Source organism: Sinorhizobium chiapasense (assembly GCF_036488675.1).
Classification (GTDB): domain Bacteria; phylum Pseudomonadota; class Alphaproteobacteria; order Rhizobiales; family Rhizobiaceae; genus Sinorhizobium; species Sinorhizobium chiapasense.
Genome location: NZ_CP133148.1, coordinates 4,138,014 through 4,193,567 on the forward strand (window position 1 = coordinate 4,138,014; position 55,554 = coordinate 4,193,567).

At 62.0% G+C, this 55,554-nt stretch carries 58 protein-coding genes, 1 tRNA gene, 1 other RNA gene and 1 pseudogene (2 of these 61 running past the window's edge); 33 read left to right on the forward strand and 28 right to left on the reverse strand.

Annotation, left to right across the window (positions count from 1 at the left end; translation table 11 throughout):
- A protein-coding gene (locus RB548_RS19570) for an ROK family protein (RefSeq protein WP_331372855.1) crosses the window boundary here: on the reverse strand, positions 1-140 show its 5' portion. It extends 772 nt beyond the left edge of the window; only the first 140 of its 912 coding nucleotides appear in the window; the start codon lies at positions 138-140; its stop codon lies off the left edge, out of view.
- Entirely contained in the window at positions 137-1,498 is a 1,362-nt protein-coding gene (locus RB548_RS19575) for an amidase (RefSeq protein WP_331372856.1), read from the reverse strand. Before RB548_RS19575 ends, RB548_RS19570 begins: the two co-directional genes overlap by 4 nt.
- A 360-nt stretch (positions 1,499-1,858) precedes the next feature.
- Between RB548_RS19575 and RB548_RS19580 the strand changes: the two genes are divergently transcribed.
- Positions 1,859-2,596, forward strand: coding sequence for a sulfate transporter family protein (locus RB548_RS19580; protein WP_331372857.1), 738 nt, complete (start codon positions 1,859-1,861; stop codon positions 2,594-2,596).
- Positions 2,597-2,664: 68 nt separating this feature from the next.
- Positions 2,665-2,874 (forward strand): SlyX family protein, encoded by a 210-nt coding sequence (locus tag RB548_RS19585; protein WP_331372858.1) that lies wholly within the window; start codon positions 2,665-2,667, stop codon positions 2,872-2,874.
- A gap of 196 nt (positions 2,875-3,070) precedes the next feature.
- Here RB548_RS19585 and RB548_RS19590 read toward each other — a convergent pair whose 3' ends face one another.
- The 3 genes from RB548_RS19590 to RB548_RS19600 form a co-directional block, all read right to left on the reverse strand.
- The gene (locus RB548_RS19590; RefSeq protein ID WP_331372859.1) at positions 3,071-4,063 is read right to left on the reverse strand and encodes a BMP family lipoprotein; all 993 of its coding nucleotides are present in this window, start codon (positions 4,061-4,063) and stop codon (positions 3,071-3,073) included.
- A gap of 238 nt (positions 4,064-4,301) precedes the next feature.
- Positions 4,302-4,955, reverse strand: a complete 654-nt coding sequence (gene msrA, locus RB548_RS19595; protein ID WP_331372860.1) for a peptide-methionine (S)-S-oxide reductase MsrA — start codon at positions 4,953-4,955, stop codon at positions 4,302-4,304.
- 253 nt (positions 4,956-5,208) lie between these two features.
- Positions 5,209-5,526 (reverse strand): hypothetical protein, encoded by a 318-nt coding sequence (locus RB548_RS19600; RefSeq protein ID WP_331372861.1) that lies wholly within the window; start codon positions 5,524-5,526, stop codon positions 5,209-5,211.
- 378 nt (positions 5,527-5,904) lie between these two features.
- Here RB548_RS19600 and RB548_RS19605 point away from each other — a divergent pair.
- A tRNA-Ser gene (locus RB548_RS19605) sits at positions 5,905-5,994 on the forward strand.
- Between the two features lie 476 nt (positions 5,995-6,470).
- Entirely contained in the window at positions 6,471-6,803 is a 333-nt protein-coding gene (locus RB548_RS19610; protein ID WP_331372862.1) for a hypothetical protein, read from the forward strand.
- 16 nt (positions 6,804-6,819) lie between these two features.
- Here RB548_RS19610 and RB548_RS19615 read toward each other — a convergent pair whose 3' ends face one another.
- Positions 6,820-7,257 (reverse strand): terminase small subunit, encoded by a 438-nt coding sequence (locus RB548_RS19615; RefSeq protein WP_331372863.1) that lies wholly within the window; start codon positions 7,255-7,257, stop codon positions 6,820-6,822.
- Positions 7,258-7,983: 726 nt separating this feature from the next.
- Between RB548_RS19615 and RB548_RS19620 the strand changes: the two genes are divergently transcribed.
- From RB548_RS19620 to RB548_RS19670, 11 genes are all read left to right on the forward strand, one after another.
- Positions 7,984-9,105: a hypothetical protein gene (locus tag RB548_RS19620; protein ID WP_331372864.1), complete on the forward strand. Its 1,122-nt coding sequence runs from the start codon at positions 7,984-7,986 to the stop codon at positions 9,103-9,105.
- 335 nt (positions 9,106-9,440) lie between these two features.
- Complete coding sequence (locus RB548_RS19625; RefSeq protein WP_331372865.1) at positions 9,441-10,412, forward strand: AraC family transcriptional regulator; 972 nt, start codon at positions 9,441-9,443, stop codon at positions 10,410-10,412.
- 314 nt (positions 10,413-10,726) lie between these two features.
- Positions 10,727-10,963 (forward strand): hypothetical protein, encoded by a 237-nt coding sequence (locus RB548_RS19630; protein ID WP_331372866.1) that lies wholly within the window; start codon positions 10,727-10,729, stop codon positions 10,961-10,963.
- 162 nt (positions 10,964-11,125) lie between these two features.
- Positions 11,126-11,266: a hypothetical protein gene (locus RB548_RS19635; protein WP_331372867.1), complete on the forward strand. Its 141-nt coding sequence runs from the start codon at positions 11,126-11,128 to the stop codon at positions 11,264-11,266.
- On the forward strand, positions 11,263-11,757 hold the full coding sequence (locus RB548_RS19640) for a hypothetical protein (protein ID WP_331372868.1): 495 nt from the start codon (positions 11,263-11,265) through the stop codon (positions 11,755-11,757). Before RB548_RS19635 ends, RB548_RS19640 begins: the two co-directional genes overlap by 4 nt.
- Complete coding sequence (locus tag RB548_RS19645) at positions 11,754-12,254, forward strand: hypothetical protein (protein ID WP_331372869.1); 501 nt, start codon at positions 11,754-11,756, stop codon at positions 12,252-12,254. The genes RB548_RS19640 and RB548_RS19645 overlap by 4 nt, the downstream gene beginning before the upstream one ends.
- Positions 12,255-12,272: 18 nt before the next feature.
- On the forward strand, positions 12,273-12,845 hold the full coding sequence (locus RB548_RS19650; RefSeq protein ID WP_331372870.1) for a thermonuclease family protein: 573 nt from the start codon (positions 12,273-12,275) through the stop codon (positions 12,843-12,845).
- A 27-nt stretch (positions 12,846-12,872) separates the two neighbouring features.
- Positions 12,873-13,352 carry a hypothetical protein gene (locus tag RB548_RS19655; protein WP_331372871.1) on the forward strand — a complete coding sequence of 160 codons (480 nt, stop codon included), beginning with the start codon at positions 12,873-12,875 and terminating at the stop codon, positions 13,350-13,352.
- Between the two features lie 25 nt (positions 13,353-13,377).
- Positions 13,378-13,650 (forward strand): hypothetical protein, encoded by a 273-nt coding sequence (locus tag RB548_RS19660; protein WP_331372872.1) that lies wholly within the window; start codon positions 13,378-13,380, stop codon positions 13,648-13,650.
- A gap of 18 nt (positions 13,651-13,668) precedes the next feature.
- Positions 13,669-13,968 (forward strand): hypothetical protein, encoded by a 300-nt coding sequence (locus tag RB548_RS19665; RefSeq protein ID WP_331372873.1) that lies wholly within the window; start codon positions 13,669-13,671, stop codon positions 13,966-13,968.
- Between the two features lie 14 nt (positions 13,969-13,982).
- Complete coding sequence (locus RB548_RS19670; protein ID WP_331372874.1) at positions 13,983-14,345, forward strand: hypothetical protein; 363 nt, start codon at positions 13,983-13,985, stop codon at positions 14,343-14,345.
- Between the two features lie 296 nt (positions 14,346-14,641).
- On the opposite strand, the gene RB548_RS19675 is transcribed toward RB548_RS19670, so the two are convergent.
- The 7 genes from RB548_RS19675 to RB548_RS19705 all read right to left on the reverse strand — a co-directional run bounded on the left by RB548_RS19675 (position 14,642) and on the right by RB548_RS19705 (position 20,786).
- Positions 14,642-16,396 carry a YfjI family protein gene (locus RB548_RS19675; protein ID WP_331372875.1) on the reverse strand — a complete coding sequence of 585 codons (1,755 nt, stop codon included), beginning with the start codon at positions 16,394-16,396 and terminating at the stop codon, positions 14,642-14,644.
- Entirely contained in the window at positions 16,383-17,318 is a 936-nt protein-coding gene (locus tag RB548_RS19680; RefSeq protein ID WP_331372876.1) for a DUF7146 domain-containing protein, read from the reverse strand. Before RB548_RS19680 ends, RB548_RS19675 begins: the two co-directional genes overlap by 14 nt.
- Complete coding sequence (locus tag RB548_RS19685; protein ID WP_331372877.1) at positions 17,315-17,635, reverse strand: hypothetical protein; 321 nt, start codon at positions 17,633-17,635, stop codon at positions 17,315-17,317. The genes RB548_RS19680 and RB548_RS19685 overlap by 4 nt, the downstream gene beginning before the upstream one ends.
- Positions 17,636-17,638: 3 nt before the next feature.
- Positions 17,639-18,259 (reverse strand): hypothetical protein, encoded by a 621-nt coding sequence (locus RB548_RS19690; protein ID WP_331372878.1) that lies wholly within the window; start codon positions 18,257-18,259, stop codon positions 17,639-17,641.
- A 139-nt stretch (positions 18,260-18,398) separates the two neighbouring features.
- Positions 18,399-18,695 carry a helix-turn-helix domain-containing protein gene (locus RB548_RS19695; protein ID WP_331372879.1) on the reverse strand — a complete coding sequence of 99 codons (297 nt, stop codon included), beginning with the start codon at positions 18,693-18,695 and terminating at the stop codon, positions 18,399-18,401.
- 133 nt (positions 18,696-18,828) lie between these two features.
- Positions 18,829-19,467, reverse strand: a complete 639-nt coding sequence (locus RB548_RS19700; RefSeq protein ID WP_331372880.1) for a hypothetical protein — start codon at positions 19,465-19,467, stop codon at positions 18,829-18,831.
- Positions 19,468-19,568: 101 nt separating this feature from the next.
- Positions 19,569-20,786 (reverse strand): tyrosine-type recombinase/integrase, encoded by a 1,218-nt coding sequence (locus tag RB548_RS19705; protein WP_331372881.1) that lies wholly within the window; start codon positions 20,784-20,786, stop codon positions 19,569-19,571.
- A gap of 555 nt (positions 20,787-21,341) precedes the next feature.
- On the opposite strand from RB548_RS19705, the gene gltS reads away from it, so the two are divergent.
- Positions 21,342-22,547 (forward strand): sodium/glutamate symporter, encoded by a 1,206-nt coding sequence (gltS, locus tag RB548_RS19710; protein WP_331372882.1) that lies wholly within the window; start codon positions 21,342-21,344, stop codon positions 22,545-22,547.
- 32 nt (positions 22,548-22,579) lie between these two features.
- Here the strand turns inward: gltS and RB548_RS19715 are convergent, their stop codons facing one another.
- The 7 genes from RB548_RS19715 to RB548_RS19745 all read right to left on the reverse strand — a co-directional run bounded on the left by RB548_RS19715 (position 22,580) and on the right by RB548_RS19745 (position 32,751).
- Positions 22,580-23,134, reverse strand: coding sequence for an HdeD family acid-resistance protein (locus RB548_RS19715; RefSeq protein ID WP_331372883.1), 555 nt, complete (start codon positions 23,132-23,134; stop codon positions 22,580-22,582).
- Between the two features lie 81 nt (positions 23,135-23,215).
- A complete protein-coding gene (locus RB548_RS19720; RefSeq protein ID WP_331372884.1) occupies positions 23,216-26,359 on the reverse strand; it encodes an efflux RND transporter permease subunit in 3,144 nt (1,047 codons plus the stop codon).
- Positions 26,356-27,513, reverse strand: a complete 1,158-nt coding sequence (locus RB548_RS19725; RefSeq protein ID WP_331372885.1) for an efflux RND transporter periplasmic adaptor subunit — start codon at positions 27,511-27,513, stop codon at positions 26,356-26,358. The genes RB548_RS19720 and RB548_RS19725 overlap by 4 nt, the downstream gene beginning before the upstream one ends.
- A 25-nt stretch (positions 27,514-27,538) precedes the next feature.
- Complete coding sequence (locus RB548_RS19730) at positions 27,539-28,156, reverse strand: HdeD family acid-resistance protein (protein ID WP_331372886.1); 618 nt, start codon at positions 28,154-28,156, stop codon at positions 27,539-27,541.
- Positions 28,157-28,291: 135 nt separating this feature from the next.
- Complete coding sequence (gene arcA, locus RB548_RS19735) at positions 28,292-29,551, reverse strand: arginine deiminase (protein WP_331372887.1); 1,260 nt, start codon at positions 29,549-29,551, stop codon at positions 28,292-28,294.
- Between the two features lie 16 nt (positions 29,552-29,567).
- Entirely contained in the window at positions 29,568-31,001 is a 1,434-nt protein-coding gene (locus RB548_RS19740) for a basic amino acid/polyamine antiporter (RefSeq protein ID WP_331372888.1), read from the reverse strand.
- Positions 31,002-31,320: 319 nt separating this feature from the next.
- On the reverse strand, positions 31,321-32,751 hold the full coding sequence (locus RB548_RS19745) for a basic amino acid/polyamine antiporter (protein ID WP_331372889.1): 1,431 nt from the start codon (positions 32,749-32,751) through the stop codon (positions 31,321-31,323).
- A gap of 309 nt (positions 32,752-33,060) precedes the next feature.
- Between RB548_RS19745 and RB548_RS19750 the strand changes: the two genes are divergently transcribed.
- On the forward strand, positions 33,061-33,261 hold the full coding sequence (locus RB548_RS19750; protein ID WP_331372890.1) for a DUF2905 domain-containing protein: 201 nt from the start codon (positions 33,061-33,063) through the stop codon (positions 33,259-33,261).
- A gap of 161 nt (positions 33,262-33,422) precedes the next feature.
- Here the strand turns inward: RB548_RS19750 and RB548_RS19755 are convergent, their stop codons facing one another.
- The 3 genes from RB548_RS19755 to RB548_RS19765 all read right to left on the reverse strand — a co-directional run bounded on the left by RB548_RS19755 (position 33,423) and on the right by RB548_RS19765 (position 34,553).
- A complete protein-coding gene (locus RB548_RS19755; protein ID WP_331372891.1) occupies positions 33,423-33,755 on the reverse strand; it encodes an ArsR/SmtB family transcription factor in 333 nt (110 codons plus the stop codon).
- Positions 33,742-34,179 (reverse strand): SRPBCC family protein, encoded by a 438-nt coding sequence (locus RB548_RS19760; protein ID WP_331372892.1) that lies wholly within the window; start codon positions 34,177-34,179, stop codon positions 33,742-33,744. Before RB548_RS19760 ends, RB548_RS19755 begins: the two co-directional genes overlap by 14 nt.
- Before the next feature lie 98 nt (positions 34,180-34,277).
- Complete coding sequence (locus RB548_RS19765; protein WP_331372893.1) at positions 34,278-34,553, reverse strand: BON domain-containing protein; 276 nt, start codon at positions 34,551-34,553, stop codon at positions 34,278-34,280.
- 138 nt (positions 34,554-34,691) lie between these two features.
- Here RB548_RS19765 and RB548_RS19770 point away from each other — a divergent pair, with 138 nt between their 5' ends.
- Positions 34,692-35,636, forward strand: coding sequence for an AEC family transporter (locus RB548_RS19770; RefSeq protein ID WP_331372894.1), 945 nt, complete (start codon positions 34,692-34,694; stop codon positions 35,634-35,636).
- A 147-nt stretch (positions 35,637-35,783) separates the two neighbouring features.
- Here RB548_RS19770 and RB548_RS19775 read toward each other — a convergent pair whose 3' ends face one another.
- A complete protein-coding gene (locus tag RB548_RS19775) occupies positions 35,784-36,443 on the reverse strand; it encodes a c-type cytochrome (RefSeq protein ID WP_331372895.1) in 660 nt (219 codons plus the stop codon).
- A gap of 156 nt (positions 36,444-36,599) precedes the next feature.
- Between RB548_RS19775 and RB548_RS19780 the strand changes: the two genes are divergently transcribed.
- The 3 genes from RB548_RS19780 (at position 36,600) to RB548_RS19790 (ending at position 38,645) form a co-directional block, all read left to right on the forward strand.
- Entirely contained in the window at positions 36,600-37,352 is a 753-nt protein-coding gene (locus RB548_RS19780) for a 3-deoxy-manno-octulosonate cytidylyltransferase (protein WP_331372896.1), read from the forward strand.
- Between the two features lie 14 nt (positions 37,353-37,366).
- Positions 37,367-38,221: a prephenate dehydratase gene (locus tag RB548_RS19785; protein WP_331372897.1), complete on the forward strand. Its 855-nt coding sequence runs from the start codon at positions 37,367-37,369 to the stop codon at positions 38,219-38,221.
- 286 nt (positions 38,222-38,507) lie between these two features.
- On the forward strand, positions 38,508-38,645 hold the full coding sequence (locus tag RB548_RS19790) for a DUF1127 domain-containing protein (RefSeq protein ID WP_136509286.1): 138 nt from the start codon (positions 38,508-38,510) through the stop codon (positions 38,643-38,645).
- 352 nt (positions 38,646-38,997) lie between these two features.
- On the opposite strand, the pseudogene RB548_RS19795 reads toward RB548_RS19790, so the two are convergent.
- From RB548_RS19795 to RB548_RS19805, 3 genes and pseudogenes are all read right to left on the reverse strand, one after another.
- Positions 38,998-39,706 (reverse strand): annotated as a pseudogene (locus RB548_RS19795) (helix-turn-helix transcriptional regulator).
- A 41-nt stretch (positions 39,707-39,747) separates the two neighbouring features.
- Complete coding sequence (nudC, locus tag RB548_RS19800; RefSeq protein ID WP_331372898.1) at positions 39,748-40,728, reverse strand: NAD(+) diphosphatase; 981 nt, start codon at positions 40,726-40,728, stop codon at positions 39,748-39,750.
- A 2-nt stretch (positions 40,729-40,730) separates the two neighbouring features.
- Positions 40,731-41,135: an HIT family protein gene (locus RB548_RS19805; protein ID WP_331372899.1), complete on the reverse strand. Its 405-nt coding sequence runs from the start codon at positions 41,133-41,135 to the stop codon at positions 40,731-40,733.
- 221 nt (positions 41,136-41,356) lie between these two features.
- Here RB548_RS19805 and ffs point away from each other — a divergent pair.
- The 5 genes from ffs to RB548_RS19830 all read left to right on the forward strand — a co-directional run bounded on the left by ffs (position 41,357) and on the right by RB548_RS19830 (position 45,737).
- An RNA gene (gene ffs, locus RB548_RS19810) (signal recognition particle sRNA small type) lies at positions 41,357-41,454 on the forward strand.
- A gap of 55 nt (positions 41,455-41,509) precedes the next feature.
- Positions 41,510-43,375 carry a DNA polymerase III subunit gamma/tau gene (locus RB548_RS19815; RefSeq protein ID WP_331372900.1) on the forward strand — a complete coding sequence of 622 codons (1,866 nt, stop codon included), beginning with the start codon at positions 41,510-41,512 and terminating at the stop codon, positions 43,373-43,375.
- Positions 43,376-43,424: 49 nt separating this feature from the next.
- Positions 43,425-43,748 (forward strand): YbaB/EbfC family nucleoid-associated protein, encoded by a 324-nt coding sequence (locus RB548_RS19820; RefSeq protein ID WP_136509280.1) that lies wholly within the window; start codon positions 43,425-43,427, stop codon positions 43,746-43,748.
- A gap of 104 nt (positions 43,749-43,852) precedes the next feature.
- Positions 43,853-44,458, forward strand: a complete 606-nt coding sequence (gene recR, locus RB548_RS19825; protein WP_331372901.1) for a recombination mediator RecR — start codon at positions 43,853-43,855, stop codon at positions 44,456-44,458.
- A gap of 40 nt (positions 44,459-44,498) precedes the next feature.
- The gene (locus RB548_RS19830) at positions 44,499-45,737 is read left to right on the forward strand and encodes a lytic murein transglycosylase (protein ID WP_331372902.1); all 1,239 of its coding nucleotides are present in this window, start codon (positions 44,499-44,501) and stop codon (positions 45,735-45,737) included.
- A 212-nt stretch (positions 45,738-45,949) separates the two neighbouring features.
- On the opposite strand, the gene RB548_RS19835 is transcribed toward RB548_RS19830, so the two are convergent.
- The gene (locus tag RB548_RS19835; RefSeq protein ID WP_331372903.1) at positions 45,950-47,566 is read right to left on the reverse strand and encodes an MFS transporter; all 1,617 of its coding nucleotides are present in this window, start codon (positions 47,564-47,566) and stop codon (positions 45,950-45,952) included.
- Positions 47,567-47,839: 273 nt separating this feature from the next.
- On the opposite strand from RB548_RS19835, the gene rimP reads away from it, so the two are divergent.
- The 7 genes from rimP to RB548_RS19870 form a co-directional block, all read left to right on the forward strand.
- Positions 47,840-48,457, forward strand: coding sequence for a ribosome maturation factor RimP (gene rimP, locus RB548_RS19840; protein ID WP_331372904.1), 618 nt, complete (start codon positions 47,840-47,842; stop codon positions 48,455-48,457).
- 46 nt (positions 48,458-48,503) lie between these two features.
- Positions 48,504-50,114 carry a transcription termination factor NusA gene (gene nusA / locus RB548_RS19845; RefSeq protein WP_331372905.1) on the forward strand — a complete coding sequence of 537 codons (1,611 nt, stop codon included), beginning with the start codon at positions 48,504-48,506 and terminating at the stop codon, positions 50,112-50,114.
- A 5-nt stretch (positions 50,115-50,119) separates the two neighbouring features.
- Positions 50,120-50,812: an RNA-binding protein gene (locus tag RB548_RS19850; RefSeq protein WP_331372906.1), complete on the forward strand. Its 693-nt coding sequence runs from the start codon at positions 50,120-50,122 to the stop codon at positions 50,810-50,812.
- Positions 50,813-50,917: 105 nt separating this feature from the next.
- Positions 50,918-53,596 (forward strand): translation initiation factor IF-2, encoded by a 2,679-nt coding sequence (gene infB, locus RB548_RS19855; protein ID WP_331372907.1) that lies wholly within the window; start codon positions 50,918-50,920, stop codon positions 53,594-53,596.
- 181 nt (positions 53,597-53,777) lie between these two features.
- On the forward strand, positions 53,778-54,185 hold the full coding sequence (rbfA, locus tag RB548_RS19860; protein ID WP_331372908.1) for a 30S ribosome-binding factor RbfA: 408 nt from the start codon (positions 53,778-53,780) through the stop codon (positions 54,183-54,185).
- A gap of 9 nt (positions 54,186-54,194) precedes the next feature.
- Positions 54,195-55,130: a tRNA pseudouridine(55) synthase TruB gene (truB, locus tag RB548_RS19865; RefSeq protein WP_331372909.1), complete on the forward strand. Its 936-nt coding sequence runs from the start codon at positions 54,195-54,197 to the stop codon at positions 55,128-55,130.
- 248 nt (positions 55,131-55,378) lie between these two features.
- Positions 55,379-55,554, forward strand: the beginning of a protein-coding gene (locus tag RB548_RS19870; RefSeq protein WP_331372910.1) for a sensor histidine kinase. 1,564 nt of this gene lie beyond the right edge of the window; the window shows 176 of its 1,740 coding nt (coding positions 1-176); it begins with the start codon at positions 55,379-55,381; the stop codon falls past the right edge of the window.

Consider the following 55,554-nt stretch of genomic DNA (forward strand, 5'->3'; position numbering starts at 1 on the left):
AGCACCGACTCGAGCGTTGCGACGAAGCGGCGAAAGTCGCTAAGCGGCGTGGTGCGCCGCGGCAGAGGGAATATCCGCTCCGGCGAATGTGTGATCGCGCCTTTGATCGCGGATCCGCCGATATCGAAGCAGATGATCATGCGCCACCCCGGATGATCGCTTCGGCAGCAAGGGCTGCGCTAAGCAGCCGGTCGTCCTGGTGGTGCGGTGCGGAGAGCAGCAAACCGGCCGGCATGCCGGCAGCGCCTGTACCGCAGGGGATGGAGATGCCGCAGAAATCGAGGAAATTGCCGATCAGCGTGTTGCGCAGTGTCTTGGCATTCACCTTGAAGAAAAGCTCGTCGTCGGAAAGAAGCGGCGTGATCGGCGGGGCGACATGCGGCAATGTCGGATGCGCGATGAGTTCGCCAGGCGCAAGGCTCTCTACCGTTTCGTGGATCAACTGGTCACGTGCATCGAGAAGGGCGATGTAATCACTGAGGGCGATCTTCTCGCCGAGTCTCGTGCGAGTGACGACGCGCGGATCGATCCTCGCCGCTTCGGGACCGGCGAGGCGCTCGCGGTGGAGGGCATAGGCTTCCGCCGTCACCAGGGCGCCATGGCGCGCCGTCAGATCGAACACGGCGGCAAAGCTCGGGAAGGGCGCGCGCCTGACCCGGACGCCCGCCGCCTCAAGCCTTTTGATTGCTGCCTCGAAGGCCGCGACCACCTCCGGTTCGGCGTCGTCGAAGACGATCGTTTCCGGAACGACGATCGAGAGATCGCTAAGGTCGGCGCGGCGGATGACCGGCGCCGTCAGGCTGTGCATGGCGGCATCCGCCCAAACTGCATCCTGCACCGTATGGCAAAGCGGGCCGAGCGAATCGAGGCTCTCGGCGAGCGGAAACACGCCTTTCATCGCATAACGGCCGCGCGTCGCCTTGTAGCCGACGATGCCGGTCATTGCCGCGGGGATGCGCACCGAGCCGCCCGTGTCCGTGCCGATCGCAACCGGCACGAGGCCAGCGGCGACGGCTGCGGCGGAACCGGAGGACGAGCCGCCGGGGATCCGGTGCACATCCGGCGATGCCGGATTGCGCGGCGTGCCATAGTGCGGATTGATGCCGAGACCGGAAAAGGCAAATTCGCTCATGTTCGTCCGGCCGACGCTGACCATCCCGGCGGCAGCGAGTGCGCCGACGACGGCCGCGTCTGCCGCTGCGGGCGGGTTGTCCTTGAAGACGATGGAACCCGCCGTCGTCACGCTGCCGGCAAGGTCGAAAAGATCCTTCCAGGCGACAGGCAGCCCATCGAGCAGACCGAGCGCACGCCCAGCCTTGAGCCTATTTGATGCCGCCTGCGCTTCCTTGAGTGCGCGTTCGCGCGTCAGGCCAACGAAGATCGACTGGTCCGGATACGCCTCGATGCGATGAAACGTTTCTGCGGCGAGCTTGACAGGATCGAGCTTGCCCGATTGGACGAGGACGGCGAGGCTCGCGAGGGTTTTCTGGCTGGTCATTTGGTCTCCCTGGCTGGCCGCGGGTCATTTCCGGCGCAACACAGCCCTGCATCGAATTTAGGCATAGCATATCGCCCTGCGTCACGTTTGCCAGCGCCCGGGACCATGATCCGCGATTTTCGCCGGCGGCGAGACGGCGGGGCGGCGCGGCTTGCAACGCGCCGCAGACCGGTTGCTGTCGGCAACCGCTGCCTATCTTGTCGTTCGCAATCGACCTGCCTACATGGGCTTGAGCCACCTTCTGCATGTTTCCTTGAATCGCAGCCGATGTAAGGATGAAAACATGCAGCAATTCAAAGTGCTACAGCGTCCCTTGCGCGTCTGACAAGACACGCTGCGCTGTTCCGATGGAGAGCGGTCATGATCATGGATGCGGCGCGACTTGCCTTCGCCAATCTCTTCGCGGCGGAGACCCGCTCGGTGTTCTGGAAAGTGCTTGGGCTGACGCTTCTTGCGCTCATCGCCCTTTGGTTCGCCCTGCGCGAAGTGTTCGTCTGGCTCGCCCTCCCGTGGATCGACACGCTGATGCCGGGCACACCCGTCTGGGCCGGCTGGCTCACATTCATCGTCGGCATCTTCGCGAGCCTGGGTCTGGCCCTGGCGCTTGCCCTTTTGCTCGCGCCGGTCACCGCGCTCATCGCCGGCTTCTTCCTCGACGACGTCGCCGAGGTGATCGAGACGCGCGACTATCCCGATGGCGCGCCGGGCAAGCCGCTGCCACTTGTGGCGGCAATGACCGGATCGGCGAAATTCCTCGGCGTCGTCATCCTCGGCAACATCGTTGCGCTCCTGCTGCTGCTCGTGCCGGGCGTCAATCTCATCGCCTTCTTCCTCGTCAACGGCTACCTGCTCGGGCGGGAATTTTTCGAGTTCGCCGCAATGCGCTATCGTTCGCCTTCCGAGGCGCGACTCTTTCGTGTCAAACACCGCTCGACCGTGTTTCTCGCGGGGCTCGTGCTGGCGGCGTTCCTGGCCGTACCGCTGCTCAACCTGCTGACACCGCTCTTTGCTGCCGCCATGATGGTGCATCTCCACAAGATGCTTTCGGCACGCGATCCCGGCTTTTCGGCGGCTCAAAAGGTGGCAGCCGGCGCGTGATCGTGACCGCTTGACAGCGCGGTCGTCTTGGACGACGAGAACCAGACGCCGGACGCAGGAGTAATCACATGAGCGACGCCGACAATCGGATCACGCGTCTCGAAGAAATGCTGGCGCACCAGGCGAAGACCATCGAGGAGCTTTCGGACCAGCTGGCCGAGCAGTGGAAGGTGGTCGAACAGACCCGGGCGAAGCTTGACCGCCTGACGGAGCGCTTCCTGAGCCTCGAGGAACAGACGCGTGATGCGATACCGGTGACCCGCCCGCCGCATTACTGAAACGGTCGGGGGCGTGGAATGCGGGCGGAAGCCGCGTTTCATGATGCTCCGACTAGAGCGCCGGGCGTTGAAATGAACGCGAATCTAGAGCATCTTTTCTGCTTTCAGTGGTCCCCCTTGAAGCAGGTTGCTCTGGAAACGAAAAGGCCGCCTGCTTCATCGAAGCAGGCGGCCTCTTGATGTCAGGTCACCGCAATTAGTAGGGGCAGGATTCGGTGCTCATGTAGTCGTGCACCTGCACCTTGCCGGCAATGATGTCGGCCTTCACCTTTTCGACCGCATCGTGCATTTCCGGCGTGATCAGAGCCTTGTTGTTGTCGTCGAGCGCGTAGCCGACGCCGTCTTCCTTGAGGCCGAGGTTGGAAATGCCAAACTCGAACTTGTCGTTCTTGGCCGCCATGAAGGAATCATAGACGGCGACGTCGACGCGCTTCAGCATCGAGGTCAAGACCTTGCCCGGCTGCAGCATGTTCTGGTTGGAATCGACGCCGATGCCGAGCTTGCCGGCATCCGCTGCCGCCTGCAGCACGCCTACGCCGGTACCGCCGGCGGCATGGTAGACGACGTCCGCGCCCTGATCGATCTGGGATTTTGCGATTTCACCGCCCTTGACCGGATCGTTCCAGGCGTCCGGCGTCGTGCCGGTATAGGCCTCAAGCACCTTGACGTCCGCGCCGATCGACTTGGCGCCGCCGACATAGCCGCAGGCGAACTTGTGGATCAGCGGGATGTCCATGCCGCCGACGAAGCTGACGGTCTTCGACTTGGAGGCGAGGCCGGCGAGCACGCCGACGAGGTAGGAGCCTTCCTGCTCCTTGAAGACGATCGATTTGACATTCGGCTTTTCGACCACCATGTCGATGATCGCGAACTTCGTGTCCGGATATTCCGCGGCAATTTTCTCGAGCGATGCCGCCCAGTTGAAGCCGGCCATTACGATTGGGCTGTTGCCGTCGCTGGCAAAGCGGCGCAACGCCTGTTCGCGCTGCGCATCGTTGGCGATTTCGAATTCGCGGTATTCGATGCCTGATTCGGTCTTGAACTTTTCGGCGCCGTTAAAGGCCGCTTCGTTGAAGGATTTGTCGAACTTGCCGCCAAGATCGTAGATGATCGCCGGCTTGATGTCGGCGGCCAATGCCGTCGCGGACATCATGGAGAAAGCAAAGAGACCGAGAATGGTTTTTTTCATCGTGCAGCCCTGTTGTCGCTATTGATCTTATCGGGTCTGGCGGCAGTCCAACGGGGGCCTGAACGCGCAGCCCGCCCCTCTCTTGTTAAGGCTTGGGTGGGCGCATCCTTGCACGGCTTCCGCAAAAAAACACTCAAAATTTTTCAGATGGTAAAAAAGTTGCGGCGCCCGGCGCACAGCCGCCGGACGCCGGTTCCAAGAAGCAAATCGGCACGCCGTTTCCGGCAGGGCGACAAGCCTAGCGGCCGATCGGACAGCTGACGCCGGTGCCGCGAAGGCCGCAGTAACCGTCGGGGTTCTTGGCCAGATACTGCTGGTGATAGTCCTCGGCAAAATAAAGTGGTCCGGCCATGCCGATTTCGGCGGTGATCTCACCGCCGTGGTCGAAGGCATTCAGAGCCTTCTGGAAGGCGTCGCGCGCAGCCTTCGCCTCGCGGAGCTGTTCCTCGTCATAAACATAGATCGCCGAGCGGTAGGTGGTGCCGATATCGTTGCCCTGCCGCATGCCTTGGGTCGGATCGTGTTCCTCGAAGAAGGCCTTCAGCAACCTTGCGAAGGAGACCTTTGTCGGATCGTAGACGACGAGCACGACCTCCGCGTGGCCCGTGAGCCCGGTCGTGGTCTCCTGATAGGTCGGGTTCGGCGTCAGCCCGCCGGAATAGCCGGCGGCGGTCACGTGGACGCCCGGGATGTTCCAGAGCAGCCGCTCGGCGCCCCAGAAGCAGCCCATGCCGAAAAGCACCTTCTTCATCCCGTCGGGGTAGGGACCCTTCAGCGGACGTCCGGAGACGAAGTGTGTCTCTGCCGTCGGAGTCTCCTCCTCGCGCCCGCGAAGTGCGGTCTCGGCGTCGGGCAGGATCGTCTTCTTGTTGAACATGTCGATCAGAAACATCTGCGGCTCCTTTCGCGCGCGGAAAGCGTCGACGACCGGCTAGAGCAATTCCAGGAAAAGTGTGTCACGGTTTTCCGTCCGGAATTGCGTGTTTCAAAGAGTTAGATCATTTCGCTGTTTCAATGAAACAAATGAAATGATCTGGAGCGCCGCGCGTTCGGACGAACGCGCAAAGGACGCTGTGGCACTTTGAATTGCTGCATGTTTTATCCCTAAATCGGCTGCGATTTAAGGAAACAAGCAGTAGCGGCGATCAGGCGGCAAATCGCCCGGCGGCGGGGCGTTTCTTGTAGCCCGCCATCCACAGGATCAGGGCGAGCGCCAGCAACACCGCGAAAGCAGGCCGGGCAAAGAGCCATTGCAGCGCCGTCAACCAGAACGCCGGCCCGGCATCGGTGCGTTGCAGTGAGTGCACCCAGTTAAGTGCTTCCGGGCCAAGAGCGGATATGGCATCGGCGAGCGAGGTCATCGCCGGCTCTGACGCGGCAACCGACTGTATCGAGTCGACGGTCCCGGCAAGCACGGCCACCGCCAGCGCGAGAAAGCTTGCAAGCTTCAGCAGCAACCGCATCTTCGTCCTTTTGGCCGCCGTGGCACGTTGCGCGTCCGATGCGCGCTTTTCCGATCATCTACGCTGCTGCATGTCTCCTTGGATCGACCTCGATTTAAGGACAAAGACATGCCGCAGTTCAAAATGCTACAGCGGCCCTTGCGCGTCCCTAAGACGCGCGGCGCTGTAGTGCGCCAAGAAATAGGCGCCGCAAGTTGCGAGCGCAATGGCCGACTTCGCCAAGGCCATCTCACAAGATGTCAATAAACTGTCAGAAACCAGTTGATCCCGCGCAAATCATCGGTATATATCGCGCCCGTCCGCCGGTTCGTCCGGCGCACGCCGGAAGAGTTCGCTCTTCCCCATCCAGCCGGACTGACCAGCGGCTGTTTCAAGGATGGACAGGTGGCCGAGTGGTTGAAGGCGCACGCCTGGAACGCGTGTATACGTGAAAGCGTATCGAGGGTTCGAATCCCTCTCTGTCCGCCATCGATTTTTCGTAAATAACGGAAATGGCTCTGTTTTTCGGAATGACGGTTTCGCCACTTGCACCTTGGCTTGCACCTTCGGCATTTGTGGTGGCGCTATTTGCGCCGCCTAACAAGACAGCGTTACGCAGCAGGATCGGAACAACGTCAGAATGAAACCGGTGCTACAGAAGGACCGGAAAGTAAGCCGCGTTCAGGCACCCTGGAGCTATGGACGAACGGTGTCATCGGGGCGGGTGGCTCTGACATCGAGCTTGAGCGAGGACTGTCCAACGCGTTCTCAGCAGTGTTGAAACAGTTCTTTGCCATGTTCATCGAGAGCCGCAACTAAATGGCCGGGTTAACGAAGGTCTTGCATATGCAAAGCCAAATCAAAGCGCGCTCATAACTTCTGCCTTATTAATCGCGCCGGTCTTGTCGGCACACGCGCAGACGCCCGCTGATCAATCAGCGTTAGCCTACGTCTGCAACTTCAACATGACGGCAGTTGCGAACTTCGACCCGATATCAGGTGACACGCCTTACGCCATTAAGGAAGAAGGCTTCGAGTTGACGTTCGCCGCCATCGACTTTGCTGCTAACAAGGCGCAACTAATTGGCAATCAGGGAGCGGCTGACGTCTATGCCGCTCGTGCATTCGGTTCGACTTTGTTTATCGAGCAAACGCCTTCCGGCAACACAAACATGACCACGATCATCAACGCCGACACAAACGGGCGCATCCGAGCGGTCACGTCGCGTCATGTTGTTTGGCCTCACGGTGGTGCCGTTGTGTCGCAAATGAGCGGGACCTGCATCGCCAAGAGCTAAATGTGGGAGGTTGGGCTTACGCCACCTTCGGGCAGAACCGCGCCTTCCATTCGGCGAGACTTGTCTCGGGGTCGATGGGATAAGGTTTCGGCACCGGGCCGGGCGGTTCTCGCCTGATGCCCCGGCCCCCGGGGACGATAAAGCCGAGCAGCTTGGCCTTCGCCATGGTTGCCACGATGGCGACGGCGTAATTCCGGTCCGCCATCGCCGATAGCCGCGCGTCCTCCAATTCCAGCACCAGTTTCTCGACCGTGAGATCAAGCCGCTTCGCCTGCTGCGCCTGCAATTCAGCGAGGCGGAAAGCGACCTTGATATTCCCTGCTAAACGCGAGGCGGCTTCATCGGCGGTATCGCCGCGCGCCGAGTACCCGGCTTCGATATAAGCCTGCCGCTGCGACCGCCCCTCGGCAAGGTGACGGCAGAAGGCTTCCTGTCGCGGCGAGAGTGCGTCCATGCTGGCGAGGATAGCCGCATTGCCCCTCAAAGGCCATTTCCGGGCCTTGCATCGCGGGATACGTTGCGTTCGAACCGCGTGCAGTACACCCCAGCGCTTCCGCCATTTAGATGGCTCGCCCGGTTAAGCGTCCGCGGCGCGGTCAACCAACATCTGGTAGAAGACATCGGCCGCATTCTGCGGAGAGGATGCGGCGAACCAATACGGCTCTGTCGATACGACCGACTGGGGTGCATTATCGTCAGCCGGGGTCTCGTAAACGGCGCACGCCACGCCTGCTACAGTATTGAGGGCGATCTCGAATACGCCGCAAGGCCTTCCGCTTCCGACTCGTCGAAGATCTGCAACATGTAACCTTCATAGCTGCCGCGTCCGGCTCGCCGATGATCCGGCGCGTTTCGGCCTTGGCCGGGACATCGGTCCATCACAGCCATCATCCGGCCTGTCCCGCTTGGACTTTCGCCCTTTCCGGCGTCGAGCCGCCAGAACCTTCCGGCACCAGCAGCGGGGGCCGACGAAGCTCCGGATGGAAAGCGGTGGCTGGATCTGCGGGGCGATCAGCGGATTTTTGCACAGTGCGTTCGCCGTTTTGTTCGTTGTCGGCTAAGCGTAAGTAATTGGCAGCTCAGAGCAAGTTAGCCATCTCACATAACGATACGTTAACCCGTATATAGCGGGCGTTCAGTGGCCCTCTAGGCATTTTTGTTGGCAGCGGGCTGCTACCGAATGCGCAACAAGCCGCTGAACACCCAACGATCATTCAACAGTGCCGGCGCGACCTGGCAGCCTAGCAGCAAGCTATGGCGCATTGGATCCGCGTGGGCAATCGAAAGGAACGACAGATTGAAACGTCTCGGCTATCTCATAGCTACCACAGTCCTCTGCGGGCTTGTCGGTAGCGGCGGCGCTGCCGCAGAAACGATGAAATTCTCCTCCACGCACTCTGCTGTCGCAACGAAGCTGACCCGTTACACCTGTGGTCGCAGCCGCGTGCCGTCCTTCTCGCAGTCGTGCGAAAGGAGTAGTGGGGCTGCCCGCGGTGACGCCCGTACGGTCGGCAAGTCCGGGTCGGTCGGCAACTCCGATGATACGCCCAGCAAGTCAGGTACGTCTGCTGCGGCGGGCAAACCCGGCTCGTCGAGTAACGCGGGCAGTTCCATACAGGCTCCCCACACACCCAGCCGTGCAGGTGGCAGCGGCTCCGGTGGCAACGCCGGCGGCACCGGCGAGACCGGCGGCACTGGCGGCACCGGCGGCACTGACAACGCCGGCGGCACCGGCGGCACCGGCGAGACCGGCGGCACTGGCGGCACCGGCGGCACTGACAACGCCGGCGGCACCGGCGGCACTGGCAACGCCGGCGGCACCGGCGACCAAGGCAAGGACAAGCCGGGCAAGGACAAGCCCAGCAAGGACAAGCCAAGCAAGGACAAGCCGGGCAAGGACAAGCCGGGCAAGGACAAGCCCAGCAAGGACAAGCCCAGCAAGGACAAGCCCAGCAAGGACAAGCCAAGCAAGGACAAGCCGGGCAAGGACAAGCCGGGCAAGGACAAGCCGGGCAAGGACAAGCCCAGCAAGGACAAGCCCAGCAAGGACAAGCCCAGCAAGGACAAGCCAAGCAAGGACAAGCCGGGCAAGGACAAGCCAGGCAAGGAAAATGGGGGGAATGGTAACAGCAATCCGGGCGGTCAAGGTAACAATGGCCACGGCAATGACCCTGATGGCAATGACAGCAGCAACCCCGGCAGCTCGAATAACGGCGACGGCTCTGATGCCGACGGGACCGCGGATAACAGCGGCGGTCAAAGCCACGGCGGCCTTTCTGGTGGCGGCAAGAACAAGAAATAGCCAGCGCTGCTGAAGGCGGGCCGAGGGCGGCCCGCTCTTGGCGGTTTACACGGAGCGGAATCGGTAGGAAAGCTCGTGGCGAGCCTCGCTAGGGGGAAGGGCTACGGACTGCCCTCGCAAAACGCTCAACAGGCTAGATCGCTGCGACGGCTTGTTGGTGATGCGCGCGCAGGTTTAACGGCCATGTGCCACCTCACTTGCGCCAAGCTGCCAAGTGGACCATAGTCTGGTCGTGAGATTGGCGGTAGGCAGCGGTGGTTACGCTTCACGACGGCCCGATCGTTCGAAGACTGGCGGCCGTTCCGACCGCAATGGGCCTTGCTGTACGCCTCGCTGTGGCGCATCTCGAACGGTTGGGAATAAATCCCGCACCATTGCTGTCCCAGTCGGGCTTATCGGAGGCCGATCTCGCCAGCCACAAGCGCATCAGCAGCATGTCGCAGATCGAGTTTCTGGGACGGGCTTCGCGCGCCGCCAAGGACAACTGGATCGGTCTCACGCTGGCGCAGGACTTCGACCTTCGTGAAATTGGGATGTTGTACTACGCCGCAGCCTCGTCACCTTGCCTTGGCGACGCCCTACGGCGGGTTGAACGATACGTTCGCGTTGCGAACGAGGCGCTCGCCATCCAGATCGACAAGGCGTCGGTCTGCCGTCTCGGACTGACCTATGCCGGGGTTCCCCGACATTTGGACCGGCATCAGATCGAATGCCTGGCGTTTGTGCTCTTACGCCTTTGCCGTCAGGTTGTCGGCCAAAAGCTTGTACCCCTTCGAGCAAGTTTCGTTCACCACCGTTCGGGCGATGTGCGCGCGATACGGCGACAGTTCGGTTGCGACATCGAGTTCGGCGCTTGTGCCGACGAAATCCACTTTGACGCTGCGATACTGGAGCTTCCCCTTGTCGGGGATGACCCGTTCCTCAACGAGCTGATGGTGAAGATGTGCGAGAATGCCATCTCGGTCCGCACCTCGAACATTAGTCCCTTTCGCACCCTCGTCGAAAATACGATAGCCCCGCTCCTCCCCCATGCCGAGGCGCGAGCCAAGACGGTGGCGCGGCGGCTCGGACTGAGCGAGCGGACCCTCGCCCGCCGGTTGGCGGAGGAAGACATCAGCTTTGGCGAAATCCTCGACGAGCTGCGCCGCGACTTAGCCATGCGCTACCTCGAAGAGGAGAACCTGCAGGCTTCGCAAATTGCCTGGCTCTTGGGGTTCCACCAGGCGAGCTCATTCAGCCATGCATGTCGTCGCTGGACAGGAAAAAGCCCGTCGGAGTTTCGAGGCCGCCCGCTTCTCTCCGCCTAGCAAACCGACGAGAGTTTGCTTTCGCAGGTCGTGGCTAACGATCGAACCTTGTTGTCCGCTGCCAATGTTTTGGGCCTTTCTGCCAAAGGCCTCGAACTGATCCTTGCCGCCTTGCAATGGCGCGCGTTCTCCGTGATGCAGGCTCCCATCAGGCGACCTGAAGGGCCGCCGTGGTCGAGGAATGGCCGCCGACCGCGTGAAGCAATGCCACATGCGACAAACGTTATCCGCTGAAGAGCCCCCAGTGATGTCGGTGCACATATGGCGTGCGTAAACGGACGGAAAAAGGCTTCGAACCCCCAGGAGTGACCAGCGTGAACCGTGCCTACCGCAACCTGCTTCCGGACGAGCGCGCCGCCCTGCAGGCCTTCGCCGACGCCTACGGGCGCCGCTGGCGTGACGTGCTTGATAATGTCTATTGGTACAACGCCCGCATCTGGCGCGGCCCGGTCGAGGGGCAAGGAAACATCCTGCACGCAATCCGCAACGAATTCGGCCCGACTTGGCTCCACAAGGTCTGCGACATCAAGCAGAGATCGCGTGTCAGATAAAAGTGACCGAAATGGCCAACAAAATCATGTTGGCGTCAACTCGAAGAAGGCAGGGAACCATGAATTGGCTTCGTCACGGTGCTGCTCTGGCGGCAAGGCAGCCTGTGCCGATCGCCAAGCGGATCGAATGTTCGAGCGCTTGAAGGTGATGGCTGGCGATCCTTGCCGACCTTCGACAGCGAGGCCGATGCAAACGAAGCGGCTTATCTGTGGTCACAAGCGCTCGGGTTTAGCGTCGAGGCGAAGAAACGCCGCACCATTCCCGACGACAACAACGCAACAGGAAGAACATCGAAATTATGAAAATCCTTATCGCAACGGCATACGCCATCGCAGCCGCTACCATTCCGGCCAAGGCTGCGGCAACCGATCCCATCATTGCAAACGTCAAACAAAAATGCATTGCCAAATGGACGCGTGGCGAGGCCGATGACTATTCGATGATTGCTTATTGCATCAAAACAGAGCTTGAAGCACTGGCAAAGATCAATGCGATATCAACACCGACAACGGGCCAGACTTACCTCGATACAGCAACGGAAAATCCCGAGGATTGGACATATTCATGCCAATTCAAAGGACAGCCGAAAATGACGTTCACACGACCATCCGCAGTCATTCATATGGTCGAGGTCGCAGGCATTGATGGCTTATGGCGGCTGAACGTTGGAAGCCAATTCGCCATCGCTGAGATCAAGGGCCGCGAGCATATTTTCTGGACACACGGAGCATCCGTCGAGATTGACGGCAAACTTTACAAAGGCACGTGCACAACACCGAAGGTGGCTCAATGAAAAGGGCCGCAATCATCAGCGCATTCTTCGCGGCATTTGCCGGACAGGCGGCGGCGAAGGACGCTTCATTCACCTTTACCGCCAAATATCAAGGGATTGAATTCCAGATTGATCGTCTGTCGGCGGAAGAATGCGCCAAGCTGATTGCCAATCCTGTCATCGATCTCATTACCGAGGATGGCACGGCGATCATCGTGCCCGCCAACGAAACCAAGCGTTCGTGCTCCTCGCCCCTGGACAAGAAGGGAGCCGAGGAGCCGGATACGGTGCTCAAATTCATCGGCTTCCCGCCGGTCAACGTCTACGATGGCGACCGCATACAGATGGGCGACGGGCCGAAGGTCGATCTCAACATGGCTGCGCAATACTGGACGTGGGAAGACGACAAGCGCTCGTATTTCATGGTCGACAATCTGCAGGTGACCGACAAGAAAACCGGCAAATCGACCTGCTATCAGGAAGTAGAAAAGCAATTCTCCTGCGACGTTAACCCCTAAACCACGGCAAATCCCAAAATGAAGAAAATGCTTCTCGCGGCAGCAATCGCTGCCGTGACCGTCCCTGCGCATGCCGCGAACGTCAATCTCGTCGATGGCGATACCATCAAGCTCGGCGGAAAGACCATCCGCATCGTCGAGATCGATGCGCCCGAAACCTACAAGCCGCGCTGCGAACTGGAACGCAAACTCGGCTACGAAACGAAGGAGCGGCTACGGCAATTGCTCGACGCCGGAGACGTCACCTACGAGGCGACCGGCACCGACCGCTATGGCAGGACGCTGGCGCACGTCTACGCAGGCGGCGTCAATGTCGGCGAGCAATTAATGATGGAAGGCAGGGCGCTCAGATACCGGCCCGGTGCCATGGCCAAGGCCGAGCGCGTCTCCATCTGGTGCGGCGTCGATGCCAGCACGGAGGTATTCAAGGCAGCGCAGCCGCAGCAAGCCGCCGCCGCCGCCGCCGATAGCGACATGACCTACCGGAACTGCAAGGAGGCCCGCGCAGCCGGTGCCGCCGCGCTCTATGCCGGTAGCCCCGGCTATTCCTCGAAACTGGATCGCGATGGCGATGGCGTCGCTTGCGAATGAACGCATCTACTAACTGAGTGACAGCAAATGAAGAGCATCATCATCGCGGCGATTGCCGCGCTCATCACCATTACAGCACAAGCACAGACGTCGGGTTTCGGCGAAAATGACAAACTTATCTGCCGTGCTACCGATACCGAATGCATCAAGAAAGTCGAAGCGGAAGCAGCGCGCGATTTGAAGCAACGCATTTTTTACAGATTAGAGCCTTGGGAGGTCGAATGCATCCGAAGCAAATTTGGACATGACGCCGTCGCAGCAAATCCCGTCGGCGCAATGGTAACATCAAATATTTCCGAAGAAGTACGGAATAGCACTTTGATCAAGTGCCTTCAGGAAGTGGAAGATCGCCGCGCAGAAGAAAAGCGCCGTTGGTGGCACGAACAAATCGAGTTTTGGGGTATCATAGCCGGATTGTTTGTTATTGCTCCTATTGTTGGACTGATAGTTGCCGCGATGTTCCTTGGCTATCTCGTTCGCCTCTTCCGCTTTACTGCCAAAATCTGAAATCTCGACAACGCAGGCATAACCCATGAAAACGTTGATCCTTTTCACATTGATCGCGGCTGGACTTTCCGGCTGCATGACAGCCACCGAACGCGCCGCCCGCGATGACGCTGAATGTCAGAGCTACGGCGCACGGCCCGGCAGCGACGCCTATGTCAATTGCCGCGTTGCGCAAGGCAGCATACGGGCACAGCAGGCGCAAGCCAGCGCACAACGCCGCATGGCTTCACAGCAAGCCTACTGGAACACCGTCAACAGCATGAACATGGCCCGGATGCGGGTCTATTCCGCCTATTAACAACAGGAGTGATGAAGCATGAAAGCAATGGAAGACAATCGCCTGCCCCGCGCTATTGCGCTTTTGGAATATGTCGGCACGCATAGCACAACAATCACTTACGGCGAATTCGCCGACATCATAGGCGGCATGATCGCGCAAGGCGTCGGGCATTTTCTAACGAAGGAAGTTGCACCCTATTGCCGCGCCAATGGCCTGCCGCCGCTTTGGGTTCTGATCGTCAACGCCAGAACCGGGCAGAATGGTTACAAGGCCGAAGCGACGCCCGCCGACATTGCTGCCTGCTACGCCTATTTTCGCCCGCGCAAGGCGTCCTAACGGTTCCGTTTCCGTTGGTGCTGCGCAAAACGGAAAAGGCGGGGTTTCGTCGGCGAACGAGACCCCGCCGCAAATCGCCAAATCAGGAGTTAACGCCTATGGATGCTACCACCTCATCCAAACAGCCGCGCAATGGCGGCGCACTATTCTTTGCTCATGCTGCCTACATTCTGGCGGTCTTGGTATTCGCCCTTGGCGTTTGCCGCCTTGTCGTCGGCTTTGCCATCATCAACGGCAATCTTGGCGCGGATGCATTGGCGCGATACGCGCCGGGTTCGGCAACAACCGGCCAGCTTATCGACAAGAGCATTTACGGGATTGCTTTCGCAATCGCCCTGGGAACACTTGCAGAAATCGCAAAGTGCGTGCGCCGTTGATCGCCGAGATAGAAGATAATTTCGGGCAATGGTCCGACATCGACGTTGCCGCCCCCTCGCCGAAGGGAACGCTCGTGCCCGGCTGACAACTCCGGTTGCTGCCGCTTGCTGCCCTCCCTGGCCTTGACCGTTCTTCCCTCGCTTTTCCATTCGGTCGCGTGCGACGGAAAAAATCGTAAATGCTTAAGGCGACACCCCTCAAAACCATCAAAACATATCCCATGAAGTGTGCGCTCATTGTGCTCTACCGGTGATAAGGGTTTTGAAGGTTTTGAAAGGCCTTGCTTTACGTGTTTTTAATTTTTTTCGAGTTTCGGGTTCCAGACGAATTTGTTGCTTGGCCGACCGCCGGAACTACTCTCCGGCGTAACGATCCGGCGGCAGTAGCAGGCCTCGATCAGATGCTCGGTCGCTTCCTCGACCACCTCGCGGTCGGTCAATCCGGCCCATTGCTTTTGGTGAATGTCGCGGAGCGAAAACGTCTCCGGCAATTGCCGCCGTCGCTCGATGATCAGCCGCGCTCCGTCCTCGACCAGTGAGCGCCCGGAGGCATAGAGGCGGTCAGCGTGGTTCCTGAGATAGCCGGCCCAGTCGAGAGCCCGTTCGAGTGCCGGGATGCCGACCTCGAACAGCTTGTCCGGCATGGTCTCGGCAAGCTCGAAGATCAGCGCCAGACTGGCGACGGTCTGCGGCATCTTGAGCAGGTGGCTTTCCATCACCGGAGACAGTTCGCCGCCGTCGATGTCCTGATGGTGGATCATCTCCATCCAAGCCTGATACAAGTCCTGAGCATCGAGCGAGAAGCGCAGTACCAATGGCACGGTCTGGGCGGCGGAAAGCGCATGGATACGCTCGAAGACTTGGGCATAGGTCTTGCGATTGTCGGCGTTCGGATGCCGATCCACCCACTTCCAAACTGAGCGACGATCGGGCCAGACCGCGAGCTGTAGTCGCTGGATCATGCCGTCATCCCTAGCCCCGGTGACGGCGGCGTGGACAAGCGCCGCAATCCGACTCGGCTGAATGCCGCCGATGATCGAAAGCGTTGCGTGCTCGATCGGGATGGTGCCCCGGCCGATGCGGTCGTAGACGAAGGACGTATCGCCGGTCCAAGCTTCGAGATAGAAGCTCCGGTCCTCTTGGTAGCGCTCGTTCTCCATGCGGGCGATCCAGCCATGCAGTTCATCGCGGACCAAGATGAGCCCACGCGGGTTCTCGTTGAGCAGTTCGCCGAGCTTCTCGACCGTGGCGTCGTTGACGATCAGACGCGGGCAGGGAGAGCCGCTGTCGTCATCGTCTTCCACTTCGGAGAGGATGTCCCGTGCTGCCGCCTTGTCGCCCTTGCCATAGGCTTTGCTGGCCCGCTTTCCGGCATCCTTGCGCTTGAGCTTGGTGAGTTCCGCGTCGATATCGGCGGCGTGCCGCGCCTCGGTCCATTCCTCCCGGAGCTGTTTTTCGATGGCATAGAGCGGAGCGAGAGCCGCCTTGATGGCCGGTGTCTTCATCGATCCCGGTCGGCCGATCAGAGCCCCCCAAAGGTTCGGCACGACCTCCCAATCGTCGTGCTGTTTCGGAGCGATCCGGATGCGATTGCCAGCGAGCCCCGACAGCCCCACGAGCGCCGCCACCGCGACGAAATCGACCGGGCATTGCTGACGTTCGGCGATATCGAAGACATAGGCGGCAAGCGCCTCCGGCAGCATCCCCGCGTCGAACCTCTTGACCGGCGGCAGCGGCGTCAGGATCGATTGCGGATCGGGCCAAGGTTCCTGATCATCCGGTTCCGCCTGGCCATTTGGCTTCGATCGGCCCTGGTAATCGAAGCGCTGTTCGCCCGTATGAGGATGATCTTCGCTGTTGCGATCGGGTTCTGGCGGAGGTTCATCGCTTTGATCGGCGTTGTGATCCGTGTCCGGCCGTGGCCCGTAGCGGGTGTTGCTGTCGTAATCCCGCTTCGGCTTCGGCTTCGGTTGATAATCGTCCCGCCATTCGCCCGTTACCGGGTCTCTTGTCGTGCGGTCGGGTTCGGGCGGGGGTTCACGCTTCGCCATAGTCCTGTCCCTCCTCGGGTCGCATGAAAATCCGGATGGTCTTGCCAGCCTCGCGCCAGCGCCCGGCGCAGCGCCTGGCGGCGTCACGGCCGGTTCCGGATCGGTCATGATCGGCATAGATCGTCAGTTCGCGGACGCGCTCGATCACCGGGAAGGCCTCAAGCGCCACGGCGCTCCCGAGTGCCCATATCGGCATGCCGCGCTCAAGGAGCTTCAAGCCGGTCTCGACCCCTTCGCAGATCGACAGGCGGGAAAGGACGCGCTCGTGCGGGGTGAGCTTCACCGCCTTACCGCCGACAGCTCCCCACATCGCCTTGTTGCCGTCGCCGCGTCCCCAAATGCGGCTAACCGCCTGAACCGGCGGATCGAGGAAGGGATCGGCGGGAATGATCGGCTCGAAGGCTGCAAGAAGCGCCGGAGCGGGAGCGCGCTTCAAAGGGTCGTCCTTGGGGAATGAGCAGCGCGGATGGAAGCGCAGCGTCCGGCGGCGCAGGTAGTCCTCGGCCGGGAGCTGAATGCCGCGCCCGTTGAGATAGGCTTCGGCCCAAGTCCCTTTGCTGTCCTCGCTCTCGCGCCAGAGCCTCGCGACGAACGCCTGCATCGGTCGCCGCTCTTCGTCGTAGCGCCGCCTTCTCTCCGCATCGCGCCGTTCCATGGTGGCGCGCTCTTCCTCGGAGACGGGTTCGACCTCGCCATCGCGCTCGACGCTGCCGGTGATGTCGCAGCGGGCGCACTTGAACGAAATGCCTCGATGCAGGTCGCCTTGCCTATCCTGCCATTCGTACCGCCACAGGCGCAGCACGTGGCGTTTCCTGTTCCTGAGCGTATGCCGGTCCGGCCCGCATTGCGGGCAGGCGACATCGGCCCTGACATGATAGCCGATCAGCGATTCGAGCGTTGCGAAGTCGAGCGGGACGGTCATTGCAGCGTCCCCGGCTCGGTCGTGGTGAACGCAAGCCCGTCGTCGATCTCGTCCCATTCGATGACGGTGACCCGGATTCTGAGCATCGTCGCCACGTCCAGCATGAAATCGTCGCGCGCCCGCCGGTAGGCGGCGAGCATCCGTCTCGTGGCTTTCGGTTTGCGGATATGGTCGAACGGCAGGTCCGGGTGCCATTCGGCATGGAAGGCGTTGCCGTCGAACGAAAAGGTTGCCTTGAAGCCGAACGGCAGGGAAAAGGCCCGGCGGTACTTCGGCCTGCGGCCCGTGGGGAGGCTGCCGCGTTTGTAATGTTCCACGGCTCACCTCCTCTCCGGGAGGCCGGTCGCATCGAGCAATCCGGCTTGAACGGCGTTGAGCCAGCGCACCGGGTCGAGGATCGTGTCGGTGCGCCATGACGGATCACCCATCGCGAAGGCGAACGCCGCTGCCCTTGCCTCCTCGAACGGCGCGGGTCCGAACGATTGCTTGCCGCACGAAGCAGTCCAAGCGTCACGGCCTGCGGGCCATCCGATGTTCGAGAGCCACGCGAGAGGCCGTTGCGTCTGGTAGCCGGGCCATTGCCCGTGCGATCCGGGCACGCGTTCCAGCCTGCCATCGGTCACCTTTTGGGTGACTTCGTTGACCTTGATCGCGACAAGCACGGAAAAGGGGTCTCGACCGTCAAAAGCCCGGTCGCTGGACTCAATGTTTTCAAGGACTTGCGATGGGGGTCGACACCCCGGATGGCACAGGACACCGGACGGGGTTCCGGGCAAGACTCTGCCTCCAATAAAATCAATGGCTTGGCGCTTGCGGCTGCTCAGCACCCTGCGGGCCTTGCTGCGGCAGCTTTCCGAGCAGAACCGCTGCCCCTTGCGGTCGAGCGTGACGCCGCAGTAGCGGCACTTGGTGAGCGGCTTGAGCTTGCGGGAAATCGACATGGCGGTGTGACCTCGTCATCTGGAGGCCGGGCCTTGCGCGAAAGATGCTCGGGAAGTACCGTCGAGCCGTTCAACTGCTTATGCTTAAGACGAATTCTCCCCTCGCCCCGTCGCGCTTTCAGAGCCCGGCGGGGTTTCGTTATGCATTCCTAATTGCGGTGCGAAGATCGGCAAGCTCGCGCTCGGCCTTGGCGGCGCGGCTCTCGGCATCGCTCAGCATTTGCATGGCAACGCTGCCTCCCGGAACCGGCTCCAGACCAAGGAAGCGTAGGATTTCGTCGCGCAGGATCACCCGCCCGAGAATGGTCTCGCGGGTCTTGAGCTTGCCTTCCTTGATCATGCGATAGATCGAACTGCGGTGCCTTCCAAGCACCAGAGCCGCTTGCGTCGGCGTGTAGCTGAATTGATCGATGGTCGGTTTAACGTGCTCGGGCATGGTCGTCTCCAATGGAGAAACTGGGGAACGACCAAACCAATTACACACGTTTTCTCCGGCTGTCTCATGAGCCGGTGAACGGTTTTTTCGGCACTCTCCGGCACATGCGAATTCTAGCCTAGCTACTTCTTACCTATTTGCCTTGAACGATCCGGTAGATCGTCGCCGGTCTGATCTTCTTGATCTTCGCTTCCTTGGAGACGGCCAGTACAAAGGCGACGAACGGCCCGTAAAACCCTTGATCGTCCCGCGATATCTTCATGTCCCGTACAGCAAAAGGCTCTTCCCGCCCCTCGAAATACTTGCCGAAGACATGCGCCAGCCGCTCCACGAACCATGCGCGCGCCGATTGATCGCTGTCCCGTTCGACCTCCGGGCTGTCGAGGTGATGGGAGACCATGGCCTCTACCCATTCGAGAGCAACGGCAAGCCCGGAAAGCTCCCGCGCCCACCATTTCCCGGCTGTATCGTCCTTGTCGATCAGCTTGCGGAAGGCTTGCGCATGGCGTTCGATGGCCCTGCCATGTTTGGCAATCTCTGCCCACGGCAGGCGGTCGAGGTCATCGCGGGTCCGGTAGCCGACCACCGCCAGATCGATCTCCCGGCGAAGTTCGAGGCGGCGCTCCTTGAGCGCTTGCCGCTCCTCTACCGGCTTGACGGCGATCTCCTGTAGAGACGGCACGAGCCCGGCGGGGATCGGAAAAATCCGCTGGCGATAGGCCAGTTGGACAGCCTTGAGGATGGCGTCCAGTTTGCCGATAGCGCCGTCCATGTGCCTGCGCCGCATGCACATTCGGGAGCGTAAGGGAAACCGGTGGTGCAGACCGGCTTGTCGGATGGCCGTCCTATCCCTCAACGTTGCCATTGTGCCGTTCACCCGCGCTTCGCGGCAAGCGCTATCACCTTGCCGCCCTTGTCCTCGCCGCCGATGTGATCGGCCCACAGCGTCATTAGCTCACGGCGCTTTTCGAGCGCGTCAGAGCGGCGGTAGGCTCGCTCGGTGGCGTCGCCGACCGCATGCGCCAGCGCAGCCTCGGCGACCTCACGCGGGAAGGGGGTGGCGTCTCCGCACCAATCGCGAAAGCTCGACCTGAACCCGTGGCAGGTCGTGGAAGTCTTCGCCTTCAAGCGTCGCAACAACATTTCCATGCTGGCGGCGCTGACCGGACGCTTCGCCTTTTGGCCGGGGAAAACGTAGGGATGGTCAGCCCGCCGGACCTCCGCCATCGCTTCGAGGATTTGCACCGCCCTCGGCGACAGCGGCACGCGATGTTCCCGGCCCGCCTTCATGCGGCTTGCGGGCACCGTCCAAACCCGGTTCTTAAGATCGATCTCGTCCCATCTGGCACCGACGACCTCGCCGGAGCGGGCGGCGGTTAAAACCAAAAACTCCATCGCCCGTGCCGCCACGCCGATGCGATCCCTTAAGCTTGCCATGAAGGCTGGCACATCCGCATAGGCCAGTGCCTTATGATGGCCGCGTGTCAGCTTCTGGCGCGGCGGCAGGATGGCATCGAGGTTGCCCCGCCATTGCGCCGGGTTCTTGCCCTCGCGCCAGCCCTGCGCCTCGGCGAAGGCGAGCACCCGCTCGATCCTGCCGCGAAGTCTTGAGGCGGTCTCGCTTTTGCTCGACCAGACGGGTTTCAGAACTGCGAGCACTTCGGCGGTGCCGATCTCGTCCACCGGCTTGTCGAGGATCGACTTGCAATAGCTCTCGCCAAGCGTCATCGACCATTGATCGCGGTGTTTGGAGTTCTTCCATGTGCTGAGCCGTTCAGCGTCAAGGAAGCGTTCGACGGCGACGCGAAAAGGGGGCGCTGCCTCCTTACGGCTCTCGGTCAATGGATTGAGACCGTGCGCCAGCCACTTGCGGCAGACCTCCGCCTTGGCGCGGGCGTCGGCAAGCGAGAGGGTGGGATAGCCTCCCAAGCCTACGGCGGTTCTCTTGTTGCCGATCTTGAACATGTAAATCCAACTGCGGCTGCCGGTCGGAGCGACCTGCAGGTAGAGCCCGCCGCCGTCCGAGTGGCGTCCGGGGCGGGTTTCGTACTTGACCCCGTTCGGGGTCAACTTGTGTAGAGGACGCGCCATTTCGCTTGCACCTTTTCTTGCACCTTGTTGGTACGACTATAGGCGACGCCATGCGACAATGTAAGAGGATATGGAGCGCAAACGCCTGGGAAGTATGGGATTTGGGAGATGCCGAGAAACGCCTGGCGACAGTAGTACGGCGGTCTCTCTGTCCGCCATTTTTCTAACCGACTGTTTGCGCGAAGATTTCTCGGGTTTTCAGGCGCTGGCCCTGAAGGCAAGCGCATTCGAGATCCGGGCCGTAGCGCTTTCCGGAGCGGTCCTCGGCCAGCTGCCTCGGACTGACGATCGAAGCCGTTTCGCCTTCGCTTACAAAATTGAAAAACAAAGGTATTGTTAAGTCGCACGGTTTCTCGGGGCATGGAGATCGTGCCTTTGGTGATGTCCAACGCGTGGCGAGCGGAGCACGGGCCGAAGATTTCCCGGCAAATGAGAAGTTCCTTCAAATATGGCGTTCCGGGTGAGCGCAAACTGACGGCCGGAGGGGTGCATCACGCCCCTTGCCGGAGAGTGCATGAGGGGCGGGCCTGAAGTGCGATCACACGGGGAAAGAATATGTCGGCATTGCAGGTTCCCGCGTTCCTGACATTTACCTTATCGCTCCTGGTTTTCTTCGTCGGCAGCGGGCTCAACAGGTCGGTCACGGCACTTTCGCGCTGGAACATTCCGGAGGCTGTGACCGGAGGTCTGATTTCCGCATTTCTGACATTGCTGCTGTACGCATTCTTCGACACGGAAATACGCTTTGCACTGGGCGCGCGCGATCTACTGCTATTGTACTTTTTCACCGGCGTGGGCTTGAACGCGCGGCTTTCCGACCTGATTGCCGGTGGGCGGCCGTTCCTCGTGCTTCTGGCGCTGACACTCGTCTTTCTCATTATTCAGAGCGTTGTAGCCGCGGGCGGCGCAGCAGTGCTTGATCTGCCCGCCGGCTTCTCGATCCTGCTCGGGCCGGCCTCGCTTATCGGCGGTCACGGCACGGCCATTGCCTGGGCGCCGACGATTTCCACCCGCTTCGGCCTGACGAATGCCATGGAAGTCGGCATCGCCAGCGCGACGCTGGGACTCGTGATCGCGAGCATTCTGGGCGGACCGATTGCGCGTCGCCTCATCTTGCGCAACGGCCTGCACGGGAAAATGGATGAGGAACTGATCGTCGGAGTTTCCAACGAGCAGTCTGATCGCCACGCGGACGAAGTGAGCTACCAGTCAGTGCTGCAAACGCTGCTTGTGATGAACATAGCGGTCATCGGCGGCTACCTGCTGCACGAGCTGGTCGTCGAGCTGGGCATCAAGCTTCCGCTCTTCGTCGTTTGCATGTTTCTCGCAATCCTGTTGACCAACACAGTGCCCGTGGCCGCGCCGCGGCTGCCCTGGCCAACGAGGACCCGACCACTTTCGCTGATTTCCGATCTTTCGTTGAACATCTTTCTCGTGATGTCGCTCATGAGCCTGCAACTCTGGACGCTGCAAGGCCTCGGACTATCGATTATCGTGGTATTGGCACTGCAGACCGTCATCGCGGTCGCCTACATCCTGTTCGTCGTTTTCCCGGCAATGGGGCGCAGTTACAACGCGGCGGTGATTTCAGCAGGCTTTTCTGGCATCGCGCTCGGCGCGACCCCGACCGCCATTGCCAACATGGCCGCGGTGACCAAGACCCATGGTGCCGCGCCGATCGCCTTCATCGTTCTGCCATTGGTATCGGCATTCTTCATCGATATCGCCAACGCCGGAATCATCACGTTTATGGCGAGATAAGCCGCGCTGCAGGCGACGTTTGCGTGTCCCCGTTACGCTGATTGCGTCGAAGGTGACCACGCCTGGATCAGCCATGCGAGCCCGTGGAAAATGAGGTCGATCCCCAACAGAAGCCCGAGCACCCAGATGCCGGTCGCCGGCCAGCCCGAGATGATGGCCAACCCAGCCAGAATGCCGAATATTCCTGAGATGAGCATCAGCCAGCCGCCACCGCTCCAATGCCTGACTGCGACAATGGCCCGCACGACGCCCGAAGCCAGGAACACCAGCCCGAGGGTGAAGGTCAGGATCAGGGCACCCGAGATGGGTTGGCTTACCACCATCCAGCCGAAGACGACGTAGAGAACCCCGAGCAGGAGCTGCCACAGGAAGCCGCCCCAGCCCTTCGTCCAGAAGGCGTGAACAATCTCGAATGCGCCGACGGCGATCGCCGTAAAGCCGATGAGCAGCGTGCTGACGAGCGTAGCCACAGCCACGTCACCCAGCACGAATATGCCTCCGAGAAGGAGGACGATCCCGAGCAGGACACGAAGCCAGGTAGGCGGCGCGTTGAGAGTCGTGGACGTTCCGGATTCGTAGGTCGTCATGTCTTTCTCCCTCTGTTGGTTCCAAATCTTCCATTGGGCGCGGGCGCCCGCCTGCCGTCCCGTGTGGTGCCGCCTCCAAGCCTAGGTCACGGGCGGCTCCGTCGCCGGCTTCGTTCGCGTGGAAACCCATTCCGCCACACGCTCGATCACGGCAAACAAGGTCGGGATGATGAAGAGGCCGATCGTCGTTGCCCCCACCATGCCGCCCAGGATGGTGACGCCCACCGCCCGACCGGCACCCGCTCCCGCGCCCGTCGACACCGCGAGGGGCACGATGCCGAAGATGAAGGAAACCGCGGTCATCATCACAGCGCGGAAGCGCTGCTCGGCGCCGAGCCGTGCGGCCTCGGCGATAGATTGCCCGTCCTCGAGGCGTTCCTTGGCGAATTCGACGATCAAGATGGCGTTCTTCGACGCGAGCCCGATCAAGAGCACGATGGCGATTTGCGCGTAGAGGCTGTTCTGCAGCCCTAAAAGCATGAGTGCTCCGGTCGCGCCGAACAGGGCGGCGCCGAGAGACAGGATGACGGCGATGGGCAGCGTCCAGCTTTCGTATTGCGCGACCAGGAGCAGGTAAGCGAACAGAAAGGCCAACCCGAAGATGAGCGGTTCCTGTCCGCTGCTACGCCGTTCCTGAAACGACAGGCCGGACCACTCGAACCCGTAGCCCGCCGGCAGCTCCTGTACCGCCACACGTTCGATCGCGTCCATGGCTGTGCCCGAACTGCCGCCGGGCGCGGCCTGCCCATTGATCTGGGCGGCCACCGACAGATTGTAACGGGAGAGGACGAAGGGCGCGAGAACGGTTGTTGTCGACACCACTGTTCTGAGCGGCACCATCGCACCGGTGCGGTTGCGTACATGGAGATTGAGGATGTCCTCCGCATCCGCGCGATGCTCGGCATCAGCCTGGAGATTGACCTGGAAGACCCGCCCCTCAAGTGTGAAATCGTTCACGTAGCGAGAGCCGAAGCTCGCGCCGATCGTCGAATAGATGTCGGCGACGCTCACCCCCAGGGCCTCTGCCCGGGTGCGGTCGACGTCGACGTAAATCTGCGGCACGTCGGCGCTGAAGGTCGTCGCCGCACCGCCGACTTCCGGCTGCTGATTTATCTCCGAGACGAATGCGCGCGCCACCTGGGCGATCTCTTCCGGCCGCTGCCCCTGCAGCGCTTGCAGGCGCAGGTCGAGGCCGCCGACGGCGCCGATTCCGGCGATCGCCGGCGGCGCAAAGACCGCGATATTGGCTCCCGGCACGGTCGAGAATTGCGCCCGCAAGTTTGCAAGGATTGCGGAGAGCTGCAGTTCCGGCGTCTCGCGCTGGTCCCACGGGTCAAGGGCCGCGATCACCATCGCCCCATTGGGGGAGGCGGTGCCTTGCAGGATACTGAAGCCGGCGACGGAGATGACGTTTTCGACCCCGGCCGTCGCCGACAGCACTTGCTCGACTCCATTTACGACCGCCCGGGTACGGTCAAGCGAGGCGGCGTCAGGAAGCTGGATATCCAGGAACAGGGCGCCCTGATCCTCGTCCGGGAGAAAGGTGGAGGGCAGGCCGGTAAACATGAGGAAGGCGCCGAGGAAGCAGGCGGCGAGCGCGGCGAGGGGGATGATCCAAAGGCGCACCAGGAAGGCGACTGCGCGGCCGTAGCCGTCGCGTGTCGCGTTCATCACCCGTGTGAACCAGCCGAGCGGACCGCGCCGGTAACCGCCCTGTCCGCGTCTCAGCAGGATTGCGCTGAGCGCCGGACTGAGCGTCAGCGCCACTATGGACGAGAGAACCAGCGCGGCCGATAGTGTGACCGCAAACTGACGATAGAGTTGGCCGTTTATGCCCGCGAGGAACCCGGTCGGTGTCACGACGGCGAGCAGCACCAGCGTCGTCGAGATGATCGGCCCCGTGATCTGCCGCATCGCCTTGCGGCTCGCACTCGCCGTATCGATGCCGGGATCGTCTTCCATCACGTGTTTGACGTTTTCGACGACGAGGATCGCGTCATCGACGACCAGTCCGATCGCCAGCACCAGGGCGAGTAGCGAGATCGTATTTATCGAGTATCCGAAGGCAAGCAGAACGGCCATGGCGCCGAGCATCGAGACCGGGATGGCCACCGCCGAGACCAACATGGCGCGCCAGTCCTGCAGGAACAGGAAGGTGATGAAGAGCACGATGAGGAAAGCCTCGATGAGGATCTCGACGATCAGCGACAGGCTTGCCCGGACAAAGCGCGTCGCATCATAGACGACTTGGTATTCGAGGCCGGCTGGAAATCTCGGCGAAAGGCGTTCGAGCTCGGCGAGCACCGCATTGGCCGTCTGGATCGCGTTGGCGCCGGGTGCCTGGCTAATCTGCAGCATCGCCGTTTCGCGCCCGCCGAAGTACGCGCTCGATGAATAGCTGCGTGCACCGAGTTCGATGCGGGCGATGTCGCTGAGCCGCACGACGGCGCCCGCCCCACCCGTACGCACGACGATGTCGCCGAACGCCTCGGAGCTTATGAGCCGCCCTTGAGCGACCAGGGTATACTGCAAATCTGTGCCCTCTTGCGCCGGGGGCGCGCCGGCCTGCCCGAGGGAAGCCTGGATATTTTGGCTCTGGATTGCAGTTGCCACATCGTCGGCGGTGATGCCGAGCGCATCCATGCGTGTCGGGTTGAGCCACACCCGCATCGAGTATTCGGACGCGCCGACGACGGCGGCCTCCCCGACGCCCGAGACGCGCGAGAGCGCATCGATGAGCGTTGTCGCAGCGAAATTGGTGATCTCGAGCGCACCGAGCGTGCCGTCCGGCGAATAGAAGGCGATGCCGAGCACGAAATCCGGCGAGCGTGATCGCACCGATACGCCTTGCTGGGTTACGGCGGACGGGAGCTGGGAAATCGCCAGTTGCGCCCGGTTCTGCACGTTCACCTGCGCAATGTCCGGATCCGTGCCCACTTCGAAGGTCACCGAAAGCGAATACTGTCCGGCATTGGAACTTGTCGACGACATGTACATCATGTCGGCGACGCCATTTATGGCCGTTTCCAACGGGCCGCCGACGACATCGGCAATCACATCGGCGCTGGCGCCTGGATAGGTTGCCGAGACGGTCACGGTCGGCGGCGTGATCTGGGGATACTGCTGCACCGGCAGCGCAAAGATGCTGATCGCGCCGGCGATTGAAATGATGATCGAGATGACGATCGCCAGCCGGCTCCGGGTAATGAACAGATCGGAGATCATGGGCTGTCGTCCAAGGGCTGGCCATCGCTCGGCTGTACCGTCATGCCATCGGCGAGACGCTGGATTCCCTGGACGACGACTTGCTCACCGCCGCTGAGGCCTGTGGTGACCGCCCAGCCGTTGCTTATGCGCGCGCCCGTATCGATGCGGCGTTGCGAGACGGTGTTGTTCTGGCCGAGCAGATAGACGAAGCGCCCCTCGCGATCCTGCAGCACCGCCATCTGCGGCACCACCGGCAGTTTGCGTATATCCTTCTCTTCTATCAAGAGGGTGACGAACTGTCCCGGGATCAGCACGCGATGAGGATTGGGAAAGACCGCGCGCGCCGTGACTGTTCCGGTCTGCGGGTCGACCTCGTTCTCGACGAACTCGATTCGACCAGCCTCGTCGTATTCAGTCCCGTTCGCGAGACGCAGCGAAAGTTTGAATGCACGCGGATCCAGCAGGCTTCCGCCTGCCTCTTGCTGCCGGGCGGTCACAAGCAGGCCCTCGGTCATGGCGAAGGCCACACGGATAGGGTCGAGACTTGCGACTCGCGCCAGCGATCCGGAATCGGGTCCGACAAGGTTGCCGACCGTGAACATCGCACGACCGATGCTGCCGGAGATCGGCGCCGTGATGCGGGTATAGGACAGGTTGAGGTCAGCAGTGTTCAGGGCCGCCTCGGCCACCAGCGCGTCCGCGGCCGCGACATCGAAGGCGGCCTGGGCATCATCCAGCACGGCCCGCGATACCGTGTTCCGAGCGAACAGGTCCCGATTGCGCGCAAGGGTCCTTTCTGCCGATTTCCGCGTCGCCTCAGCGCGCGCCAGTTGCGCCCGCGCCGAAGCGACCGAGGCCTCGAGTTGATCCGGCTCGATCTCGAACAGTGTGTCTCCCGCCTTGACGACCTGGCCATCGGTGAATGTCACGGCACGCAAAAAGCCGGTGACGCGCGCCCGGATGTCCACCGCATCGATCGCCTCGATACGGGCCGTGAACCGCGCGGGATTGCTTACCTGCTGTACCTCGACCTTCTCGACGACGACGGCCGGTGGCGGCATTGCCTGACTTGCCCCCTGCTGCTGGGCAAGTGAGGTCGAATTGACGCAAAGAGCCGCAGTCCCTGCCAGGCAGGCAAGCATCAGGCGACTGCAAGAAGCAGGTTCGATCATCGCGCCGTTTCCGATTCGTGCGTCCTCATGGCCGTGCTCTGCGTATCGTGAGGGCAATGGCGATGTATGCACCGCCGGCAACAAGTAGGGAAAAGCCGGCGATAGCGCCTGACGGGAATGCGCTGGTGTACGGCAGCTTCAAGGCGAGCACCGCGCTGGCCGCGAGCGCAACGAGGCCCGAAATCGCGAACCAGTGCCAGCCGTCCTGCCTGCGCACGATTACCGCTAGCACGATCTGCAGAATGCCTTGTAGGAGAAGCACCAGGGCGATCAGGAGAGTGATCGCCAGGGCGCCCTTCAGCGGGTTGAAATAAATCAGGATGCCGCCGACCACCTCGACCGCGCCGGTCAGTTTCTGCCAGATGAAGCCGTTCCAATCCTTGACCTGCAAGGACTGGACCATCTTTACAACGCCGGCGAGGGCAAGGACCGCTCCCAGGACGACGCTCGCCGCGAATGTGGAGACGGCAGGAAGCGCGATAGCCAATGCTCCGCCCAGCGCCAGAGCAATGCCCAGTGCGAGAAACCATCCCCATTTCGAATGCAGGGACTCTGCCTCGCGCTCGTAATCAACTCCTTCCGCTGAAGAACCGCTCACCGGCGGTTGTCCAATTGGAGTTCCTGCCATGGCTGCGCCTTTCACGGGTCGTCGCAGTGCACTCGGACTGAGAGCGGGATGAGGAAAAGTGTGCGCGGTTTTCCGCCCGCATCCCGCTCTAACTTTTAAAAATCGATCACGTTTATGATTTTGGGTCGATTCGACCCAAATCATCGTGATCTAATAGTCAACCGCATCGCGGATGATCGGGCAGGTCATGCAATGGCCGCCACCGCGTCCACGACCGAGCTCGGCCCCGGTGATGGTGACGACTTCGACGCCCGCCTTGCGCAGCAGCGTATTGGTGTAGGTGTTGCGGTCGTAGGCGAGCACCACGCCGGGCGAGAGGCAGACGAGATTGGCGCCGCTGTCCCATTGCGTGCGTTCGCGCACATACGCATTGCCACCGGTCTCGACCACGCGGATCTCCTTGAGACCGAGGGCGTCGCGCACCGTTTCGACGAACGAGCCCGTGTCCCTGTGCAGCTCGACGGCGCCCGGCTTGTTGCCCGGCCTGTAGGAGAAAGCCTCTATGCCATTGACGATGTCGGGATAGATCAGCACGCAGTCGCGGTCGGCGAAAGTAAACACCGTGTCGAGGTGCATGGCCGCTCGCAGCTTTGGCATGGCGGCGACGATGATGCGTTCGGCTGCGCCCTTTTCGAACAGGGTTGCCGCGAGCTGGCTGATTGCCTGCCTCGAGGTACGCTCACTCATGCCGATCAACACGTTGCCTTTGCCGATCGGCATGACGTCGCCGCCCTCAAGGGTGGCAAGACCCCAGTCCTTGGTCGGGTCGCCCCACCAGACATTAACCTTGCCGGCGAAATCTGGATGGAACTTGTAGATGGCGGCGGCGAGGATCGTCTCTTCGTGGCGCGCCGGCCAATAGAGCGGGTTGAGCGTCACCCCGCCGTAAATCCAGCAGGTGGTGTCGCGCGTATAGAGCGTGTTGGGCAGCGGCGGCAGCAGGTACTCGTTGACGCCTGCCGCGTCACGGATAAGCGCCAACTGCTCGCCGCCGATCGACTCGGGAAATTCATAGGTCGAGAGCCCGCCGATCAGCGTTTCGGCGAGATCGCGGTTGGACAGGCCCTCGAGATAAGAACGGACTTCGTTGACGAGGCCGAGGCCGATCTGGTTCGGAACGACCTGGTTATCGAGGATCCACTTCTTCGCTTCCGGGACAGCGACCGTCTCGGTGAGGAGATTGTGCATTTCCACGACGTCGATGCCGCGGTCGCGCATCTTGGTCATGAAATCGAAATGGTCGCGTTTGGCGTTGTCGACCCAGAGGACATCGTCGAACAGGAGGGCGTCGCAATTGGTCGGCGTGAGCCGTTGATGAGCACGCCCCGGCGCGCAGACCATGACCTTGCGCAGCTGGCCGACCTCGGAGTGTACGCCAAAAGTGTGCTGGGTCGAGCTTTGAGAAGACATGGCACATCTCCCTTTTTCAGATCGTCAGGTAGCCGGTGGACAATCCGATGATCGCGGCGATGCAGCCGATGGCAGCAGCCGCGAAAATCAGCCAGTCGACGGATGTGTTGAAGAGCTGCTTGCCCTGCTCGCGCCTGGCCCAGAAATAGAGGATCGTGCCGGGGGCATACAGGAGAGCCGACAGCAGGACGAACTTCATGCCGCCGGCGACAATCATGAAAAAAGTGTAGACGGCGGCAATGCTGGCGATGATCAGGTCGCGGTTGCGCTCATGCGGCCTGATTTCGTACGTCTCGGCACGCCGCGCCAGCAGGAAGCCGAAAGCGGCCACCAGCAGGTAGGGGATCAGCGACATTGCGCTTGTCAAATTCAGCATCAGCGCGAACGCGTCCCGCGACCAGTAGGTGCTGACGACGAACAGCTGGACGACGATGTTGGTGAGCCATAGCGCGGCCGCAGGGACCTTGTTCTGGTTCTCGGTGCCGAAAAGCCGGGGCATGTCGTCCGTGCGCGCGGCCACGTAGAGTACTTCCGCGCACACCAGAGACCAGGCGAGATAGGCGCCAAGCACCGAGACGATCACGCCGATGCTGATGAAGACCGCCCCCCAGGGGCCGACGACGGCAGCAAGTACGCCGGCCATCGAAGGCTGGCTCATGGCGGCGATCTCGGGACGTGTCAGGGCCGCATAGGGCAGCAGCGTGACCAGCACCATCAACGCGCTGACGCCGATGAAACCCATGATCGTGGCCGTGCCGATATCGGAGCGTGTCTGCGCATAGCGCGAATAGTTGCTCGCGCCTTCGATGCCGATGAAGACGAAGACCGTCGCCAGCATCGTCGCCTGGATCTGTTGGAGGAGGGTTGCTTCCGGCATCCCCTCACCGCCCCAGAAGTTCAGGCGGAACAGGTCGAGCTTGAAGAAGAAAAAGAGGATGATGATGAAGGCGATGATCGGAACAACCTTCGCGACGGTCACGACCGTGTTGATAAAGGCCGCCTGCTGAATGCCTCTCAGGATCATGAAGTGGAAGAGCCAAATTCCGATCGAGGCCACAAGTATGGCGATGACGGTGTTGCCGTCGCCGAAGGCTGGAAAGAAATTGCCGAGCGTGGACTTGATCAGCACCCAGTATGACACGTTGCCGATGCAGCTGCCGATCCAGTAGCCGAAGGCGGAGAGGAAGCCCGGATAGTCGCCGAAGCCTTCCTTGGCATAGGCGAAAACGCCGGCATCGAGATCGGGCTTGCGTTCGGCCAGCGACTGGAAGACGCGCGCCAGCATGTACATGCCGCCGCCCGCAATGCACCAGGCGATGATTGCGCCGAACGGCCCCGTCGCGATGCCGAATGTCCGCGGGAGCGAGAAGATTCCTGCGCCGACCATGGAGCCGACAACCATCGCGGTGAGAGCGAACAGGGACAGCTTCTGCTCAGCCTTGGTCACCATCGCACCACTCCCGGGTTCGCCGATGTATGGGCCGTCCGCGCGGGTGCGGACGCCGAATAACTCTGGAAGTCGCTCGTGATGCCAGGTGAACTCGTGGATATTGCCGGTCGATTATCGATTTGAAGCGGGCTATCCGCTTCTGGCACCACTTCTATAACATGCTTGGGATCTCTGATCGCAATGTTAGCGTGTAACCTTCAGAATTCCTAGAGGGAATCGATTATCTGCTGAAAATGCGGACGCGACGACGCGTGTGAACTCCATAGCCGCGCTTCTTTGCATCAACGGACAGGCTTGGATCGCCCGGACTCCGTAAAAGTCATAAGGTGATGTAGCCGGTCACGAGCCCGTGGATGCCAAAGAGGCATCCGGCCACAGCAGCCGCGAAGACGAGCCATTCCCGATGGCTGAACAGCGGCTTCATCTGCTCGCGCCTTGTGTAGAAGAACAGGACCGTTCCGAGCGCGTAGAGGATGGTGGAAAGCAGGAGGAACTTCAGGCCCCCGGCATAGATCATAAATACCGTGTAGACCATGGCGACGCCCGCGAAGATCAGATCGCGGAACCGCTCTTCCGGCCTGATGTCGTAGGTCTCGCCGCGCCGCGCGACAAGGAAGCCATAGGCTGCCACCAGCAGGTATGGAACCAGAACCATTGCGCTCGTCAGGTTTACCATCAACCGGAACGCGTCCTCCGAGAACAATGTGCTGACGAGGAAGAACTGGATCACTCCATTGCTCAGCCAAAGCGCCGCCGCAGGAACGCTGTTGCTGTTCTCCCTGGCGAGAACGCTCGGCATGTCTCCGTTCTTGGCGGCGCAAAAGAGCACCTCGACACAGATCAGCGACCATGCCAGATACGCTCCGAGCACGGAAACGATCAAACCGACACTGACAAAGACGGAGCCCCATGGCCCGACGACGGATTCCAGCACGGAAGCCATCGAGGGCTGGCGCATGCCGGCGATTTCCGGTCGTTCCAGGGCGGCGTAGGGCAGCAGCGTCACCAGCACCATCAATGCCAGAACGCCGACGAAGCCAAGTGTCGTGGCCACGCCCACATCGGAACGTTTGCGGGCGTACCGCGAGTAGACGCTCGCGCCCTCTACGCCGATGAACACAAAAACTGTGACCAGCATGGTCGCACGAACCTGCTCGAGCAGGCTCGCCTCGGGCATGCCCGCGCCGCCCCAAAAATTGGCGCGAAAGAGGTCGGCCTCGAACGCGCCGAGCAGGATGACTATGAAGATCACAATGGGGACGATCTTTGCCACGGTGACGAGAGTGTTGATGGCCGCTGCCTCCTTGATCCCTCGCAGGATCATGAAGTGGAAGCCCCAGAGCGCGACAGAGGAGACAAGCACCGCGGCAACCGTGTTGCCGTCTCCGAAGATCGGAAAGAAGGCCCCGAGGGTCGCCTTGATCAACACCCAGTACGACACATCGGCAATGCAGCCGACCAGCCAGTAGCCGAGGGCCGAAAGGAAGCCGGCATAGTCACCGAAGCCGGCCCTCACATAGGCGTAGACGCCGGCATCGAGATCGGGCTTGCGTTCCGCGAGCACCCGGAACACGTGAGCGAGAGTGAACATGCCCGCCCCTGCGATGCACCAGGCCACGATCGCACCGAATGGTCCAGTCGCACTGCCGAAGGTGCGCGGCAGGGAAAAAATCCCGGCGCCGACCATCGATCCGACCACCATCGCGGTCAACGCGAACAGAGACAGCTTCTGCCCCGAATCGTCCGTCATGCTGCTCTACCCGCCGCACAAGTGTTGCTGCCGCAATCGTCGCGCTGTGCCTGGTAACTGAACCCGCACAGAATTTCGCAACCATACGTCTGCAATCATCGCACCATTGACCATCAGTAGCATACACGATCATCGCCCTGGCTGCCCTGTGCTACGGGAGAGCTGCAGACAAAGACCGGCACCTCACGCGCGGTGCTGGCAGCATTTGGATCCTCTCCTTGCCGGTCCGACACCGGCGCATTGTTATATGATGCGAATTCAAACATCATGCAGGAAGGCTGAATTCGTGAAGCAGAACATGTCTGTGCCATGTCCCGAGTGCTGATCATCGTCGGGCTAGTAATCGTTGCGATCGGTGTTCTCTGGCCGTGGCTCACGCGTATCGGCCTGGGTCGGTTGCCCGGCGATATTCTGATCGAGCGCGAGAATTTCACGATTTACATTCCCATCACCACTGGATTGCTTTTCAGCGTCGTGCTCTCGGTCATCCTTTGGCTGATCAATCGTTAGCCCGACGCGTTCCGCTCGCATTCAGCTACAGCGCCGCGCGTCCGATCGGACGCGCTAAGTTCGCTGTAGCACTTTGAAATGCTGATGATTTTGTCCTTAAATCGATTCCGATTTAAGGAATCATGCAGTAGCCTAATTGCGTGCAGCGGCGATTAGCGCGCTCATCGTTCCACCAGCGCCTTGAGCCGCGCCAGTGCGTCGTCCCATTGTGCCGAAACTCGGTCGAGATACGACCGAGCTGCGGTGATCGGTTCAGGCCGGTAGCCGAACTGGCTTTCGCGGCCGACGCGGATGCTTTTGACGAGGCCGGCGCGTTCCAGCACGTGCAGGTGCTTGGTCACGGCCTGCCGCGTCAGTTTCGTATCGGCGGATAGCGTGGCGATCGATCGTGTCTGGCCATCGCTGAGCTTTGTCAGAAGCGAAAGGCGGGTCGGGTCGCCGAGGGCGGCGAAGACCTCGACGGGCCCCGGATCGGCAGGCTCAGGCTTCGACATAGGCCTTGATGTTTCCCGCCTGAATTTCCCATCCGCCTTCATTGCCGCGCAAGGCCTCCATGCGGCGATCCTCCGGCAACGTTTCGAAGCCGGATTCGATAATGGTCAAACGGGTTCCGTTCGCTGTTGGCTCGAGGCGGAATTCCACGAGCGTAGATGGGGATGTCGAGAGATCGGTATCCTCGCCGTGCGGCCATCGGAAGGAAAAGAGGGTCGGGGCCTCCATCCGCTCGGTCATCGACGTCCATTTGGTGCCCTCATGGCCGGGATAGGTCATTTCGCCCGTCGTTTTTTCGCCGACCACGAACGGCCCGTCGAGCCTCACGCGGAACCATTCGCCGAATGCCGTGTGGTTCGTGAGTGCATGCCAAACCTTTTCGATCGGCGCATTGAGTTCGATGCTCTTCTTGATGCGATCTGTCATGATGCAACCTCCAGATTGCCAATATTCTCGCAGCTCGAAATGAAAAAGGCAACCAAAAGGTTGCCTTTTAATTCTGGCGCCTCCCGAGACGAATGCGCTCAGTCGGTTGCCTGGCCCGGCCGTACCGTCAGCCGGTTTTCGACGCTCGAAACGCCGATGACCGAGGCGGCGGCCTCTCCGGCGCAGGCAATGTCTGCCTCCTCGGCGACATTGCCGGAAAGCACGACCATTCCCCCAAGCGCCATGACGGAAATCCCGCTCGTGTCCACGAAGGTGGCGTAGCGAATGAAGCGCAGCACCTTCTCGGCTAGATCGTCATCCGTCAGATGCGGATCGTCGTCCCGATGCGAGTAGATCGATTTGTCCGTCGACATCAGCGTTTCCCCGGTCCTCTTTCGCAACGCTTCTGTTGGCCGAATGTTCCGCCCGCGGCCCCGATGCCTGTCCTCCAATGTGCCCTTGCCTCTGCCGATCGAACGGGTCTATGCCTCTTGCACCACCCAAGGCTCATCATGTCCGATATCTTCCTGAACGTTCTCCCGATCTTCGTCCTGATCCTGACCGGCTGGCTGGTCGTCAGGCTCGGCTATCTGAAACCGGCTGTCGGCGATGCGCTCGGCGATTTTGTCTTCCGCGTCGCCGTGCCGGTCCTCCTGTTCCGCACGATTGCCGAGGCCGATTTCAAGGAGGGTTCGCCTTGGCCGCTCTGGGTCGCCTATTTTTCCGGCGTTGCCGTCACCTGGACGGTCGGCCATCTGGCGGCGACCTTTGCCTTCGGGCGCGACGCGCGCATGGGCGTGCTCGCAGGGGTGTCCTCGGCCTTCGCCAACACCGTGTTCATAGGGCTGCCGCTAGTTTCGCGTGTCGTCGGCGAGGACGGGGTGGTGGCGCTGTCGATCCTGCTCTCAGTCCATCTGCCCGTCATGATGATCGCCGGCACGGTGCTGATGGAGCGTGCGGAAAGGAAAGCGAGCGGCAGGCCGGGGCAAAGCCCGCTGAGGCTGCTTGCCGGCGTGGCGCGCAATCTCGTTCGTAACCCGCTGGTGATCGGTCTCGCCTTCGGCGCGCTCTTTCATCTTCTCGACCAGCCGCTTGGCGGCTCGGCCAAGGCCGTCGTCGATCAGCTCGCCGCTACGGCGGCGCCGGCCGCACTCGTGTCGATCGGCATGGCGCTCGACAAATACGGCCTGGCCGGAAACACCGGGCTTGCGGCCGTCACCAGCACGTTGAAGTTGCTTGTGCTGCCCGGCGTCGTCTTTGGCGCCTGTCATCTCCTGGGGCTCAACGACAGTTGGACGGCCGCGCTGGTGCTGACCTCCTCGGTGCCGACCGGCGTCAACGCGTGGCTGATCGCCAATCACTTTGATGTCGGCCATGCGCTCGCTTCCTCGACGATCACGCTAACGACGGCGCTGGGCGTGCTCAGCGTTTCGGCCTGGGCCTACCTGCTGATGTGACGACTGCATGTTTCCTTCGGTACGATTAAGGAAACATGCAGAACTCGAGGTGCTGCAGCGTCCTTCGGGTGAGACGCGGCGCTGTAGAAACGAAAAACCCGGCCAGAGGCCGGGCTTCCCAAATCAAAATCTGTCGTTGGCGAGAACTTAGTTCGCCGGTGCCGGCGCGGGTGCCTGGCCGTCCTGGGCGGCCTGGCCGTCCTGGGCGGCCTGGCCTTCGGCGGCAGCAGGCTGCGCAGCGCCGCCTTCCGCTCCAGCGGCAGGAAGCGGTGCCGGGCTGTCGGACTGTTCGCGCAGCCAGGCGATCAGATTGGCGCGCTCGTCGCCCTTCTTGAGGCCGGCAAAGCCCATGGCTGTGCCCGGGACATGCTTCTTCGGCGCTTCGAGGAAGAAGCTCAGATGGTCATAATCCCATACGACCTTGCCGCCTTCGGAGAAGGTCTGCATCCCGGCGGAATAGCTGAAGCCTTCATGCGATGCGACCGGGCGGTTGACGACACCCCAGAGATTCGGGCCGACCTTGTTCGGTCCGCCCTTCTCCACGGTGTGACAGCTTGCGCATTTCTTGAACACGGCTTCACCAGCGGAAGCATCGGCCTTGGCGAGCAACGCTGCGATCGGCTCGGCCTGCGCCTCTTCGCCACCAGCGGCGCCGGCTTCGCCCGCGGTTTCCTCGGCGACAATGGTGAAGCCTGGCTTCTCGGGAGCTTCGGAATGGAAAATGCCTTCCGATGCAATGGATACAGACATCAGAACGAAGACTGTACCCAGCAAGGCACCCACGCCCATGTTCACATATGAATTCATCTGCAAACGCTCCCTTTGCCACCGGCGTCAACAAAAACCCGGCCCATCTTGAAATCGCGCGGAACCTATGTCTTTTGGCTCTGCGTTGCAACAGAGATTATCGACCCTGAAGTGAGACTTTTTGACACTTTCAGCGGGGTTTTTTAAGGCTAGACGATGAATCACGGAAATTCTGGCAAAGCTCTCGTGCTCATTCCGGCGCGGATGGCGTCGACCCGCCTGCCCGGCAAGCCGCTCGCCGACATTTGCGGCCTGCCGATGATCGTGCAGGTCGCCAAGCGGGCGGCCGAGGCGGATGTCGGCCGAATCGTCGTCGCGGTCGACGATCGCGACGTCTTCGAAGCGGTCAGCGATGCCGGCTTCGAGGCGATCATGACGCGGGTCGACCATCAGTCCGGCTCGGACCGCATCCATGAGGCCCTGCTGAAGGCGGATCCTCACGGCGAGGCCGAGATCGTGATCAACGTCCAGGGCGACCTGCCGACGATCGAGCCCGGACCGATCCGCGCGGCGCTGAAACCACTTGAAAACGCCGCGACCGATATCGCGACGCTGACTGTCGAGATCACCGACGAACACGAAAAGACCAACCCCAATGTCGTGAAGGTCGTGGGCTCGCCGCTTTCCGCGAGCCGCCTGCGGGCTCTCTATTTCACCCGCGCCACCGCCCCGCACGGCGCCGGGCCGCTCTATCACCACATCGGTCTCTATGCCTATCGGCGCAAGGCGCTCGAAACCTTCGTCTCGTTGAAGCCATCGGTCCTTGAGAGGCGCGAGTCGCTTGAACAATTGCGGGCGCTCGAAGCCGGGATGCGCATCGACGTCGAGATCGTCAACTCGGTCCCCCTCGGGGTCGATACGCCCGAGGACCTCGAAAAAGCCCGTCGCATTCTCTCCGTCAAAGCCTGAGAAGGAATTCGAACGTGACCGCCAAGACCAACAGGATCTCCTTCCAGGGCGACTTCGGCGCCAATTCCGACATGGCCTGCCGTGACATGTTCCCGTCGATGGAACCGCTGCCGTGCCAGACCTTCGAGGATGCCTTCGTGGCGGTGGAAAATGGCGATGCCGATCTCGCCATGATCCCGATCGAAAACACAATCGCCGGACGTGTCGCCGACATCCATCACCTGCTGCCGGAATCGCGCCTGCACATTGTCGGCGAATATTTCATGCCGATTCGGTTTCAGTTGATGGTGCTGCCCGGCGTCTCGCATGACGATATCCGCACCGTGCACAGCCACATCCATGCTCTGGGCCAGTGCCGCAAGATCGTTCGCGCCAATGGTTGGAAGCCGGTGGTGGCGGGCGACACAGCCGGTGCGGCCAAGCTTGTCAAGGAAACGGGCGACCGCTCCATGGCGGCGCTCGCCCCGCGCCTTGCCGCCGACCTCTATGGACTCGACATCATCGCCGAAAATGTCGAAGACACGGATAGCAACGTCACGCGCTTCGTCGTGCTTTCGCGCGAAGAGCAGCGGATTGCCCGGTCCTCCGACGACGAACTGATCATCACCACCTTCGTTTTCAACGTGCGCAACATTCCGGCCGCGCTCTATAAGGCGATGGGCGGCTTCGCCACCAACGGCATCAACATGACCAAGCTCGAGAGCTATCAGCTCGGCGGCAAGTTCGTCGCAACCCAGTTCTATGCCGATATCGAAGGCCATCCGGAGGACGAGTCGGTCCGCCATGCGATGGACGAGCTGCGCTTCTTCTCGGAGAAGGTGCGCATCCTCGGCACCTACCGGGCCCATCCCATGCGCGGCGTCCTCTGACCCACAGCGCCGCGCGTCTTATTTAGACGCGCAAAGGATGCTTTGAACCGCTGCATCCTTGGATCGGCTACGATTTCACGAAACATGCAGGCAGCGATCACGCCGTTGCCATGATTTGAACTGACTTTGTACGGGACCTAGGCGACCGAATCCGGCAGGCGGAAAAGACGGCGGAATTTCGTCAACTGGCTATTCGCCTAGCGCATGCCTAATCTGCAATCATGGAACTACTTAAATCTTAGGCAAATGCCTACTTGACACTCGTGAAAGATATGGAGTGTCAAAGATGAAGATCCGTCAGAAGATCATGGAATACGCAAAACTGCGCCGCGCCGTCCGCGAGCTGAACGCTCTCGACGATCACGTGCTGAGCGACATTGGTATTTCCCGTTCTCAGATCCAGGCCGCCGTTTACGGCCGCTAATATAGAGGTCGCGCCCAAAACATGGGCGGCGCTACTGCATAATTCCTCAATCGGAACCGATTGAGGACAAAATCATGCAGCGATTCAAAAGTGCTACAGCGACCCTTGCGCGTCTCAAAAAGACGCGCGGTGCTGTAGAGTCTTCCACACCCCGCCGATGTCTCGCGCGGGGTGTGAGTGTTTTTATATCCCAAAAACCGCTATCCAATCAGGTGGTTAGAGGCCGCAAGCGACGGCGTCCCTTGCGCGTCTTTTCGGTCGCACAAAGGACGCCTGTCGCGCTTTGAATGCCGCATGTTTTTGTCCTTGAATCGGTTACGATTCAAGGAAACATGCAGGAGCGTCCGTTCTTTCAGCCGCTCTTCGCACCTTCCTCACGCACGCCCCCGTCCTGCGCTGCGCGCCAGTCCTTGAGCAGGGCTTGGCGACGGCGCGGATAGCGCGCGTCTTGCACGGTCGCTTCGGCGATGCGATCCGTGCGGAAATGGCGAAAAGTCCTGCCGCAGCTCACACCAGGCGACCAGCACGCGCACCTGCTCGAAGAAGCCGAGCGCAAAAGGCCAGACGGTGCGGCGGCTGTCGCGCCCTTCGTTGTCCATATAGCGCATATCGAGCTTTCGCTCGCTGCGGATCGCCTTGCGCAGCAGGCCGAGATCGATGGCCTCGGCGATCGGTTGGCGCGGCCCGACGAGAAGGGGCGAGGCGTCGAGACTTTCGCTGAGATCGGGCGGCAGGACGGAAGCGATCTTGGCAAGCGCGTCGGCCGCCGCGATTGCGAGGCGGTGGTCGCCACGTTTCGCCACCCAGCGCGAGCCGAGCACCAGCGCTTCGACTTCTTCCTCCGAGAACATCATCGGCGGCAGCATGAAACCGGGCTTCAGAACATAGCCGAGGCCTGGTTCCCCCTCGATATGGGCGCCTTGGGCCTGCAGGCTGGCGATGTCCCGGTAGAGCGTTCTGAGGCTGACGCCGGTCTCGTCCGCCAGCCGTCGGCCGCTCACCGGCTGCCGGCGGCGTCTCAGCACCTGCAAGAGCTCGAGCAAGCGCTCCGATCGGGACATGGCTTCTTTCTCTCCGCCTCTCTGCGCGGATAACCGGCCGATCAGCTCCGCTCGGGCCAGGCCAGCCAGTCGCGCATCAACTGGTGGGCAATCGCCCCCTTCGGCGGCGGAATGTGTTCGTCTCCGGTGTCGGCGATGCCGGTCGTACGTTCCAGCATCGCTTCGGTCTCCCCGCGCGTGAACCAGCGCACGTCCTCGAGCTCCTGTTCGTCGCGTTTGATGACGGTCGATTTGGCTTCGGCGTAGCAGCCGATCATCAGAGTATGCGGCAGCGGCCAGGGCTGGGAGGCATGATAGCGGACCCGGCCGATGCGGATGCCCGATTCCTCCTGCGTTTCCCGGCGCACGGCGTTTTCGATCGTCTCGCCCGGTTCGACGAAGCCGGCGAGACAGGAATACATGCCCGGCGCGAAATGCGGGCTGCGGCCGAGCAGGCAGAGATCGCGCTCGAGATCGATTGTCAGCATGATGACGACAGGGTCGGTGCGGGGAAACACCATGTGGTTGCAGGCCGTGCACACGCGCCGGTAACCGCCCGCCGCGCCGTCCATCGGCCCGCCACAGCGGCCGCAGAACCGGTTGTTGGCGTTCCAGACGATAAGGCTGGAGCCTTGCGCAAACTGGCCGAGCAATTCTTCCGGCAGCATCTGCTGGCGGTAGAGCGTTCGCGCGTCGGCGACCTTGAAGGGCTCGGGCAGCGTTTCTTCCGTGAGTCCCGACGGAACGGCAAGGCGCGGTTCGCCATTTGGCAGATAACCGAGCAGGATCGCCTCGTCGAGCGTCGGTTCGAGACCTTCGAGCTCATAGGGTGCGAAGAGCGGGTCGATGATCTTCTCGTCGTGTTTGACGATCAGCTTCGCGCCGGAAAAGGCGAGGAAATGCGCGCCCGGATGCCTCGACGCCACCTCGACGCAATCGTCGGGACGATGCTCGGATTGGCGGTCCAGGTGATTTTCCGCAAAGGCGACGAGCGTGCTCGGCTCCGGATGCGGGCTTCGAAGGTCAAAGATCGATTTCGTCATCTTCAGAGATTTTCCAGAATACGTGCTACGAATACCTGATGTTCGTCCTCCGGCCACGGCTCGGCCTTGCCGAAGCCCCACACCGGTCCCGGCCAGTTCGGATCGCCTTCCCGGCGGGCTATGATATGCACATGAAGCTGGCGGACGATATTGCCGAGCGCGCCGATATTGATCTTGTCGGCGGCTGTGACCTTTTTCAGGGCGGTTGCCACCATGTTTGTTTCGAAGGCCAGCATCGTCTGGTCGAGTGGCGTCAGCTCGAAAATCTCGGAAACGCCCGGACGTTGGGGAATGAGGATCAGCCACGGCCAACGGCGGTCGTTCATCAGCCGCAACTGGCACAGCCCGATCGAGGCGATCGGGATGCCATCGCGCTGAAGTCGCTCGTCAAGAGGGAAGGTCGTCAACAAAATCTCCTCGGCAGGAACGGGATGAGGAAAAGTGTGTTCGGTTTTCCGCCCGCATCCCGCTCTAACCCTTTAGAATCGATCACGTTTATTTTTTTGGGTCGATTCGGCCCAAAAATCACCGTGATCCAGCGCGCGGATTCGCCTTGTTTTGCATACCGATACCAGTTTTTTGACGCCTTGGCTTGCATTTGCTTCAGATATTGCCGATATGGAAGCCGGGAGGTTGGTGGTGGACGAGCCACTCGCCAACCGGGTCAGGTCCGGAAGGAAGCAGCCCTAACGAGCCCCGGCACGGGTCATCGTGCCAGCCTCCCACCTTATCTTCGTATCTCCGTCCTGTCGGGACAAGAGTTCGAGCAGCGGCAGGGTCGATGAGCGACGAAACGTCCATTTCATTCGAACAGAAGCCAGCCGCCTACCGTGTTCTGGCACGTAAATATCGGCCCAAGGACTTCTCCGATCTTATGGTTGGGCAGGAGCCGATGGTGCGCACGCTCACCAACGCCTTCGAGACCGGCCGCATCGCGCAGGCCTACATGCTGACGGGCGTCCGCGGCGTCGGCAAGACGACGACCGCCCGCATCCTGGCGCGCGCGCTCAATTACCGGACCGCCGAGATCGACAAGCCGACGATCGACCTGCGTGTGCGGGGCGAGCATTGCCAGGCCATCATGGACGGCCGCCATGTCGACGTGATCGAGATGGACGCCGCATCGCACACCGGCATCGACGACATCCGCGAGATCATCGAGCAGGTGCGTTATCGCCCGGTTTCAGCCCGCTACAAGGTCTATATCATCGACGAAGTGCACATGCTCTCGACGCAGGCCTTCAACGGCCTGTTGAAGACGCTCGAGGAGCCGCCGGAGCATGTGAAGTTCATCTTCGCGACGACCGAAATCCGTAAGGTTCCGATTACCGTCCTGTCGCGCTGCCAGCGTTTCGACCTGCGCCGCATCGGTGCGTCGGACCTTGTCGGTCTCTTCTCCACCATTCTCGCCAAGGAGGGCGTGCCGTTCGATCCCGAGGCGCTGGCGATGGTCGCGCGCGCCGCAGAGGGTTCGGCGCGCGACGGCCTGTCGCTGCTCGACCAGGCGATCGCCCACGGCGGTGGCTCGGTCGAGCTTGAAACCGTGCGCTCGATGCTCGGACTTGCCGACCGTGCCCGCATCGTCGATCTCTTCGAGCATATCGTCAAAGGCGACGTGACGGCGGCACTTCAGGAGTTCGCCGCGCAATACGAGGCGGGCGCCAATCCGACGGTGGTGCTGACCGACCTTGCCGACTTCACCCATCTCGTCACCCGGATGAAATATGTTCCCGACGCGGCGAACGACCAGTCACTGAGCGAGATCGAGCGCGTGCGCGGCGCCGAATTTGCCGGCAATGTCGCGGTGACCGCGCTTTCGCGTATCTGGCAGATGCTCTTGAAGGGCATCCCCGAGGCGGAAAGCTCGTCGCGGCCCGCGGGTGCCGCGGAAATGGTGCTGATCAGGCTCGCCCATGCCGCTCATCTGCCGTCGCCGGAAGACGCTGCGCGACGGCTGTTGGAGCTTGCCGACGGCGAGGGGGCCGCTGGTCGTCCGGCGCCGCGCAGCAATGGCGGCGGAAATCAGGCTCATGCCGGCCAGTCCACGCAGGCGCGTTCCATCGAAGCAGCGCCCGTACAGCGCCCCTCGAACAACGGCGCAACCATGCTGCGGGCCGTGCCGGATGCCGCGCCTCAGCCGATCGGCGTCGGCCGCATCGAGGAACGGCCCGCAGTGGCCCCGGCTGCGAAGCCGGAGCCGAAGGTTCCGGTCAACTCGATCAGCGATATCGTCGATCTTTGCGGAAAGAACAGGGACATCAAGCTGAAGACGCTTGTGCGCGGCTTCGTGAGACTCGTGCATATCGAGCCCGGTCGCCTCGACGTCAACGTGCCCGACGACGCACCGAAGACGCTGCTCGGCGAGCTCGCCGTCAAGCTCAAGGAGTGGACCGGCATTCACTGGGTCGTCAGCTACAGCCGCGAACCGGGCGAACCGACGCTTGTCGAGGCAGAGCAGCGCGCACAGGAGCAGCGGGTCAACGACGCCCGCCAGGATCCGGACGTCGCGGCAATCCTCGCGCGCTTTCCGGGCGCCAGGATCACCGACGTGCGCATCCGCGCGGCGGAGCAGGAAACCGAAGCCGTCGCTCCGGCAGCGGCCGAATCGGAAGACGGCGATATCGTTCCCGGCGACGATATCGAATAGTCCAGCTAGCAAGCTTCTTGGAAGAGATTACGAAAGACAGGAGACGACGATGCGCGACATCATGGGCATGATGGGCAAGGTCAAGGAAATGCAGGCTAAGATGGAGAAGCTGCAGGCGGAGATCGCCGCGCTCGAAGTCGACGGCACCTCCGGCGGCGGCCTCGTCACTGTCCGTCTCGACGGCAAGGGCCACATGAAGAGCCTCAAGATCGATCCCTCGCTCTTCAAGGAAGACGATGTCGAAATCCTCGAAGACCTGATCGTTGCCGCCCACAAGGACGCCAAGGACAAGGCGGAAGCCGTGCAGGCGGAAAAGACCCGCGAACTGACCGCCGGCCTGCCGATCCCGCCCGGCATGAAGCTGCCGTTCTGACGGAGTGGCATCGGTGCTGCCAGTTCCTTGCGTCGCCGGTGCGCCGTGCGCTGATCGGCGTCAAAGCGATTCCGTTTGCCGATGAATTGAGCTAAAAGCCCGGCATGGCAAAGCGAGTCACCGGCCCCGAAATCGAAAAACTCATCCAGCTCCTGGCGAAGGTGCCGGGCCTCGGCCCCCGTTCCGCCCGCCGGGCGGCGCTGCACCTTGTCAAGAAGAAGGAGCAACTGCTCGGTCCGCTCGCGGATGCAATGGGCGAGGCGCACCGCAAGGTCCGCATCTGCTCTTGCTGCGGCAACGTCGACACGATCGATCCCTGCACGGTGTGCACCGACGAACGGCGCGACCAGTCCGTGATCATCGTCGTCGAGGATGTCGCCGACCTTTGGGCGCTGGAGCGCGCCGGCGCCATGAACGCCGCCTATCATGTGCTCGGCGGTACACTATCACCGCTCGATGGCATTGGGCCCGACGACCTCAACATCAAAGGCCTTGTCGATCGCGTCGCCAAGGGCGGCGTCCGCGAGCTGATCATCGCGGTCAATGCGACGGTGGAGGGGCAGACGACGGCGCATTACATCACCGACCAGCTCGAAGGCATGGAAGTGAAAATCACCCGTCTCGCCCACGGCGTTCCCGTCGGCGGCGAACTCGATTACCTTGACGAAGGCACACTGACGGCCGCCTTGCGGGCGCGTACGACAATCTGATGCTGCGCGCTTTGCGCGGCACCTCATTTCAGGAAGCCAGATGCTGAGACTCCTCTCTGCCTTGATCCTTTCGCTCACCTCCTTTGCCGGTCTTTCCTTCGCGGCTTCGAAAGCCAACGTGGAAAACCAGTTTCGCCAGTGGCTGCAGAACGACCTGTGGCCCGAGGCGCAGAAATCCGGCATCTCCGCGGCGTCCTTCAAGGCGGCATTTGCCGATGTGAAGCTCAATTGGGATCTGCCCGACCTTGCGCCTCCCGGTTTTCCGAAGGCGAAGGAGCGCAAGCAGAGCCAGGCGGAATTTTCATCGCCCGGCTCGTATTTTTCCGAGAAGCGCCTGCAAGGATTGGCGGCGACCGGCCGGAGCCTCGCCTCCGCCCACGCCTCGACCTTGAAGCGCATCGAAAGAACGTATGGCGTTCCCGGGCCGATCGTCCTCGCCATCTGGGGCCGGGAATCGGGCTTCGGCCGGGCGAAGATCCCGCACCCGATCATGGACGTTCTGGCGACCAAGGCCTTCATGTCGACGCGGCCGGAGCTTTTCCGGCGCGAACTGATCGCCGCGCTCCACATTCTCGACAGCGGCGATGTCCGCGAGGCGGAGATGCGCGGTTCCTGGGCCGGTGCCATGGGCCAGCCCCAGTTCCTGCCGTCGAGTTTCCTGAAATACGCCGTGGATTTCGACGGCGACGGCCGCCGCGACATCTGGAATTCGGTGCCGGACAGTCTGGCTTCGATCGCCAACTATCTCTCTGAGAAAGGCTGGCAAGCCGGCCGTGACTGGGGTTTTGAAGTCTTGATCCCAGAAGGTGTTTCCTGCGCCCAGGAAGGCCCGGATCTTGCCCGTCCGATCGCCGATTGGGCCGGCATGGGGATCGGGCGCATCTCCGGCAAGACCTTTCCGTCGGCGGAGCGCGCAGCGGCCGGCATGATGCTGGTGCCGGCAGGCACCCATGGACCGCAGTTCATCGTCACGCCGAATTTCTACGTGATCAAGGAATACAACAATTCCGATCTCTACGCGCTGTTCATCGGCAACCTCGCCGATCGCATCGCGTCGGGCGGCGGCGCCTTCCGGGGCGAGTGGGGCGATGTCGGAAACATGCTGCGTTCCGACGTGCTGGCGATGCAGAAGGCGCTCGTCTCCAAGGGCTACGACGTCGGCAAGGTCGATGGCCTCCCGGGCTACAAGACGCGCCGGTCGCTCGGCGACTGGCAGGCGAAGAACGGCCTCTCCGCCACCTGCTTCCCGGCCGCCTCGCTGAAATCGCAGCTGCGTTGATTTCCGCGTTGCGGGGGGCTGCCCCTCAACCGCCTGCCGGCACCTCCCCGCAGGCGGGGCGAAGGGACAAGCGGCGACGCTTCGGAACCGCTCCGATGGAAAGGGGGCCGCAGCGTCCTCCAGTCCCCTCGCCCCGCATGCGGGGAGAGGGTTAGGGTGAGGGGCAAACTCGCATCTCGCTAGGATGAGGCGCGACCGAGTCGGCCCGTCCCTCAATGCATCTCGGCGGGCTGCTTGTAGCGTTCGTAGTGCTCCGGAACGATGGTCTGCCGCTCGATCATCCGGTGTACGCGCGGCGGCACCGCGCCGCGATGGAGCGCCGTCAGCTTGTCGCCGACCGCCGCATCGGCCTGCGTGCGCCGCTGGTTGTGACGGACATACTCCACCCAAGTCGGCACGTGATAGCTCTCAGTCCAGGTTGTCGGGTTTTCGAGGTCGCGCATCAGCGCCCAGTGTCCCGCGCCGTCGCGAATGCGGATGCGGCGCCGTTCCGCCATGGTCGTCAGGAACTCGGGGATGTCGGGTTCGTGGATCTCGTAGTCGATCATGACGACAATCGGACCGCTGCGCGGCTTGAGATCGAGCTCGAGCGGCGGCTCGTTGAAGCGGTTGAGCGGGTCGAGGTTCAGCGACTTGAATTCCGGTAGTCCGAAACGCAAGCCGACGCCCGCTCCCGCGAGCATGAGCAGACAGGAGCCGATGAGTGCGTTGGCGGCGCCGTATTGTTCGGCGGCGACGCCCCATAGCCAGCTGCCGCCTGCAATCCCGCCGAAGGTCATGGTCTGGTAGAGGGAAAGTGCCCGCCCGACAACCCAGCGTGGAGTGGAGAGCTGAACCGTGGTGTTGAACAGCGCCAGCGCCAGCACCCAGCAGGCGCCGGAGACGGTGAGGGCGAGGCATGTCAGCCACGCCTCGGCGCTCACCGCCGTAACCGCCGCGCTCGTGGCAAAGCCGGCGAAAGCGCAGCGCACGATCGCCTCGCTCGACAGGCGTTCCCGGAGCCGGGCGCTCAGCAGCGCGCCGCCGATCGCGCCGAGCCCGAAGGCGCCAAGCATGATGCCGTAGGTGAGCGGGCCGCCGCGGACGAGATCGCGGGCGACGAGCGGCAGCAGGGCAAGGATGGCGCTTGCCGAGAGGCCGAAGACGAAACCGCGCAACAGCACCTTGCCGATGTTCGGCGACATCACGACATAACGAAGGCCGGCCGAAACCGCCCGCCCGAGCGTTTCGCGCGGCAAGGGGCTTTCCGCGACATCCCGCTTCCAGCGGAAGAGAGCGAAGAGGATCGCGAAATAGCTGAGCGTATTGACTGCGAAGGCCGCGGCGGCGCCAGCGGCAGCGACGATCGCGCCGCCGATCGCGGGGCCGACGCTGCGCGTCATGTTGAACCCCATGCTGTTCAGCGCCACCGCCGCCGGCAGGTCATCGCGCGGCACCATGTCGCCGACCGATGCCTGCCATGACGGGTTGTTGAGCGCCGTCCCGCAGCCGATCAGGAAGGTAAAGAGCAGGAGGAGCCACGGCGTGACCAGGCCGAAATAGGCGCAGACCGTCAATATCGCCGAGACGGTCAGCATGAACAGCTGAGCGATGAGCATGATGCGGCGCCGGTCGAAGTTGTCGGCGAGCGCACCCGACACCAGCGAGAAAAGCATGATCGGCAGCGCGGTGGAAGCCTGCACCAGCGCCACCATGTTCACCGACTGCGAGATGGAGGTCATCAGCCAGGCGGCGCCCACTGCCTGGATCAGTCCGCCGAAATTGGAGGCAAGGCTGGCGATCCAGATGATCCGGAACGTATCGTGTTTGAAGGGGGCCAGGGGCGACATGCGGCTCGTCACCTCGTATTCTCTTTCGTTTGACCAATGCGAAGCGGATACTTCCTTATAAACTTCGAAATGTGGCGCGCCAGCCGCTGAAAGTGACGGTCGGACACGAAAGCGCTCCGCTCCAAGTCGCTGCCTCTCGGGTCGCGGCCGCGAGCCTTGCAATTTGCGGCGATGAAGCGTATATGAGCCTCAAATTCTTGATCGGTTAGATGAAGAGTGGGCCCGTCAGGACCCGCTCTTTTTTATTAGCCGGTCCGATGAGGAGACGATCGTTTGTCCGATAAGACAACGGCTGAAAACGCAAATGAACCGCGGCTGGTCACCGAAACCGGTCTCGATCAGCGCATTGCCGACATCATCGAGCCCGTGCTCGTGCAGATGGGCTTCCGCCTCGTGCGGGTGCGCATGTCCGGCCAGAACGGCCTGACGCTGCAGATCATGACGGAGCGCAACGACGGAACCATGACCGTCGAGGATTGCGAAGAGGTTTCCAAGGCCATTTCGCCTGTGCTCGATGTGGAAGATCCGATCGACAAGGCGTATCATCTCGAAGTGTCGTCGCCGGGCATCGACCGCCCGATGGTGCGCAAGTCCGATTTCTTCCGCTGGCAGGGCCATCTGATGAAATGCGAGACTTCGGTGATGGTCGAAGGTCGCAAGCGGTTTCGCGGCAAGATCGTGTCGGTGGACGAAGATGGCTTCCGTCTCGAGCGGGACCAGCCCGCCTACGGCGAGGAAGCGGTTGTCGCGATCCCGTTCTCGGCACTTTCGGATGCCCGGTTGATCCTGACCGACGACCTGATCCGCGACGCGTTGACGGCCGACAAGAAGGCGAAGGCCGCGCGCGCGGCCAACCAGAATTTCGAAGACGAAGATTCACCTATCGAATAAGGCAGGGCGTGCTTCAAAGCCCCCTGCAACCAGACGGAGACAAGATATGGCAGTCAGTGCTAACCGGCTCGAACTTCTGCAGATCGCAGATGCTGTGGCACGCGAAAAGGTGATCGACCGCGAGATCGTTCTGGCCGCGATGGCGGATGCGATCCAGAAGGCGGCTCGCTCGCGTTATGGCTCGGAATCGAACATTCGCGCGGACATCAATTCGAAGACCGGCGAAATCCGTCTGCAGCGCCTTCTGGAAGTGGTCGAGAAGGCAGACGATTATTCGACGCAGATCCCGCTGGAGCTTGCGCGCGATCGCAACCCCGACGCCAAGATCGGCGATTTCATTGCAGATCCGCTGCCGCCGATGGATTTCGGCCGTATCGCCGCGCAGTCGGCCAAGCAGGTGATCGTGCAGAAGGTCCGCGAAGCCGAGCGTGACCGCCAGTACGAGGAGTTCAAGGACCGCGTCGGCGAGATCGTCAACGGCACGGTGAAGCGCGTCGAATACGGCAACGTCATCGTCGACCTTGGCCGTGGCGAGGGCATCATCCGCCGCGACGAGATGATCCCGCGCGAAAACATGCGCTACGGCGACCGCGTCCGCGCCTTCGTCTACGATGTTCGCCGTGAACAGCGCGGGCCGCAGATCTTCCTGTCGCGCACGCATCCGCAGTTCATGGTCAAGCTTTTCACCATGGAAGTGCCGGAAATCTACGACGGCATCATTCAGATCAAGTCGGTTGCCCGCGATCCGGGCTCGCGCGCCAAGATCGCCGTCGTCTCCAACGACTCGTCGATCGATCCGGTCGGTGCCTGCGTCGGTATGCGCGGCTCCCGCGTTCAGGCCGTCGTCGGCGAGCTTCAGGGCGAAAAGATCGACATCATTCCGTGGTCGCAGGATCCGGCCTCGTTCATCGTCAACGCCCTGCAGCCGGCCGAAGTCGCCAAGGTCGTTCTCGACGAGGATGCCGAGCGTATCGAAGTGGTGGTCCCGGACGAGCAGCTTTCGCTGGCCATCGGCCGCCGCGGTCAGAACGTCCGCCTGGCCTCTCAGCTGACCGGCTGGGATATCGATATCCTGACCGAGCAGGAGGAAAGCGAGCGCCGTCAGAAGGAATTCAACGAGCGGACCCAGCTCTTCATGGAAGCGTTGGACGTCGACGAGATGGTCGGCCAGGTGCTTGCCTCCGAAGGCTTTGCCCAAGTCGAGGAACTCGCCTATGTCGATCTCGACGAAATCTCGTCGATCGACGGATTCGACGAGGAGACCGCGACCGAGATCCAGACCCGTGCCCGCGAGTACCTCGACAAGATCGAGGCCGAGATGGACGCCAAGCGCAAGGAACTCGGCGTCGCCGATGAACTGCGCACGATCAATGGGCTGACCAGCCAGATGCTGGTTGCGCTCGGCGAAGAGGGCATCAAGACCGTCGAGGACTTTGCCGGTTGCGCCGCCGACGATCTCGTCGGCTGGACCGAGCGCAAGGACGGCGAGACCAAGCGCTTCGAGGGCATCTTCTCGAAGTTCGAGGTGACCCGTGAAGAGGCCGAGGCGATGATCGTCCAGGCGCGTCTGGCCGCCGGCTGGATCACCGAAGAAGATCTGGCAAGCGAGACGGAAGAACCGATCGAGGTCGCCGAAGGTGCCGAGCAGGACGCCTGATCACGATGGTAACGGAAACCGATGCTGACACCCTGCCTTCGGACAAGGGTCCGAAGGACCGGAGCGACAGTACGCGGACCTGCATCGTCAGCCGCGAGACCGGTTCGCCGGACGAGTTGATCCGCTTCGTTGCGGCTCCCGACGGACGCGTCGTGCCGGACCTGAAGCGACAGCTTCCCGGGCGCGGATGCTGGATCAAGGCGGAGCGGGCGCTTGTCGAGAAGGCGGCGACGAAGAAGCTCTTCGCCCGTGCCCTCAAGGCCGACGTCCGGGCCGACGCGGCGCTGGCGGACGATGTCGACAGGCTGCTTGTCGAGCAGCTTGCGGGGATGATGAACATGGCGCGCAAGGCCGGCCAGTTTGTCTCCGGCGCGACGAAGACGGAACAGGCGGTGCGTGGTCTTGCGGCGCTCGCCGTCTTCCACGCCGTCGATGCGGCCGCCGACGGTGTCCGCAAGATCGATCAGGCTCGCAAGGCGATGAGTTTCGTCGCCGAGGATGAAAAGGAGATAGCCGCATTCCGCCCCTTCACGGCGGCGGAAATGGACGGGCTTTTGGGAAGTAATGCTTTTATCCATGCCGCAGCGCTTGCAGGGCAGGCGGGTGAGGGTGTAGTGAAGCGCGCAATCATGCTCGAAAAGTACCGAGGATCCGTCCCGGTCCGGGCCGAAGGCGGCGCTGGCAAGCCACAGCAATGATACGCGTCACCGGCAAAGGCCGGCATCGCGAGCATTGTTTGAGACAATTTGGAAGACAGGGTCAGGTGTTTCGCATCCGGCCCTGATCGCTAGGAACGGAACGGAATGACCGACAACAAAGACGACAAGACACTCAGCGTAGCGGGCAAGAAGACGCTGACCCTGAAACCCTCCGGGGTTCAGCAGGGGACAGTGCGTCAGGACATGGGCCGCGGCCGCACCAAGGCGGTTGTGGTTGAAACCAAGAAGCGGCGCCATTCCCGTCCTGAAGACGAGCGGCCGATCACGCCCATGAACACGTCGCCGGCAGCGCGTGCGCCGGAGCAGCGCCCCATGCCGCCGCAGCCGTCCGGCCGCCCCGCGCCGCAGCCGCAACCGCATCAGCCACGCCAGGAGCAGAACCGTTCGCGCGTCGGCGTGGTTCTCAACGATCTGTCCGCTGGTGAGATGGAAGCCCGCCGTCGCGCCCTGGCGGAAGCCCAGATCCGCGAGGCCGAGGAAGCCAAGCGCCGCGTCGAAGAGGAAGCCCGCCGTCGGCGCGAGGAAGAAGAGCGTGCCGTACGCGAACGGGAAGAGGCCGCGCGCCGTGCCGCCGAAGAGGCAGCACGTCCGGCGGTCGTCGCCGAAAAGGTCGAGGAAGAGCGTCCGGCCGCGGCTGCGCCTGCCGTCACCGCGGAACGCCGCCCCGACACACGGCCGCAATCGCCGCGTCCGGCTCCCGCTCCCGCTCCCGCTGCCCCGCAGGCGCCGGGTGCCGCAGCCTTGCGCGGCCGCCGCGCCGGCGAAGATGAAGAGGACGATCGCGGTTCGCGCGGTGCCGGTCCCGCCCGGGGCAAGGTCACGCGTCCGGAACCCGCGAAGCCCGTTACGCGCCCGAAGGGCGATGACGGCCGTCGCCAGGGCAAGCTGACATTGACGGCCGCCGTCGACGAGGATGGCGGTCAGCGCGGACGCTCGCTCTCGGCGATGCGTCGCCGGCAGGAAAAGTTCAAGCGCAGCCAGATGCAGGAGACTCGCGAGAAGATTTCGCGCGAAGTCGTTCTGCCGGAGACCATCACGATTCAGGAGCTGTCGCAGCGCATGTCCGAACGCGCCGTCGACGTCATCAAGTTCCTGATGAAGGAAGGTCAGATGATGAAGCCGGGAGACCTGATCGACGCCGATCTCGCCGAACTCATCGCCGGCGAATTCGGCCACACGGTCAAGCGCGTCTCGGAGTCGGATGTCGAAGAGGGCATCTTCAACATCGCCGACACCGAAGAGAACATGGAGCCGCGTCCGCCGATCGTCACGATCATGGGTCACGTCGACCACGGCAAGACGTCGCTGCTCGATGCGATCCGCCACGCCAATGTGGTTGCCGGCGAAGCCGGTGGCATCACCCAGCATATCGGTGCCTATCAGGTCGAGCAGAACGGCCAGAAGATCACCTTCATCGACACCCCCGGCCACGCCGCATTCACGGCGATGCGTGCCCGTGGCGCCCAGGCGACGGATATTGCCGTCCTCGTCGTGGCGGCCGATGACAGCGTGATGCCGCAGACGATCGAGTCGATCAACCACGCCAAGGCGGCCAACGTGCCGATCATCGTGGCGATCAACAAGGTCGACAAGCCGACGGCGAACCCGCAGAAGGTTCGCACCGAGCTGCTGCAGCACGAAGTCTTCGTCGAATCGATGGGCGGTGAAGTTCTCGACGTCGAGGTTTCGGCGAAGAACCATACCAACCTCGACAAGCTGCTCGAGGCGATCCTGCTGCAGGCCGAAATCCTCGACCTCAAGGCCAATTCGAACCGGACGGCCGAAGGTACGGTGGTGGAAGCCGAGCTCGATCGCGGCCGCGGTGCGGTTGCGACCGTTCTCGTCCAGAAGGGTACGCTCACGCCCGGACAGATCATCGTCGCCGGCGACCAGTGGGGTCGCGTGCGCGCGCTTGTCAATGACAAGGGCGAGCATGTGAAGTCCGCAGGCCCGTCGACGCCGGTCGAAGTTCTCGGCCTCTCCGGTACGCCGGCGGCCGGCGACAAATTCGCCGTCGTCGAGAACGAAAGCCGTGCGCGTGAGATTTCCGAATATCGCCAGCGGCTTGCACGCGAAAAGGCGGTTGCGCGCCAGTCCGGCTCGCGCGGTTCGCTCGAGCAGATGATGAGCCAGCTCCATGCTTCCGGCATGAAGGAGTTCCCGCTGGTCATCAAGGGCGACGTGCAAGGCTCGATCGAAGCGATCGCCGGCGCTCTCGAAAAGCTCGGAACCGACGAGGTTCGGGCGCGCGTCGTGCATTCCGGCGCGGGTGGCATCACCGAATCGGATATCTCGCTCGCCGAGGCCTCGAACGCCGCGATCATCGGCTTCAACGTCCGTGCCAACAAGCAGGCGCGCGATGCCGCCGAGCGTGCCGGCATCGAAATCCGCTACTACAACATCATCTACGACCTGGTGGATGACGTGAAGGCGGCGATGTCCGGTCTGCTGTCGCCCGAGCGGCGCGAGACCTTCCTCGGCAATGCCGAGATCCTGGAGGTGTTCAACATCACCAAGGTCGGCAAGGTCGCGGGTTGCCGCGTCACCGAGGGCAAGGTGGAGCGTGGCGTCGGTGTCCGTCTCGTGCGCGACAACGTCGTCATCCACGAGGGCAAGCTCAAGACGCTCAAGCGCTTCAAGGACGAAGTTTCGGAAGTTCAGGCCGGCCAGGAATGCGGCATGGCCTTCGAGAACTACGAGGACATCCGCGCCGGCGATACGATCGAGTGCTTCCGCGTCGAACACGTTACGCGCACACTCTGATATCCGTCCGGTTGGAGATCGTGCGGGCGCCGGCTCCTGTTCGGCGCTCGCACTTTTTGATGCGGGATGGGAAAAGCGTGGGCGGTTCTCCGCCCGCATCCCGCGTTTCATTTGAAATCGATCCCGTCCGTGATTCTGAGCGGATTCAATCCAGATCACGACGTGATCGGAGGTAAGCACGATGACCAGATCCACATCCTCCGCTCCTTCCCAGCGCATGCTGCGCGTCGGAGAACAGGTGCGCGCCGCGATCACGCAGGTTCTGCAGCGTGGCGAGGTGCGCGATCCATTGATCGAAAAGATGGTGATTTCCATTTCGGAGGTACGCATGTCGCCGGATCTGAAGATCGCCACCGCCTATGTGACGCCGCTCGGCGTGGCGGATCACGCGGCGGTTATCGAGGCGCTGAATAAGCATGCAAAATTCATCCGCGGGCGGCTCGGGCCGCAGCTCCGGCAGATGAAGTACATGCCCGACGTCCGTTTCAGGGACGATACGAGCTTCGACAACTATAAGAAGATCGACGCCCTGTTGCGCTCGCCGGAGGTCAGCCGCGACCTCGATTCCGATTCCGACGACGAAGAATAAGAAAGACCCATGTCCAAACCGCGCAAACCGAAGGGTCGCCCGATCTCGGGCTGGCTTATCCTCGACAAGCCGCTCGACTTTGGTTCCACCGAGGCCGTTTCCAAGATCAAGTGGCTGTTCAAGGCGCAGAAGGCGGGACATGCCGGCACGCTCGACCCGCTGGCCTCCGGCATGCTGCCGATCGCGCTCGGTGACGCGACGAAAACCGTCCCCTACGTGATGGATGGGCGGAAGATCTACGAGTTCACCGCCGCCTGGGGCGAGGAGCGGACGACCGACGATCTCGAGGGCGAAGTCGTCCGCGCGTCCGTGGAACGGCCGACGGAAGAGGCTATCCGCACCCTGCTGCCGAAATATACCGGTGTGATCAGCCAGGTGCCGCCGCAATTCTCGGCGATCAAGATCGACGGCGAACGCGCCTACGATCTCGCGCGCGACGGGGAGGCGGTGGAAATTCCGGCCCGCGACGTGGAGGTCTTCCGGCTCTCCTTGATCGGATGCACGCCGCATCTCGCGCATTTCGAGATCGAATGCGGCAAGGGAACCTATGTTCGCTCGCTTGCCCGCGACATGGGCCGCGATCTCGGCTGCTTCGGGCATATCGCCTCGCTGCGCCGCACTTTCGTGGCGCCCTTCGGCGAGGATGACATGGTACCGCTTTCCGACCTCGTCGCGCTTGAGAAGATCGAGGACGATGTCGAGCGGCTCGCCGCGTTGGATGACTTCCTGATCGAAACGGGCGAGGCTCTTTCCGGCCTGCCGCACATCGCCGTCAACGATGATCAGGCCCATCGCCTCAAGATGGGCAATCCAATCATCCTGCGTGGCCGCGAGGCACCATTGCCCGCCCCCGAGGCCTATGCGACGGCGCGCGGCAAGCTCGTGGCGATCGGCGAGATCGCCGAAGGCGAATTCCGGCCGAAGCGGGTGTTCGCCACGTCTTGACCCGGCGGCGCTGCAGGCGGTTTGCGTTTGGCGAAACGCTGACGCATGATCGCGTGTGACGATTCGATCTATTCGGCGCAAGCTGCGGATATGGCCGTTCGCGGCAGTCGGGGCCAATCCGAGATCGCGATTTTGCCACGCGCACCAACCCGTGGCGGTTGTGCGGCCGACGCGCAAGGAGCGCACGGGACCTCGTTTGAGCGTTGGCCACCGGCGGCGCGGCGACAGACGGGGAAAGGCGGGCCCGGGTGACTGGAGTGTCGGAGAAGGACCACGGAGAAGCTTCGCGCGGCGGCTTGCAGGCTGCTGCAGCCTTCGTTCGGGACCGTCTCCGCCGGCCGTTCAGCTTCTACCTGATTTCGCTGCTGCTGGTCGCGATCATCCCTTCCTTCATCTTTTCATTCGTCATCCTGAAACGCAGCCT

What these genes read in the sequence shown, in the direction of transcription:
- RB548_RS19575 (WP_331372856.1), bottom strand. Translation starts at nt 1,498, where the DNA reads ATGACCAGCCAGAAAACCCTCGCGAGCCTCGCCGTCCTCGTCCAATCG.
- RB548_RS19580 (WP_331372857.1), top strand. Translation starts at nt 1,859, where the DNA reads ATGATCATGGATGCGGCGCGACTTGCCTTCGCCAATCTCTTCGCGGCG.
- RB548_RS19585 (WP_331372858.1), top strand. Translation starts at nt 2,665, where the DNA reads ATGAGCGACGCCGACAATCGGATCACGCGTCTCGAAGAAATGCTGGCG.
- RB548_RS19590 (WP_331372859.1), bottom strand. Translation starts at nt 4,063, where the DNA reads ATGAAAAAAACCATTCTCGGTCTCTTTGCTTTCTCCATGATGTCCGCG.
- msrA (WP_331372860.1), bottom strand. Translation starts at nt 4,955, where the DNA reads ATGTTTCTGATCGACATGTTCAACAAGAAGACGATCCTGCCCGACGCC.
- RB548_RS19600 (WP_331372861.1), bottom strand. Translation starts at nt 5,526, where the DNA reads ATGCGGTTGCTGCTGAAGCTTGCAAGCTTTCTCGCGCTGGCGGTGGCC.
- RB548_RS19610 (WP_331372862.1), top strand. Translation starts at nt 6,471, where the DNA reads ATGACGGCAGTTGCGAACTTCGACCCGATATCAGGTGACACGCCTTAC.
- RB548_RS19615 (WP_331372863.1), bottom strand. Translation starts at nt 7,257, where the DNA reads ATGGACGCACTCTCGCCGCGACAGGAAGCCTTCTGCCGTCACCTTGCC.
- RB548_RS19620 (WP_331372864.1), top strand. Translation starts at nt 7,984, where the DNA reads ATGCGCAACAAGCCGCTGAACACCCAACGATCATTCAACAGTGCCGGC.
- RB548_RS19640 (WP_331372868.1), top strand. Translation starts at nt 11,263, where the DNA reads ATGAAAATCCTTATCGCAACGGCATACGCCATCGCAGCCGCTACCATT.
- RB548_RS19645 (WP_331372869.1), top strand. Translation starts at nt 11,754, where the DNA reads ATGAAAAGGGCCGCAATCATCAGCGCATTCTTCGCGGCATTTGCCGGA.
- RB548_RS19650 (WP_331372870.1), top strand. Translation starts at nt 12,273, where the DNA reads ATGAAGAAAATGCTTCTCGCGGCAGCAATCGCTGCCGTGACCGTCCCT.
- RB548_RS19655 (WP_331372871.1), top strand. Translation starts at nt 12,873, where the DNA reads ATGAAGAGCATCATCATCGCGGCGATTGCCGCGCTCATCACCATTACA.
- RB548_RS19660 (WP_331372872.1), top strand. Translation starts at nt 13,378, where the DNA reads ATGAAAACGTTGATCCTTTTCACATTGATCGCGGCTGGACTTTCCGGC.
- RB548_RS19665 (WP_331372873.1), top strand. Translation starts at nt 13,669, where the DNA reads ATGAAAGCAATGGAAGACAATCGCCTGCCCCGCGCTATTGCGCTTTTG.
- RB548_RS19675 (WP_331372875.1), bottom strand. Translation starts at nt 16,396, where the DNA reads ATGGCGAAGCGTGAACCCCCGCCCGAACCCGACCGCACGACAAGAGAC.
- RB548_RS19680 (WP_331372876.1), bottom strand. Translation starts at nt 17,318, where the DNA reads ATGACCGTCCCGCTCGACTTCGCAACGCTCGAATCGCTGATCGGCTAT.
- RB548_RS19690 (WP_331372878.1), bottom strand. Translation starts at nt 18,259, where the DNA reads ATGTCGATTTCCCGCAAGCTCAAGCCGCTCACCAAGTGCCGCTACTGC.
- RB548_RS19695 (WP_331372879.1), bottom strand. Translation starts at nt 18,695, where the DNA reads ATGCCCGAGCACGTTAAACCGACCATCGATCAATTCAGCTACACGCCG.
- RB548_RS19700 (WP_331372880.1), bottom strand. Translation starts at nt 19,467, where the DNA reads ATGGACGGCGCTATCGGCAAACTGGACGCCATCCTCAAGGCTGTCCAA.
- RB548_RS19705 (WP_331372881.1), bottom strand. Translation starts at nt 20,786, where the DNA reads ATGGCGCGTCCTCTACACAAGTTGACCCCGAACGGGGTCAAGTACGAA.
- gltS (WP_331372882.1), top strand. Translation starts at nt 21,342, where the DNA reads ATGTCGGCATTGCAGGTTCCCGCGTTCCTGACATTTACCTTATCGCTC.
- RB548_RS19715 (WP_331372883.1), bottom strand. Translation starts at nt 23,134, where the DNA reads ATGACGACCTACGAATCCGGAACGTCCACGACTCTCAACGCGCCGCCT.
- RB548_RS19720 (WP_331372884.1), bottom strand. Translation starts at nt 26,359, where the DNA reads ATGATCTCCGATCTGTTCATTACCCGGAGCCGGCTGGCGATCGTCATC.
- RB548_RS19725 (WP_331372885.1), bottom strand. Translation starts at nt 27,513, where the DNA reads ATGATCGAACCTGCTTCTTGCAGTCGCCTGATGCTTGCCTGCCTGGCA.
- arcA (WP_331372887.1), bottom strand. Translation starts at nt 29,551, where the DNA reads ATGTCTTCTCAAAGCTCGACCCAGCACACTTTTGGCGTACACTCCGAG.
- RB548_RS19740 (WP_331372888.1), bottom strand. Translation starts at nt 31,001, where the DNA reads ATGGTGACCAAGGCTGAGCAGAAGCTGTCCCTGTTCGCTCTCACCGCG.
- RB548_RS19745 (WP_331372889.1), bottom strand. Translation starts at nt 32,751, where the DNA reads ATGACGGACGATTCGGGGCAGAAGCTGTCTCTGTTCGCGTTGACCGCG.
- RB548_RS19750 (WP_331372890.1), top strand. Translation starts at nt 33,061, where the DNA reads ATGTCCCGAGTGCTGATCATCGTCGGGCTAGTAATCGTTGCGATCGGT.
- RB548_RS19755 (WP_331372891.1), bottom strand. Translation starts at nt 33,755, where the DNA reads ATGTCGAAGCCTGAGCCTGCCGATCCGGGGCCCGTCGAGGTCTTCGCC.
- RB548_RS19760 (WP_331372892.1), bottom strand. Translation starts at nt 34,179, where the DNA reads ATGACAGATCGCATCAAGAAGAGCATCGAACTCAATGCGCCGATCGAA.
- RB548_RS19765 (WP_331372893.1), bottom strand. Translation starts at nt 34,553, where the DNA reads ATGTCGACGGACAAATCGATCTACTCGCATCGGGACGACGATCCGCAT.
- RB548_RS19770 (WP_331372894.1), top strand. Translation starts at nt 34,692, where the DNA reads ATGTCCGATATCTTCCTGAACGTTCTCCCGATCTTCGTCCTGATCCTG.
- RB548_RS19775 (WP_331372895.1), bottom strand. Translation starts at nt 36,443, where the DNA reads ATGAATTCATATGTGAACATGGGCGTGGGTGCCTTGCTGGGTACAGTC.
- RB548_RS19780 (WP_331372896.1), top strand. Translation starts at nt 36,600, where the DNA reads ATGAATCACGGAAATTCTGGCAAAGCTCTCGTGCTCATTCCGGCGCGG.
- RB548_RS19790 (WP_136509286.1), top strand. Translation starts at nt 38,508, where the DNA reads ATGAAGATCCGTCAGAAGATCATGGAATACGCAAAACTGCGCCGCGCC.
- nudC (WP_331372898.1), bottom strand. Translation starts at nt 40,728, where the DNA reads ATGACGAAATCGATCTTTGACCTTCGAAGCCCGCATCCGGAGCCGAGC.
- RB548_RS19815 (WP_331372900.1), top strand. Translation starts at nt 41,510, where the DNA reads ATGAGCGACGAAACGTCCATTTCATTCGAACAGAAGCCAGCCGCCTAC.
- RB548_RS19820 (WP_136509280.1), top strand. Translation starts at nt 43,425, where the DNA reads ATGCGCGACATCATGGGCATGATGGGCAAGGTCAAGGAAATGCAGGCT.
- recR (WP_331372901.1), top strand. Translation starts at nt 43,853, where the DNA reads ATGGCAAAGCGAGTCACCGGCCCCGAAATCGAAAAACTCATCCAGCTC.
- RB548_RS19830 (WP_331372902.1), top strand. Translation starts at nt 44,499, where the DNA reads ATGCTGAGACTCCTCTCTGCCTTGATCCTTTCGCTCACCTCCTTTGCC.
- RB548_RS19835 (WP_331372903.1), bottom strand. Translation starts at nt 47,566, where the DNA reads ATGTCGCCCCTGGCCCCCTTCAAACACGATACGTTCCGGATCATCTGG.
- nusA (WP_331372905.1), top strand. Translation starts at nt 48,504, where the DNA reads ATGGCAGTCAGTGCTAACCGGCTCGAACTTCTGCAGATCGCAGATGCT.
- RB548_RS19850 (WP_331372906.1), top strand. Translation starts at nt 50,120, where the DNA reads ATGGTAACGGAAACCGATGCTGACACCCTGCCTTCGGACAAGGGTCCG.
- infB (WP_331372907.1), top strand. Translation starts at nt 50,918, where the DNA reads ATGACCGACAACAAAGACGACAAGACACTCAGCGTAGCGGGCAAGAAG.
- rbfA (WP_331372908.1), top strand. Translation starts at nt 53,778, where the DNA reads ATGACCAGATCCACATCCTCCGCTCCTTCCCAGCGCATGCTGCGCGTC.
- truB (WP_331372909.1), top strand. Translation starts at nt 54,195, where the DNA reads ATGTCCAAACCGCGCAAACCGAAGGGTCGCCCGATCTCGGGCTGGCTT.